Origin of the sequence: Alkalihalobacillus sp. R86527, from assembly GCF_042466185.1 — a bacterium.
GTDB lineage: Bacteria > Bacillota > Bacilli > Bacillales > Guptibacillaceae > Guptibacillus.
Window position 1 is genome coordinate 1,266,622 of sequence record NZ_JAXHBW010000001.1, and the last position, 57,671, is coordinate 1,324,292.

Annotated in this window: 55 protein-coding genes, 1 tRNA gene and 2 other annotated features (2 of these 58 only partly in view); of the genes, 50 read left to right on the forward strand and 6 right to left on the reverse strand. The window is 40.6% G+C overall.

The genetic code is table 11. The features are described 5' to 3' along the window. From SJY16_RS06370 to SJY16_RS06435, 14 genes are all read left to right on the forward strand, one after another. Nucleotides 1-347 carry the 3' portion of a GerMN domain-containing protein gene (locus SJY16_RS06370; protein ID WP_377888265.1) on the forward strand. It extends 730 nt beyond the left edge of the window, so 347 of the gene's 1,077 nt are visible here — the last part of the coding sequence; the start codon falls outside the window, past its left edge; its stop codon occupies nt 345-347. A 112-nt stretch (nt 348-459) separates the two neighbouring features. Continuing rightward, a complete protein-coding gene (rph, locus tag SJY16_RS06375; RefSeq protein WP_377888266.1) occupies nt 460-1,218 on the forward strand; it encodes a ribonuclease PH in 759 nt (252 codons plus the stop codon). Next, a complete protein-coding gene (locus tag SJY16_RS06380; RefSeq protein ID WP_377888267.1) occupies nt 1,211-1,804 on the forward strand; it encodes an XTP/dITP diphosphatase in 594 nt (197 codons plus the stop codon). Before rph ends, SJY16_RS06380 begins: the two co-directional genes overlap by 8 nt. Before the next feature lie 15 nt (nt 1,805-1,819). Further along, complete coding sequence (locus tag SJY16_RS06385; protein ID WP_377888268.1) at nt 1,820-2,338, forward strand: metallophosphoesterase; 519 nt, start codon at nt 1,820-1,822, stop codon at nt 2,336-2,338. Between the two features lie 353 nt (nt 2,339-2,691). Next, nucleotides 2,692-2,768, forward strand: a tRNA-Arg gene (locus SJY16_RS06390). Between the two features lie 264 nt (nt 2,769-3,032). Beyond that, on the forward strand, nt 3,033-4,061 hold the full coding sequence (locus SJY16_RS06395; protein ID WP_377888269.1) for a tetratricopeptide repeat protein: 1,029 nt from the start codon (nt 3,033-3,035) through the stop codon (nt 4,059-4,061). A 262-nt stretch (nt 4,062-4,323) separates the two neighbouring features. Further along, complete coding sequence (tig, locus tag SJY16_RS06400) at nt 4,324-5,616, forward strand: trigger factor (protein WP_377888270.1); 1,293 nt, start codon at nt 4,324-4,326, stop codon at nt 5,614-5,616. 321 nt (nt 5,617-5,937) lie between these two features. Further along, nucleotides 5,938-7,212, forward strand: coding sequence for an ATP-dependent protease ATP-binding subunit ClpX (gene clpX, locus SJY16_RS06405; RefSeq protein WP_377888271.1), 1,275 nt, complete (start codon nt 5,938-5,940; stop codon nt 7,210-7,212). A 126-nt stretch (nt 7,213-7,338) separates the two neighbouring features. Then, nucleotides 7,339-9,006, forward strand: coding sequence for an ATP-dependent protease LonB (gene lonB / locus SJY16_RS06410; protein WP_377888273.1), 1,668 nt, complete (start codon nt 7,339-7,341; stop codon nt 9,004-9,006). Nucleotides 9,007-9,232: 226 nt separating this feature from the next. After that, entirely contained in the window at nt 9,233-11,491 is a 2,259-nt protein-coding gene (lon, locus tag SJY16_RS06415; RefSeq protein ID WP_377892087.1) for an endopeptidase La, read from the forward strand. Next, on the forward strand, nt 11,488-12,069 hold the full coding sequence (gene yihA, locus SJY16_RS06420; RefSeq protein WP_377888274.1) for a ribosome biogenesis GTP-binding protein YihA/YsxC: 582 nt from the start codon (nt 11,488-11,490) through the stop codon (nt 12,067-12,069). The genes lon and yihA overlap by 4 nt, the downstream gene beginning before the upstream one ends. Before the next feature lie 286 nt (nt 12,070-12,355). After that, entirely contained in the window at nt 12,356-13,183 is an 828-nt protein-coding gene (locus SJY16_RS06425) for a transporter substrate-binding domain-containing protein (protein WP_377888275.1), read from the forward strand. A 77-nt stretch (nt 13,184-13,260) separates the two neighbouring features. Then, nucleotides 13,261-13,920 (forward strand): amino acid ABC transporter permease, encoded by a 660-nt coding sequence (locus SJY16_RS06430; RefSeq protein ID WP_224878639.1) that lies wholly within the window; start codon nt 13,261-13,263, stop codon nt 13,918-13,920. An 18-nt stretch (nt 13,921-13,938) separates the two neighbouring features. Then, on the forward strand, nt 13,939-14,679 hold the full coding sequence (locus SJY16_RS06435; RefSeq protein ID WP_377888276.1) for an amino acid ABC transporter ATP-binding protein: 741 nt from the start codon (nt 13,939-13,941) through the stop codon (nt 14,677-14,679). Between the two features lie 38 nt (nt 14,680-14,717). Here the strand turns inward: SJY16_RS06435 and SJY16_RS06440 are convergent, their stop codons facing one another. Further along, the gene (locus SJY16_RS06440) at nt 14,718-15,194 is read right to left on the reverse strand and encodes a LiaI-LiaF-like domain-containing protein (RefSeq protein WP_377888277.1); all 477 of its coding nucleotides are present in this window, start codon (nt 15,192-15,194) and stop codon (nt 14,718-14,720) included. 239 nt (nt 15,195-15,433) lie between these two features. Between SJY16_RS06440 and hemA the strand changes: the two genes are divergently transcribed. The 9 genes from hemA to SJY16_RS06485 all read left to right on the forward strand — a co-directional run bounded on the left by hemA (nt 15,434) and on the right by SJY16_RS06485 (nt 24,680). Beyond that, nucleotides 15,434-16,807 (forward strand): glutamyl-tRNA reductase, encoded by a 1,374-nt coding sequence (gene hemA / locus SJY16_RS06445; protein WP_377888278.1) that lies wholly within the window; start codon nt 15,434-15,436, stop codon nt 16,805-16,807. Nucleotides 16,808-16,824: 17 nt separating this feature from the next. Next, entirely contained in the window at nt 16,825-17,652 is an 828-nt protein-coding gene (gene ccsA, locus SJY16_RS06450) for a cytochrome c biogenesis protein CcsA (protein WP_377888279.1), read from the forward strand. A gap of 33 nt (nt 17,653-17,685) precedes the next feature. Beyond that, the gene (gene hemC, locus SJY16_RS06455; RefSeq protein WP_377888280.1) at nt 17,686-18,615 is read left to right on the forward strand and encodes a hydroxymethylbilane synthase; all 930 of its coding nucleotides are present in this window, start codon (nt 17,686-17,688) and stop codon (nt 18,613-18,615) included. After that, nucleotides 18,612-19,358: a uroporphyrinogen-III synthase gene (locus SJY16_RS06460; protein ID WP_377888281.1), complete on the forward strand. Its 747-nt coding sequence runs from the start codon at nt 18,612-18,614 to the stop codon at nt 19,356-19,358. Before hemC ends, SJY16_RS06460 begins: the two co-directional genes overlap by 4 nt. Before the next feature lie 11 nt (nt 19,359-19,369). After that, the gene (hemB, locus tag SJY16_RS06465; protein WP_377888282.1) at nt 19,370-20,347 is read left to right on the forward strand and encodes a porphobilinogen synthase; all 978 of its coding nucleotides are present in this window, start codon (nt 19,370-19,372) and stop codon (nt 20,345-20,347) included. A gap of 21 nt (nt 20,348-20,368) precedes the next feature. Beyond that, nucleotides 20,369-21,655, forward strand: a complete 1,287-nt coding sequence (hemL, locus tag SJY16_RS06470) for a glutamate-1-semialdehyde 2,1-aminomutase (protein WP_377888283.1) — start codon at nt 20,369-20,371, stop codon at nt 21,653-21,655. Between the two features lie 150 nt (nt 21,656-21,805). Beyond that, nucleotides 21,806-22,828, forward strand: coding sequence for a stage VI sporulation protein D (spoVID, locus tag SJY16_RS06475; protein WP_377888284.1), 1,023 nt, complete (start codon nt 21,806-21,808; stop codon nt 22,826-22,828). A 24-nt stretch (nt 22,829-22,852) separates the two neighbouring features. Beyond that, on the forward strand, nt 22,853-23,713 hold the full coding sequence (locus SJY16_RS06480; protein WP_377888285.1) for a hypothetical protein: 861 nt from the start codon (nt 22,853-22,855) through the stop codon (nt 23,711-23,713). Then, complete coding sequence (locus SJY16_RS06485) at nt 23,706-24,680, forward strand: phosphotransferase (protein ID WP_377888286.1); 975 nt, start codon at nt 23,706-23,708, stop codon at nt 24,678-24,680. Before SJY16_RS06480 ends, SJY16_RS06485 begins: the two co-directional genes overlap by 8 nt. Here the strand turns inward: SJY16_RS06485 and SJY16_RS06490 are convergent. Continuing rightward, nucleotides 24,677-24,877, reverse strand: coding sequence for a hypothetical protein (locus SJY16_RS06490; protein WP_377888287.1), 201 nt, complete (start codon nt 24,875-24,877; stop codon nt 24,677-24,679). The genes SJY16_RS06485 and SJY16_RS06490 overlap by 4 nt on opposite strands. A 158-nt stretch (nt 24,878-25,035) precedes the next feature. After that, nucleotides 25,036-25,261, forward strand: a binding site (T-box leader). A 63-nt stretch (nt 25,262-25,324) separates the two neighbouring features. On the opposite strand from SJY16_RS06490, the gene SJY16_RS06495 reads away from it, so the two are divergent. The 3 genes from SJY16_RS06495 to SJY16_RS06505 all read left to right on the forward strand — a co-directional run bounded on the left by SJY16_RS06495 (nt 25,325) and on the right by SJY16_RS06505 (nt 31,146). Beyond that, nucleotides 25,325-27,967 carry a valine--tRNA ligase gene (locus SJY16_RS06495; protein ID WP_377888288.1) on the forward strand — a complete coding sequence of 881 codons (2,643 nt, stop codon included), beginning with the start codon at nt 25,325-25,327 and terminating at the stop codon, nt 27,965-27,967. Nucleotides 27,968-28,025: 58 nt separating this feature from the next. Further along, nucleotides 28,026-29,327: a bifunctional folylpolyglutamate synthase/dihydrofolate synthase gene (locus SJY16_RS06500; RefSeq protein WP_377892090.1), complete on the forward strand. Its 1,302-nt coding sequence runs from the start codon at nt 28,026-28,028 to the stop codon at nt 29,325-29,327. 109 nt (nt 29,328-29,436) lie between these two features. Next, nucleotides 29,437-31,146, forward strand: a complete 1,710-nt coding sequence (locus SJY16_RS06505; protein ID WP_377888289.1) for a sensor domain-containing diguanylate cyclase — start codon at nt 29,437-29,439, stop codon at nt 31,144-31,146. Between the two features lie 41 nt (nt 31,147-31,187). On the opposite strand, the gene SJY16_RS06510 is transcribed toward SJY16_RS06505, so the two are convergent. Genes SJY16_RS06510 through SJY16_RS06520 form a run of 3 tightly spaced genes read right to left on the reverse strand, consistent with a single transcriptional unit; the run spans nt 31,188 to nt 33,874 of the window. Further along, a complete protein-coding gene (locus tag SJY16_RS06510; RefSeq protein WP_377888290.1) occupies nt 31,188-32,966 on the reverse strand; it encodes a hypothetical protein in 1,779 nt (592 codons plus the stop codon). Continuing rightward, nucleotides 32,956-33,447 (reverse strand): PulJ/GspJ family protein, encoded by a 492-nt coding sequence (locus SJY16_RS06515; protein ID WP_377888291.1) that lies wholly within the window; start codon nt 33,445-33,447, stop codon nt 32,956-32,958. Before SJY16_RS06515 ends, SJY16_RS06510 begins: the two co-directional genes overlap by 11 nt. Beyond that, on the reverse strand, nt 33,428-33,874 hold the full coding sequence (locus SJY16_RS06520; protein WP_377888292.1) for a type IV pilus modification PilV family protein: 447 nt from the start codon (nt 33,872-33,874) through the stop codon (nt 33,428-33,430). Before SJY16_RS06520 ends, SJY16_RS06515 begins: the two co-directional genes overlap by 20 nt. 143 nt (nt 33,875-34,017) lie before the next feature. On the opposite strand from SJY16_RS06520, the gene SJY16_RS06525 reads away from it, so the two are divergent. The 11 genes from SJY16_RS06525 to SJY16_RS06575 all read left to right on the forward strand — a co-directional run bounded on the left by SJY16_RS06525 (nt 34,018) and on the right by SJY16_RS06575 (nt 45,267). Further along, on the forward strand, nt 34,018-35,394 hold the full coding sequence (locus SJY16_RS06525; protein WP_377888293.1) for a hypothetical protein: 1,377 nt from the start codon (nt 34,018-34,020) through the stop codon (nt 35,392-35,394). 22 nt (nt 35,395-35,416) lie between these two features. Continuing rightward, nucleotides 35,417-36,202, forward strand: coding sequence for a PRC-barrel domain-containing protein (locus tag SJY16_RS06530; protein WP_377888294.1), 786 nt, complete (start codon nt 35,417-35,419; stop codon nt 36,200-36,202). 13 nt (nt 36,203-36,215) lie between these two features. Next, nucleotides 36,216-37,589 (forward strand): VanW family protein, encoded by a 1,374-nt coding sequence (locus SJY16_RS06535; protein WP_377888295.1) that lies wholly within the window; start codon nt 36,216-36,218, stop codon nt 37,587-37,589. Next, complete coding sequence (locus SJY16_RS06540; RefSeq protein WP_377888296.1) at nt 37,589-39,253, forward strand: GspE/PulE family protein; 1,665 nt, start codon at nt 37,589-37,591, stop codon at nt 39,251-39,253. The genes SJY16_RS06535 and SJY16_RS06540 overlap by 1 nt, the downstream gene beginning before the upstream one ends. A 16-nt stretch (nt 39,254-39,269) precedes the next feature. After that, complete coding sequence (locus SJY16_RS06545; protein WP_377888297.1) at nt 39,270-40,304, forward strand: type IV pilus twitching motility protein PilT; 1,035 nt, start codon at nt 39,270-39,272, stop codon at nt 40,302-40,304. A 5-nt stretch (nt 40,305-40,309) separates the two neighbouring features. Then, nucleotides 40,310-41,518, forward strand: coding sequence for a type II secretion system F family protein (locus SJY16_RS06550; RefSeq protein WP_377888298.1), 1,209 nt, complete (start codon nt 40,310-40,312; stop codon nt 41,516-41,518). Between the two features lie 73 nt (nt 41,519-41,591). Beyond that, nucleotides 41,592-42,047 (forward strand): prepilin-type N-terminal cleavage/methylation domain-containing protein, encoded by a 456-nt coding sequence (locus SJY16_RS06555; RefSeq protein WP_377888299.1) that lies wholly within the window; start codon nt 41,592-41,594, stop codon nt 42,045-42,047. Nucleotides 42,048-42,151: 104 nt separating this feature from the next. Beyond that, a complete protein-coding gene (locus SJY16_RS06560) occupies nt 42,152-42,904 on the forward strand; it encodes a prepilin peptidase (RefSeq protein WP_377888300.1) in 753 nt (250 codons plus the stop codon). A gap of 18 nt (nt 42,905-42,922) precedes the next feature. Continuing rightward, a complete protein-coding gene (gene pilM / locus SJY16_RS06565) occupies nt 42,923-43,924 on the forward strand; it encodes a type IV pilus biogenesis protein PilM (protein WP_377888301.1) in 1,002 nt (333 codons plus the stop codon). Next, entirely contained in the window at nt 43,914-44,495 is a 582-nt protein-coding gene (locus SJY16_RS06570; protein WP_377888303.1) for a PilN domain-containing protein, read from the forward strand. The genes pilM and SJY16_RS06570 overlap by 11 nt, the downstream gene beginning before the upstream one ends. Then, nucleotides 44,488-45,267: a hypothetical protein gene (locus tag SJY16_RS06575; protein WP_377888304.1), complete on the forward strand. Its 780-nt coding sequence runs from the start codon at nt 44,488-44,490 to the stop codon at nt 45,265-45,267. Before SJY16_RS06570 ends, SJY16_RS06575 begins: the two co-directional genes overlap by 8 nt. Before the next feature lie 707 nt (nt 45,268-45,974). Here the strand turns inward: SJY16_RS06575 and SJY16_RS06580 are convergent. Further along, nucleotides 45,975-47,255 (reverse strand): IS110 family RNA-guided transposase, encoded by a 1,281-nt coding sequence (locus SJY16_RS06580; protein WP_377888305.1) that lies wholly within the window; start codon nt 47,253-47,255, stop codon nt 45,975-45,977. 374 nt (nt 47,256-47,629) lie between these two features. Here SJY16_RS06580 and SJY16_RS06585 point away from each other — a divergent pair, with 374 nt between their 5' ends. The 13 genes from SJY16_RS06585 to SJY16_RS06645 all read left to right on the forward strand — a co-directional run. Then, nucleotides 47,630-48,640 carry a hypothetical protein gene (locus SJY16_RS06585; RefSeq protein ID WP_377888307.1) on the forward strand — a complete coding sequence of 337 codons (1,011 nt, stop codon included), beginning with the start codon at nt 47,630-47,632 and terminating at the stop codon, nt 48,638-48,640. Nucleotides 48,641-48,872: 232 nt separating this feature from the next. Then, a complete protein-coding gene (locus tag SJY16_RS06590; protein WP_377888308.1) occupies nt 48,873-49,463 on the forward strand; it encodes a Maf family protein in 591 nt (196 codons plus the stop codon). A 22-nt stretch (nt 49,464-49,485) separates the two neighbouring features. Continuing rightward, nucleotides 49,486-50,175 (forward strand): RadC family protein, encoded by a 690-nt coding sequence (gene radC / locus SJY16_RS06595; RefSeq protein ID WP_377888309.1) that lies wholly within the window; start codon nt 49,486-49,488, stop codon nt 50,173-50,175. A gap of 101 nt (nt 50,176-50,276) precedes the next feature. Further along, nucleotides 50,277-51,314: a rod shape-determining protein gene (locus SJY16_RS06600; protein WP_377888310.1), complete on the forward strand. Its 1,038-nt coding sequence runs from the start codon at nt 50,277-50,279 to the stop codon at nt 51,312-51,314. Nucleotides 51,315-51,333: 19 nt separating this feature from the next. Then, complete coding sequence (mreC, locus tag SJY16_RS06605) at nt 51,334-52,212, forward strand: rod shape-determining protein MreC (RefSeq protein ID WP_377888311.1); 879 nt, start codon at nt 51,334-51,336, stop codon at nt 52,210-52,212. Then, nucleotides 52,209-52,730, forward strand: a complete 522-nt coding sequence (gene mreD / locus SJY16_RS06610) for a rod shape-determining protein MreD (RefSeq protein ID WP_377888312.1) — start codon at nt 52,209-52,211, stop codon at nt 52,728-52,730. The genes mreC and mreD overlap by 4 nt, the downstream gene beginning before the upstream one ends. Nucleotides 52,731-52,795: 65 nt before the next feature. Beyond that, complete coding sequence (gene minC / locus SJY16_RS06615; RefSeq protein ID WP_377888313.1) at nt 52,796-53,470, forward strand: septum site-determining protein MinC; 675 nt, start codon at nt 52,796-52,798, stop codon at nt 53,468-53,470. Between the two features lie 19 nt (nt 53,471-53,489). After that, the gene (minD, locus tag SJY16_RS06620; RefSeq protein ID WP_377888314.1) at nt 53,490-54,290 is read left to right on the forward strand and encodes a septum site-determining protein MinD; all 801 of its coding nucleotides are present in this window, start codon (nt 53,490-53,492) and stop codon (nt 54,288-54,290) included. Nucleotides 54,291-54,413: 123 nt separating this feature from the next. Beyond that, a complete protein-coding gene (locus tag SJY16_RS06625; RefSeq protein ID WP_377888315.1) occupies nt 54,414-55,157 on the forward strand; it encodes a peptidoglycan DD-metalloendopeptidase family protein in 744 nt (247 codons plus the stop codon). Beyond that, nucleotides 55,157-55,984 (forward strand): M50 family metallopeptidase, encoded by an 828-nt coding sequence (locus SJY16_RS06630; RefSeq protein WP_377888316.1) that lies wholly within the window; start codon nt 55,157-55,159, stop codon nt 55,982-55,984. The genes SJY16_RS06625 and SJY16_RS06630 overlap by 1 nt, the downstream gene beginning before the upstream one ends. 33 nt (nt 55,985-56,017) lie before the next feature. Beyond that, nucleotides 56,018-57,175 (forward strand): ribonuclease E/G, encoded by a 1,158-nt coding sequence (locus tag SJY16_RS06635; RefSeq protein WP_377888318.1) that lies wholly within the window; start codon nt 56,018-56,020, stop codon nt 57,173-57,175. A gap of 74 nt (nt 57,176-57,249) precedes the next feature. Beyond that, nucleotides 57,250-57,325, forward strand: a sequence feature (ribosomal protein L21 leader region). A gap of 12 nt (nt 57,326-57,337) precedes the next feature. Continuing rightward, entirely contained in the window at nt 57,338-57,646 is a 309-nt protein-coding gene (gene rplU, locus SJY16_RS06640) for a 50S ribosomal protein L21 (RefSeq protein ID WP_377888320.1), read from the forward strand. An 11-nt stretch (nt 57,647-57,657) separates the two neighbouring features. Then, a protein-coding gene (locus tag SJY16_RS06645; RefSeq protein WP_377888321.1) for a ribosomal-processing cysteine protease Prp crosses the window boundary here: on the forward strand, nt 57,658-57,671 show its beginning. Its footprint extends 319 nt past the window's final position; 14 of the gene's 333 nt are visible here — the first part of the coding sequence; it begins with the start codon at nt 57,658-57,660; its stop codon lies off the right edge, out of view.

Genomic DNA, 57,671 nt, shown 5'->3' on the forward strand with positions numbered 1-57,671 from the left:
AGGGTGTGAAAAATGATGTGAATGGCGTGATTACCGGTCTGTTAGAAGGTCCGCCTGTACACTCCGGTTTGTTTAGTCAATTTTCAAAAGACCTCAAACTGTTGGATTCGGTGAATAAGGATGGTTTGTTAACACTTGATTTTAACGAAGCAATATTGACCGGATCAGAAGATAAGGTGTTAGAACAAGAACTGCTAAACAGTCTAGTCCTTTCACTTACTGAGAATGCAGATGTCAAAGAAGTAGCCATTACAGTTGATGGACATGAAGAAGTTTTGGATGAAGCAGGGAATGTTGTTTCTGAGCCGGTCTCAAGGCCAGTAGAGGTTAACAAAGTAGGTTTTTAAAAAAGAATATGATAGGATGAGGGGGCAGGAATACTGCCCTCTTTTTGTTTTGTTTATTGAAAAATAGGGCAAAAGATTCCAATGGATAGGTACGATGAACAGGAGGAAGATTATGAGAGTCGATGGACGTCAACATAATGAAATTCGTAAGATACATATTGAAAAGGATTACGTAAAACACCCAGAAGGTTCTGTCTTAATAACGGTTGGAGATACAAAAGTAATCTGTAATGCTTCGATTGAAGAGAGAGTCCCTCCATTTATGAGAGGTCAGGGGAAAGGTTGGGTAGCTGCAGAGTATGCAATGTTGCCTAGAGCGACTGAGCAGAGAAATATTCGTGAATCTAGTAAAGGGAAAGTTGCTGGACGCACAATGGAGATCCAGCGTTTGATCGGACGTGCGCTTCGGACAGTTATCGACCTTGAAGCACTAGGTGAGCGTACGATCTGGATCGATTGCGATGTGATACAAGCTGATGGTGGAACGCGAACAGCTTCAATCACAGGTGCATTCGTAGCGATGACGCTAGCTATAGAAAAAGGCATGGCAAACAAACAAATCAAGAAAATGCCAATTACAGACTTCCTTGCAGCTACTTCAGTAGGAATCAACACAAACGGAGAGGCTATTCTAGACCTTTGTTATAAAGAAGACTCAACCGCCCAGGTGGATATGAATATCGTTATGACAGGTCAAAGTGAGTTTGTTGAAGTTCAAGGAACAGGTGAAGAAGCAACGTTTACAATGAACCAACTAAACGAAATGCTATCACTTGCTCAGTCTGGTATTGAAGAACTGATACAAAAACAATCAGAAGTAATCGGACCGTTCTCCTCAGAGATCAAAGGAGGTAAGCAAGAGAATGCGTAAGCTTCTTGTCGCTACCAAAAATAAAGGTAAAGTAAAAGAATTTAAACGTCGCTTTGAGACAGACGAATTACAAGTTATATCGCTGTTAGATTTAGATGAAGCACTTGATGTGGAGGAAACAGGGAGCACGTTTGCTGAAAATGCTGTCTTAAAAGCTGAGACGATTATGCGGATCACGAACACAATCGTAATCGCCGATGATTCTGGTCTCGTTATCGATGCACTCGATGGGGATCCAGGCGTTTACTCTGCTAGATATGCAGGACCCGAGAAAGATGATGAAGCGAATATCGATAAGGTTTTATCTGAGCTAAAAAATGTCCCAGATGAGAAGAGAACAGCATCTTTTCAGTGTTTATTAGCAGTTGCGATTCCTGATAAGAAAACAGAAATTTATTCAGGTTCATGCGAAGGTAGAATAGCTCATGAACGATCAGGATATGAAGGGTTTGGTTATGATCCTATCTTTTACCTACCATCTTATCAAAAAACGATGGCTGAACTAACACCAGAAGAAAAAGATGCGATCTCTCACAGAGGGAAAGCATTGGATCGACTTCAAGAAGCGTTTCAAGACTTACTATAGAAGAGGTGATCAGTTATGAAGGTACTCGTTGTAAGTGATAACCATAGTTCTTCAGAAGAACTTGAAAACCTAGTGATAAGACATAAAGATGAAGTTGAGTGCATGGTTCATTGTGGTGACTCTGAATTTGACTTTGACGAAACAATCATGAACTCATTTCCACTCCGTGTCAGAGGGAACTGTGATTTTGATACAAGGTACCCTGAAGATGTGTCGGAAACAGTTGGTGGCAAAAACATATTTGCTACGCATGGACATTTGTACGGCGTGAAGCTGAATTTGATGAATTTAGCATATAGAGCGGAAGAAAACCAAGCAAATCTTGTTTGTTTCGGGCATTCACATGAAGCAACAGTCCATTTTGAAGCGAATATTTTGTTTCTTAACCCAGGAAGTATAAGCTTACCGAGGAAACCGAGGATCAAAACGTATGCGATCGTAGAGTGGATTGAGGATCGCGTACACGTTGTTTTTTATGATGATAACGGAGAGCCTGTCGAAGATCTTTCCAAATCATTTGAGCTAGAATCTTAGGAAAACACAATAACTTTTACTGGCAGATTGTAGAACAGCCTTGAATACCACTTGCTTTTCTGCGAACGAACGCGCGATTCAAGCGGTATTCACTCCTACTAGATTGTGATGTAGCATCCATTTTCTCAAGTTGATTATTTAAGATTCTTGATGAAAAATGATTTAAACCAATCACACATTTATGTAGATTGGAGCGGAAATCCCTCTTACTCATTGTTAAAGGTAAAACAGAAAAACTGCCGAGATTTTCTCGCCAGCTTTTCTGTGTTTTTTCTTATATTCCAGTATTGACTTTAAGCTTCTACTTAGGTATATTTATATTTGTCGCTAGAACAGACAGCTAGTGCAACGATGTCCCAGTAGCTCAGCAGGATAGAGCAACAGCCTTCTAAGCTGTGGGTCGGGAGTTCGAATCTCTCCTGGGACACCATATACATATTCTCAAAGTCTTTTATCTTTCTAGATAGAAGGCTTTTTTTGTTTGTGTCCGAAAGGAAGTGGCAGGTGAGGCGCTTTTCTGTTTCTTATTCTAGGAGTTAGGGTACTTTAATAAGGAATGAAGGGATGAAGCATGGAAACACTCTAGCTTGAGTTTACTTCCTTATACTGATAAACTGTAAGCTAATCGTAGCTGCGCCTTTCCTGCTGAAAACTCTTTTAATAGAGAATATAAGAGAGTGGAGCGAATACGTCTATGGACAAAGAAAAAGATGAAAGGAAAATAGTTTATTTTCCAAACGTGGCAGGTAAACTTGCCGAAAAAGGAATGGCAGCCCTTAAAGATAAGAATATTGATCAGGCACATGAACACTTCAGTCAACTTTTAGAGATTGATCCAGACCACCCACAAGGGCATTTTGGATTGGTTCTAAGCCTTGTGGAACTTGGAGAGTTGACAGAAGCCTCCGAACGTTGTGAAACAATGATGCAACAAGGAATTGGAGACTATTACGACATTTTTCAAGTATACATATCGATTTTGGTTCAGCTTGGAAAGTATCAGAAAGTAGTTACGATGATCGAAGCGGTTCTTCAAGAAAACCAGCTTCCGTCGAACATTGCGGAGTCGCTCTATCAGCTTTTACATTTTAGTAGAAAAATGACTGGCTATGACATCTCTTCAGATGAACAGTATGATGATGTTCAGGATGAAGACGCAGATATGTTGATAAGCTATCTCGAAAGTGAAAAGACGGAAAAGCAGTGGTTAGCAATTCAAAAGCTGAGTAATATCAGTGAAGAAAAATCTATACCTGCATATTTAACATACATAAACGCAACTGGGAAAGATCCACTTCTAAAGAGTCTTGTACTACAAGTATTAAGAGAAAAAAAGCTAGACCAAGAAGTCACCATACATAAGTTTGGGAGAGAAATCTCCGTCAACCCATCAGAGTTGACAGACATCTTTATACAAGATTTCTCTTTAGATGTGAAGAAAAAGCTATCTGACCACGTGGAACAGGAAAATCCTGTCCTATTTGAAATGTGCATGCAAATTTGGTGGCACTATCTATTTGCTATATCTCCATTTGAAGCTGAGCCGAAAAGTAGTTCTGTTTGGGCTGCAGCAGTACATATGGTAGCTTCTGATATCAATGGAGAAAGCTATACAAGTCAGTACATCGGTGGTATTTATGGAGTAAAGCCTTCAGAGTTTGAGGTGCCTGCGGATCGTATTAAGCGAATAGAGAACCAACCATTTTATCGACCTTTCGATTAGAAATAGATGGAAACAGAACCTTTTCGCTTGCGATTCAAAGAAAAAATAGTTAAGCTGTACAATGGTAAAGGCGGTGTGAATCATACTGTATGTATTGAAAAGCACCCGTACTATGTTATAATAAAGTGGTTGCAAACCCATATTTACTAGTAAAAGAGATCGTTTAAAAAAGCCTTCTGGCGCTTTTATACTCCAAAAAGCGTCATCTTTTTTTAAACGCTCGATTAGTGGAAATATATTTATTGTTGGAGGGAATGTGTAAATGACTGCAAATTGGGAAAAGCTTGAAGGTAATCAGGGCGTCCTTACAGTAGAAGTTGAAGCTGGTGAGGTAAATACAGCACTTGATGAGGCATTTAAGAAAGTTGTAAAACAGGTTAATGTACCTGGATTCCGTAAAGGTAAAGTGCCTCGTTCACTATTTGAAAAGCGTTTCGGCGTAGAATCTCTTTATCAAGATGCTCTTGATATTATTCTTCCTAAAGCTTATTCAGAAGCTGTAGAAGAAGCTGGAATCGACCCTGTAGATCGTCCAGAAGTGGACATCGAGCAAATCGAAAAAGATAAGAACCTTATCTTTAAGGCTACTGTTACAGTTAAGCCAGAAGTTAAGCTTGGTGAATACAAAGGACTTGAAGTAGAAGAAGAAGACACTACAGTAACAGATGAAGATGTTGAAGCTGAACTTAAAGGCATTCAAGAAAAGCATGCTGAACTAGTAGTAGTTGAAGATGGCGAGATCCAAGAAGGTGACACTGCGATCATCGACTTCGAAGGCTTCCTTGGTGAAGAACCATTTGAAGGTGGAAAAGGTGAGAACTACTCTCTAGAAGTAGGTTCTAACACATTTATCCCTGGTTTCGAAGAACAGCTAGTAGGTGAGAAAGCAGGAGCTGAGAAGGAAGTAACCGTTACTTTCCCTGAAGAGTATCATGCTGAAAACCTTGCTGGACAAGAAGCTACTTTCAAAGTGAAAGTTCATGACATCAAGCGTAAAGAGCTTCCTGAGCTAGATGATGAGTTCGCTAAAGATGTAAACGAAGAAGTAGCATCTCTTGATGAACTGAAAAAGACTACAAAAGAAAACCTTGAAAAGCAAAAAGCTGAAGATGCTGATATGAAAAAGAAAGATACGTTGATCGAAAAAGCAGCTGAAAACAGTGAAATCGATCTTCCATCTGCTATGGTTGACTCTGAAGTTGATCGTATGCTTCAAGAATTTGAGCAACGTCTACAACAACAGGGCATGAACCTTGAGATGTACTATCAGTTCTCAGGTCAAGATGAAAAAGCACTTCGCGAACAAATGCAAGAAGACGGTGAAAAGCGTGTACGCACAAACCTAACTCTTGAAGCGATTGCTGATGCAGAAAACATCGAAGTTTCTGAGGAAGAAGTTAACGAAGAGCTTGCTAAGATGGCGGCTATGTACAACATGGAAGAAGAACAAATTCGTCAAATGCTAGCAATGCAAGGCGGCGACGCTGCACTTAAAGGTGATCTTCGCGTACGTAAAGCAATCGACGTATTGGTAGACAACAGCAAAAAAGCTTAATAAATCTTATTCAATGAAACAAGGCGCTTTTATGCGCCTTGTTTCTTACACAAATATGTTGTAATGAAAACATATAATTTAGATAAACATAGTAGTAGGACAATTACTCGATACATATTAAGTCTCCTAAGAGTCGTTTTGCTTCATAACCTTTTGCGTTATATGATACAATTTCAATACATAATCAGGGTTGAAAAACCATTGGTGAATGCCCGTTAGGATTGCTAATGAAGTGATCGCCATTTCTACAAACGAAATAGCAGAGACCTTTGCAATTTCACTATTCGGATTTCATCGAGATCAACGGTTAGGGGTGATTTCATGTTTAAATTTAACGATGAAAAAGGGCAACTTAAATGTTCCTTCTGTGGTAAGACACAGGATCAAGTTCGTAAACTAGTTGCAGGTCCAGGTGTTTACATTTGCGACGAATGTATTGAGCTTTGTACTGAGATCGTAGAGGAAGAGCTTGGAACTGAAGAAGAGGTTGATTTTAAAGAAGTACCAAAACCTCATGAGATTTGTCAGATTCTTGATGATTACGTTATTGGTCAAGAAAAGGCTAAGAAATCACTTTCAGTAGCTGTTTACAACCATTACAAGCGTATCAATGCTTCATCTAAATCTGATGAGGTAGAACTTTCTAAGAGTAACATTGCTCTTATAGGTCCTACTGGTAGTGGTAAAACACTTCTAGCTCAGACTCTTGCAAGAATCTTGAACGTTCCTTTTGCAATTGCTGATGCAACGTCTCTAACAGAAGCTGGTTACGTTGGGGAAGATGTTGAAAACATCCTTCTGAAACTAATTCAGGCTGCAGATTACGATGTTGAAAAAGCAGAAAAAGGTATTATTTATATTGATGAAATTGATAAGGTTGCTCGTAAATCCGAGAACCCATCGATTACTCGTGATGTATCTGGTGAAGGTGTACAGCAGGCACTGCTTAAAATTCTTGAAGGTACGACTGCAAGTGTTCCTCCACAAGGTGGACGTAAGCATCCTCATCAAGAATTCATTCAAATCGATACAACGAACATCCTCTTTATTTGCGGGGGAGCGTTTGATGGAATCGAACAGATTATTAAACGTCGACTCGGTAAGAAAGTAATTGGATTTAGTGGAGAAGCTAAACAAGATGACTTGAAACCAGGTGAATACCTAAGTAAAGTTCTTCCAGAAGACCTTCTTCGTTTTGGATTGATTCCAGAATTTATTGGTCGTCTTCCTGTTATCGGAAGTCTAGAGCCACTAGACGAAGAAGCGCTTGTTGAAATTCTTACTAAGCCTAAGAATGCTCTTGTGAAACAATACCAAAAGCTTCTTGAGCTTGATGATGTTGAGCTTGAGTTCGAAGATGATGCACTTGTTGAGATTGCTAAGCAAGCGATTGAAAGAAAAACTGGTGCGCGTGGTCTACGTTCAATCATTGAGGGAATCATGCTCGATGTAATGTACGATCTTCCATCTCGTGAAGAAATTAAGAAGTGTGTACTTACAGCAGCGACTGTAAGTGATAAGACTTCCCCACGTCTTGTTTTAGAAGACGGTTCTGTAATCGATGAAGGTAAAGAGTCACCTAAAGAAAGTGCATAAAGATTGAACCAATCACCTATGGTGATTGGTTTTTTCTTTTTAGAGAATCCTTTCCAATTTTCCGGTTTATGGAACACTACCTCAGGAGATACTATGGCTATTGATAATTTTCCAGGAGGTACTATTATGAATTGGACAGGAGTTGCACTAGCGATACAATTGTTTTTTGGGATTGTGATTGGTTTATATTTCTGGAATCTACTACGTAATCAAAGAACCCAGAAAGTATCAATAGATAAAGAAGCTCGAAAAGAAATGGAGCAATTGCGTAGACTTCGAAATATTTCGCTGAGTGAACCGTTGTCAGAACGGATAAGGCCTTCTGGTTTTTCAGAGATCGTTGGTCAGGAGGAAGGGATTCGAACTCTTAGGGCAGCTATATGTGGGCCGAACCCTCAGCATGTGATTATCTATGGTCCTCCTGGGGTTGGTAAAACAGCAGCAGCACGCCTAGTTCTTGAGGAAGCAAAGCGAAACAGAATGACGCCTTTTAAACAATCGGCTATTTTTGTTGAACTTGATGCAACAACAGCTCGATTTGATGAAAGAGGAATCGCAGACCCATTGATTGGTTCGGTACATGATCCGATCTACCAGGGAGCTGGTGCGATGGGACAGGCTGGGATCCCGCAACCAAAGCAAGGAGCGGTAACGAATGCTCATGGTGGTATTTTATTTATAGATGAAATAGGTGAACTGCATCCTATTCAAATCAATAAGCTTTTAAAAGTTTTGGAAGATCGAAAGGTTTTTCTTGAAAGTGCCTACTACAGCGAAGAGAATTCCAACATTCCCGCTCACATCCATGATATTTTTCAGAATGGATTACCGGCTGATTTTAGGATGATTGGAGCAACAACAAGGTCACCGGATGATATCCCTCCAGCGATTCGTTCTCGTTGTATGGAAGTGTTTTTTAGAGAACTGACTCAGGAAGAAATCTCAAAGATTGCAGCGAGGTCTGCAAAGAAATTAAATTTAATGATAATGGACGAGGGCATAGATCGAATAAGCCGATATGCTAGAAATGGTAGAGAAGCGGTTAATCTTATGCAGATTGCGGCTGGTCTTGCGATAACAGAAAACAGAAACAGTATAACAGCTGGCGATATGGAATGGGTAATCCATGCGAGTCGATTGACACCTCGACCTGAGCGAAGAATACCCAGTCGTTCTCAAATAGGGCTAGTAAATGGTTTAGCGGTATATGGTCCGAATACAGGCGCTCTTCTAGAAATTGAAGTAACAGCCGTTAAAACTGATAAAGGGAAGGACGGCTCCGTGACGATAACAGGTATTGTTGAAGAAGAGAGCATCGGTAATCAGAGTAAATCGATCCGCAGGAAAAGTCTTGCAAAATCTTCAGTAGAAAATGTTATGACAGTCTTAAAGTCGATGGGTGTACCGTCTAACCTCTATCACCTTCATATTAATTTTCCTGGTGGAGCACCTGTAGATGGTCCTTCAGCGGGTGTGGCGATTGCAACAGGCATTTACTCTGCGATTAAAGGTAGTCCAATAAACAACAAGGTAGCGATGACTGGCGAGATTAGCATCCATGGATCAGTTAAGCCAGTTGGGGGAGTGTTTGCAAAAGTTTCTGCTGCTAGGGATGCAGGAGCGAAAATTGCCATCATACCAGATGAAAACAATGAAGAAATGCTCAAAACGATAGAAGGTATTACAGTGGTGCCAGTCAAGCATCTATCTGAGGTGTTCGACATCGCATTCATACTAGAAAAAACAGAAGAGTTTCCACCTTTTGCTATAGGAAAATCTCAGCCCGGCAGCTAAGTCGGGCTTTTCTACATGTTCACAAGTTTTTTATTCGTTTGAGCAGGGAAGATTAGACAAGTATAAGAAAGTTAGGATACAATGAAGTACAACTTATCAACAATGTGGGCTCGGAATTAGAGTATAAATAAAGTAATAGTTTGTTGTGTGGAGGTGCCTTAGATTGAATAATGAACAAAAAACATTGCCCCTACTTCCTTTAAGAGGGTTGCTTGTTTATCCATCCATGGTTCTTCATTTAGATGTTGGCCGTGATAAATCTGTACAAGCACTTGAACAGGTAATGATGGATGATCAACAAATTTTTCTTTCTACTCAGAAAGAAGTAGAGATTGAAACTCCAGAAGAAGATGATATTTACGAGATCGGAACCCTTGCTACCGTAAAGCAAATGCTCAAACTTCCTAACGGGACAATCCGTGTTCTTGTTGAAGGAATCCAGCGTGGTAAAATCATCGACTTCAAAGAAAATGAAAGTTATTATGAAGTTCAAATCGAGCGGATAGAAGAAGCTGTTGATTCAACGATAGAAGACAAAGCTTTGATGAGAACGGCTCTAGATTTATTTGAGCAATACATTAAAGTATCCAAAAAGGTGACAGCTGAAACGTTTGCTTCTGTTAATGATATTGAAGAGCCTGGCAGGTTAGCAGATATCATTGCTTCACACCTTGCTCTTAAAATTAGACAAAAGCAAGAGATCTTAGAAACCTATAGTGCTCATGACCGCTTGAATAAATTGATTGAAATTCTTCAAAATGAGAAGGATGTTATCGATTTAGAAAAGAAAATTGGCCAACGTGTAAAACGTTCGATGGAAAAGACACAAAAAGAGTACTACTTGCGAGAGCAAATGAAGGCGATTCAGAACGAGCTTGGCGAAAAAGAAGGTAAAACTGGTGAAATAGCTACCTTAAAAGAAAAGATAGAAGAAGCGAATATGCCTGAAAGCGTTCAAGAGATGGCTTATAAAGAATTGGATCGCTATGAGAAGATTCCTCAAAGTTCGGCTGAGAGTTCTGTCATTCGTAATTATATCGATTGGCTGATCCAACTGCCTTGGTCTAAGGAAACGACAGATAACCTTGATATTCACCATGCTGAAAAGATTTTAAACGAGGATCATTACGGCCTCGAGAAAGTGAAAGAACGCGTTTTAGAATACCTGGCAGTACAACAGTTGACGAAATCGTTGAAGGGCCCTATCTTATGTCTTGTAGGACCTCCCGGAGTAGGTAAAACCTCTTTAGCAAAATCTGTTGCAAGGTCTATCGGACGTGAATTTGTTCGTATTTCACTTGGTGGTGTTCGAGATGAAGCTGAAATAAGAGGCCATCGTAGAACGTACGTTGGAGCAATGCCAGGTCGAATTATTCGCGGGATGAAGAAGGCTGGCACGGTAAACCCTGTTTTCCTATTAGATGAAATCGATAAGATGTCTAATGATTTTAGAGGAGACCCGTCTTCAGCAATGCTTGAAGTACTAGATCCACAACAAAACAACACGTTTAGTGATCACTATATTGAAGAGCCTTATGACCTTTCAAAAGTTATGTTTGTTACTACTGCTAACAACCTTGCTACGGTTCCTGCTCCGTTACTTGACCGTATGGAGGTTATTCAGATTGCAGGCTATACAGAAATTGAGAAAGTTAATATCGCAAAGAGTTATCTTCTGCCTAGACAGTTGAAAGAGCACGGTCTAAAGAAAGGTAACCTTCAGATGAGAGATGAAAGTCTCTATAAGTTAGTTCGTCACTATACAAGAGAAGCTGGTGTTCGTAACTTAGAACGACAAATAGCGACAGTTTGCAGAAAAGCTGCCAAACTCATTGTTGGAGGCGAACGGAAACGTGTTGTCGTAACAGAAAATATGCTAGAAGAGTTGCTAGGACACCCTAAGTTCCGATATGGTGAAGCGGAAGCAGAAGATCAGATCGGTACAGCAACGGGTCTTGCGTACACAACGGCTGGTGGAGATACATTAGCCATTGAAGTATCGCTATCTCCTGGTAAAGGAAAACTGATTCTAACTGGTAAGTTAGGAGACGTTATGAAAGAATCTGCACAAGCGGCATTCAGTTATATTCGCTCTCGCTCGAAGGAGCTTTCAATCGATCCAACTTTCCATGAGAACAACGATATTCATATCCATGTTCCTGAGGGAGCTACTCCAAAGGATGGTCCGTCTGCAGGGATTACAATTGCGACAGCACTTGTATCTGCACTGACAGGTAAAGCAGTTAGAAGAGATGTCGGTATGACTGGTGAAATTACTTTACGAGGAAGAGTACTACCTATTGGTGGGCTAAAAGAAAAGTCCTTAAGTGCACACCGTGCAGGCCTGAAAACAATTATTATGCCAAAAGAAAATGAGAAAGATCTAGAAGATATTCCGGAAAGCATTCGAAATGACTTAACATTTCTGCCGGTTAGTCATCTAGATGAAGTGTTAAAAACCGCACTTGTGGGGGAAAAGAAATGAAAGTAACAAAATCCGATTTTATAATCAGCGCTGTTAAGCCTGAACAATATCCTGTTGATCGATTGCCTGAGATTGGTCTTGCTGGTAGATCCAATGTTGGAAAATCTTCGTTAATCAATACATTGATCAACCGAAAAAACCTTGCAAGAACATCAGGAAAGCCTGGTAAGACTCAGACTCTTAACTTTTATCTTATAAACGAATTGCTCTATTTTGTTGACGTGCCAGGCTATGGTTTCGCGAAAGTCTCCAAAAAAGAAAGAGATGCATGGGGACGTATGATCGAAACGTATTTAACAGATCGTGATGCACTCAAAGCAGTTATTCTGATTGTTGACTTAAGGCATTCTCCATCAAATGATGACGTCATGATGTATGATTGGTTAAAACATTATGAGATTCCTGTCATTGTTGTGGCAACTAAATCCGACAAGATCCCTAAAGGGAAGTGGGCAAAACATTTGAAGGATGTTAACCAAACGTTGAAAATAGAACCGACAGATAAGCTTGTTACCTTCTCCTCTCAAACAGGACAGGGTAAAGAAGATGTATGGAGTGCAATTAAGTCCTATATTTAACGACAGAGATCTGGCTAAATAGCCAGGTCTTTCTTTTTAGGTTTATTTTTCTAAAAATTACAAAAAATAAGGTTTGTTTTACCATAATAGTGGGAATAGGATTAAACGGTAGCAAACATTAGTATGAAGCTACTCAGCTTTTATGATGATCAATTATAAGCTCTAAGGAGGGATGTTAGCGAAAAGTGACAATTGAATGAAATATCTAAATATTGGTATGATTGCAATACCGCAGTTTACATAACATTAACTGCCATATGAAAAGTCGTTAAGGGGGACAAGTGGAATGAAAAGAAATTGGAGTTTTTTAACAGCAATGTTGCTATCTCTCGTTCTTATTCTTGCAGCATGTGGAGGCGGGAACGAAGGGAATGGTAATGAAGGTGGTTCTGAAGGATCTGGAGATGAAGGTAGTAGTTTAGAACTAACCGAGGATGGTAAATTCCGTTATGTTGTTTCTGGTGAGTTCCCTCCATTCAGTACGGTGGACGAGAATGGAGACCTTTCAGGCTATGATGTAGCAGTTGGAAAAGCGATCGCTGAAAAAATAGGTCTTGAACCAGAAGTAGAGAAGTTCAAGTTTAGCGGTATGGTATCAGCGATTAAATCAGGTCGATATGATGCAGCAGTAGCAAGTCACACGATTACTGACGAGCGAAAGAAAGCAGTAAACTTCAGTGAGCCGTACTATTATTCTGGCCCAGTACTTTTCGTTCAACCTGGTAGCGATATTAAGACCGTAGAAGATCTTTCTGGAAAAGATGTTGCTGTTTCTAAAGGATCAACTTACGAAAAGTCAGCTCAAGAATATACAGAGAAGATTTCTAACTACGATAGTGACCAAACGGCTTTACGTGCGTTGAGTGAAGGAAAGCATGATGCTGTTATCACAGATGATATCACTGGTAAGCAAGCGATTGAGAGTGGGTTCAAGGTTGAAAAAGTTGAACAGCTCGGTACTAGTGAACAAGCTGTAGCGATCAAGCAAGAAAACAAAAACTTACTCGAAGCTGTAAACAAAGCCCTTAAGGAACTTAAAGAAGATGGAACGCTGAAACAACTTAGTGAGGAATACATCGGAGTAGACATCACCCAGAACCCTGACAGTGAGTAAAAGAAAGGAATGTGTGCTGGTGCACACATTCCTTTTTACCAGTAAGCGTCTATTGAAATCGAAGGAGCTGATTGTTCTTGCCTACGTTCTCGCATTTTCTAGAAACATTATTGAGTAGTTATCCCGTATTCTTTGAAGGTCTTTGGCTGACGATCCGGGTAACTGCTGTATCTATATTAATTGCTGTGTTCATCGGATTATTGTTTGCTTTATTTAAAATATCAAAAGTAAAAGTTTTAAATTGGATTGCTAATATCTACATAGCGGTAATTCGAGGAACCCCTCTGATCGTACAAATCTTTATTTTTTATTTTGGATTAACTGAATTCAATATCCCTAAATTCTGGGCTGCGTCAATTGGATTAGCTCTTCATAATGGGGCATACATCGCTGAAATCTTCCGTGGATCCATACAATCGATTGATAAAGGGCAGATGGAAGCTGGTCGTTCACTCGGTATGAGTCATACGCTTGCAATGAGAAGGATTATTTTACCTCAAGCATTTAGACGTGCTCTGCCACCCCTCGGGAACCAATTTATTATTGGCTTGAAAGACTCGTCTCTAGCAGCATTCATAGCTCTTCCTGAATTGTTCAGCGTAGCGACTACTCAGGGAGCAAGAACATTTGATGAGATGACTTATCTATTGATCGTAGCAGTTTACTATTTAGTACTTGTTCTCATCTTTACACTACTGGTTAACCTGCTTGAGAAACGATTGTCTGCAAGTGATTAAGGAGAGAGGTGCAGTATAATGGCAGAAAAAGGCGAAATGATTCGTGTTGAGAAATTAAACAAGTCTTTTGGAGATTTACATGTTCTAAAAGACATCGATATGGAAGTAAAAGAAAGCGATGTGGTTGTTCTTATCGGAGCTAGTGGTTCTGGTAAGAGTACTCTTCTCCGCTGTATGAACTTTCTTGAAATCAAAAATAGCGGAAAAGTAATCATCGAAGGCAAAGCGGTCGAGCCCAATAAAGATAATTTAAATAAAGTTCGACAAAAGGTTGGAATGGTATTTCAGCATTTCAATTTATTTCCTCATAAATCTGTGTTAAACAACGTAATAGAAGCACCTATGATGGTAAAAAAACTTAAAAGGGCTCAAGCCGAGAAAGAAGGTAGAGAGCTTCTTGCCAAAGTAGGTCTTGCTGACAAAGCTGATGTGTATCCAAACAAACTATCTGGAGGTCAAAAGCAGCGTGTGGCGATTGCAAGATCTCTTGCAATGAAGCCTGAAATCATGCTCTTCGATGAACCGACTTCTGCACTAGATCCCGAATTGGTTGGTGAGGTTCTTTCCACCATGAAGGAGCTTGCGAAAGAAGGTATGACGATGGTAGTGGTCACGCATGAAATGGGCTTTGCTAGGGAAGTGGCAGATAGGGTAGTTTATATGCATGATGGGAAAATAGTTGAAAAAGGAAAACCCGCTGACATATTCAATAATCCAAAAGAACAAAGAACGCAGGATTTCTTAAGTTCGATATTATAATAGAAAAAAAGTAAGGAGCCAAGCACATGCTTGACTCCTTACTTTTTTTTGATTACTAGATAGACACCGATAGTGATTAAAGCAATTGGCCAGAATTCCCCAATGAACGAAAAGGTCGATGCTAGCCAAATTTGAAATCCAGTATACAATAGCTCGATAATAGATAGAGCTAGAAGCAGTAACCCTGGAATTAAGCCGGATTTCTTTGTCTTATAGTAGGTCGAAAGGTAGGCAAGGCTTAGAATCAAAGCGTACATTCCCCATGTGTTAGGCCATAGTGCGAGTTTATTAACGAAGTAAAAGTGAACACCAAGTCCTACTAGTAATACACCAGGAAATAACATTGAACCTTCTTTTGAAATCACTCCCTGAATGATCATCGCAACTCCTATAAGAATCAGGATGATCTGCCAGCTTGTGATTTGATCCGAAATGGGCAGGCTTAACGTTTGGATAAGATAATAAAGACCGATTCCAATAAACAGAACTCCTGGAAAAACACTTTGTCGTCTCAAGAAAGGATCCTCCTATTGTCAAAATTGCACGTTCTTTGCTAAACTTTGTGTTTTCTGGTACATTATTAGTGGTATGACTACTTATAATAACGTTTAGATTACTTTTTTACATCATATCATATCTTGTTTCAAAGTCTGTTCACATTTTGAAACTCTGTGATTTTTGTCACATGTTAAAATAGTATTGACTGATAGTATTAAGAACATGTTCCGGGTTAACAATATTTGGGGGTGGAACGATGCACATCCTGGTCGTAGGGTTGAACCACAAAACAGCCCCTGTTGAAATACGAGAGAAACTTTCGTTTCAGGAAGATACATTACCTGATGCGTTAAATAAGTTGCGACACTCTAAAAGTATTCTAGAAGCCGTCATTCTATCTACGTGTAATCGTACAGAGCTTTACGTAGTAGCTGATCAGCTTCATACAGGGAGATATTATTCTAAAGCTTTCTTATCTGAATGGTTCGGTATTGAGAAAGATGAATTTAGACCTTATTTAGAAATTCGAGAAAATGATGCAGCAACAGAGCATTTATACCGTGTTGCGTCAGGATTAGATTCTCTTGTAGTAGGAGAAACACAAATTCTTGGACAGGTTAGGGATGCTTTCTTACTAGCGCAGGAATCCTCTACTACGGGAACAATATTCAATCAGCTTTTCAAACAAGCTATAACACTCGCTAAGCGATCTCATTCTGAAACAGAAATCGGTGAGAATGCAGTATCAGTTAGCTATGCTGCTGTAGAACTTGCCAAGAAGATCTTTGGTGGGCTCGATCAAAAGCATGTAGTTATCCTTGGTGCTGGTAAGATGGGTGAGTTAACCGGGAAACACTTAAAGAGTAACGGAGTGAGTCAAGTAACTGTTGTTAACCGTACACTCGAGAAAGCATCTGAACTTGCATCTCAATTCATGGGGCAAGCTCGCTCAATGGATGATATTCATACAGCGCTTTCTGAAGCAGATATTTTGATCAGCTCAACCGGATCCTCTAACTATGTATTAACAGAGGAGACCGTGAAACCAGTATTGAAGAAGCGAAAAGGACGTCCGTTGTTCATGGTGGATATTGCGGTTCCACGTGACCTTGATCCAGCGCTAAACAGCATGGATTCTGTCTTCTTGTACGATATTGATGACCTTGAAGGTATCGTTGAGTCAAACCTTGCTGAAAGAAAGAAAGAAGCTGAGAAAATTGAGCTTATGATCGAAGAAGATCTTGTTCAATTTAGAGAGTGGTTGAACACTCTCGGCGTTGTACCAATGATTTCAGCATTACGTTCAAAAGCGTTATCTATCCAGGCTGAAACGATGAAAAGCATCGAACGGAAACTTCCGGATTTAAGCGATCGTGAAAAGAAGGTTCTAAGTAAGCACACGAAGAGTATCGTAAACCAGCTTTTAAGAGATCCTATCGTTCGAGTGAAAGAAATGGCTGGAGAACCCAATGCTGAAGAATCTCTTGAAATATTCACAAAGATCTTTGCGATCGAAGAAGAAATTGAAAGAGAACTTCATAAGCAACGCGTACAAGAAAATGAAGAGAAAAGAAAGCAAGAAACCTTTGATTACTCAGCCTTATTAAGAGCATCGCAGGTGCGCTCCTAGGAGAGGAGACATGAGTTGTGACGAACGCCAGCTGGCTTTATGATTTAACCATTTCTCTTTACGCACTTAGCGTATTAGGGTATTTTATTGACTTCTTGCAGAACAACCGGAAGGCTAACCAAATTGCCTTCTGGTTGCTTTCTATTGTATGGGTCTTGCAGACCACTTTCCTTGTTACACAAATCAATGCAATGGGCGGTTTTCCAATTTTGACACCTTTTGAGGGGTTATTTTTTTATACTTGGGTGATCGTTTCATTATCTTTATTAATAAATTGGTTTTTTCGCGTTGACTTCTTTGTGTTCTTCGCAAATGTACTCGGTTTCATCATTATGGCCATTAACTTATTTGCTACAAGAGAGCAAGCTTCAAGTATGTTGACAGAACAGCTTATGTCTGAGCTATCTGTCATTCATATCACCATGGCATTTATTTCATATGGCGCCTTTTCTCTTTCGTTCATTTTCTCCGTTATGTATTTAATTCTCTATCAAATGTTAAAAGGGAAGAAATGGAGTAAGAGGCTAAGACGATTTGGTGATTTATCGCAGCTAGAAAAACTTTCGTATTTATGTAGTGTACTTGGTGTGCCGCTTCTATTACTTAGCTTAATCCTGGGTATTGTATGGGCTATCTTGAAAGTAGACCAATTTAGTTTATTGGATACGAAAGTGATCGTTTCATTCATTGTGCTGATTGCATACAGCACGTATTTATATCAGAAGGTTGCTAGAGATATCGAAGGCAAGTCTCTTGCTGTTTGGAATGTTGCAGCATTTCTAATTGTGCTGATCAACGTATTCTTGTCTGGGGCTTTTTCACAGTTTCACTTCTGGTATAGCTAAAAAGATACACAACCAAAGTTTGGGGGACAAACAATGAGGAAAATAATTGTTGGATCACGTAGAAGTAAGCTAGCAATCACACAGACAAAATGGGTGATTAGCAAATTGAAAGAGATCAATCCTGATGTGGATTTCGAAATAAAAGAAATCGTAACAAAAGGAGATAAGATCCTCGATGTTACCTTATCTAAGGTTGGTGGAAAGGGCCTCTTCGTAAAGGAAATTGAGGATGCAATGCTCAAAGGTGAGATTGATATGGCAGTGCACAGCATGAAAGATATGCCATCCATTTTACCAGAAGGCCTAACGATTGGGTGTATCCCTGAGCGTGAAGATTATCGAGACGTGCTTATTTCACAATCCAAGCAGTCGTTTCGTGAGCTACCAGAAGGGGCTATCATCGGAACGAGCAGCTTAAGACGCGGCGCTCAGTTAAAAGCAATTCGACCAGATGTAGAGATCAAATGGATTCGTGGAAATATAGATACGCGTCTTCGTAAGCTTGAAGAAGAAGATTATGATGCGATTGTTTTAGCTGCAGCTGGACTCCATCGGATGGGCTGGTCTAAAGAAATTGTTACTGAATATCTAGATCCGGATCTATGTGTACCAGCAGTTGGTCAAGGTGCACTTTCTATTGAATGTAGAGAAAGTGATGATGAGCTTCTCGGTCTACTTGAGAAACTCAATGATGAACATACAACAAAAACTGTATTAGCAGAAAGAGCGTATCTCCATACTCTTGAAGGTGGTTGTCAAGTACCAATCGCCGGCCATGCCATACTAAAAGACGGAACGATTTCCGTAACTGGCCTTGTGGGAGAACCAGACGGCTCCGTTATCATTAAAGAGATGGAAACGGGCACTGATTATGAACAGGTTGGTGTAACGCTCGCTAATAGAATGAAAGAGCAAGGTGCGAAAGAGATATTAGATCGCGTGAAAGAAGAACTCGATCAATGATCTCCCCGCTCTCAGGGAAGCGTGTACTAGTCACGAGAGCTCGGGGGCAGGCAGCTACATTTTCGGGATTAGTTGAGAAGCGAGGGGGAGTTTCAGTAGAAATTCCCCTCATTGCGTTTAAACCGCGTTTACATGCATTGAATACAGTGGATATATCTCAATATGCATGGGTGGTTTTTACGAGCTCAAATGGCGTGCGGTACTTTTTTCAAGAAGCTACCCTACCGTCAAACATAAAAGTGGCAGCAGTAGGCAGCAAAACAGCCAAAGCACTCAAACAACATCATGTTACGATTGATCTTCTTCCTCGAAATTATACTGCGGAAGGATTAGTCTCAGCACTTTCTGAAACGGTGCAACAAGGGGAAAGTATATTGTTACCGCGTGGAAACTTAAGTAGAAAAGTGTTGCCAAAGCAACTGAGAAAGCTAGGACTCACGGTCACGGATTTAACGATATATGACACTGTGATTCCGTATGGTTCTGAGAAAGCTTTAACAGATCTTATACGTAACAAGGAGATCGATGTTATCACGTTCACTTCATCATCCACGGTTCACCATTTCGTAGAACTACTGAAAGTGAAAGATTTGAAAGCGAGTTTACAAGGAATTACGATCGGGGTTATTGGGCCGATTACGGATAGAACGCTTCAGTCATATGGTCTAAAAGCAGACGTAGTACCGAAAGAATATACAATCGAAGGATTGCTCCAAAGTCTTGAGCATTACTTTCTAGCATAGGGAGGATACTAATGAAAGCTGAGAATTATCGTCGCCATCGTAGGTTAAGAAGGTCCGATTCAATGAGGGCAATGGTTAGAGAAACATTTTTACATAAAGAAGACTTGATCTATCCTGTTTTTGCAGTAGAAGAAAATGATATAAAAAGAGAAGTACCATCGATGCCAGGTGTGTTTCACTTCTCTTTAGATCATTTGAATGCAGAAATTAAAGAGGTAGTTGAACTAGGCATTCAATCCGTTATTGTGTTTGGAGTTCCTAACCACAAAGACGCAGTTGGATCTGAAGCATATTGTGAGACAGGAATTGTTCAACGTGCAATCAAGCAAATTAAAGAAGAGTTTCCAGAGCTAACCGTTATCGCGGACACATGTCTATGCCAATATACAGACCATGGACACTGTGGCGTAATCGAAGATGGTTATGTATTGAACGATGAATCACTTGAGCTTTTAACGAAAACTGCGATTTCCCAAGCAGAAGCGGGAGCTGATATCATTGCTCCCTCCAATATGATGGACGGGTTCGTAGGTGCGATTAGAAAAGGACTCGATGAAGCTGGGTTCGTAGATGTACCTGTCATGAGCTATGCGGTGAAGTTTTCTTCTGCATTCTACGGCCCGTTCCGAGACGCGGCTCATAGTTCTCCACAGTTCGGAGATCGAAAGACGTATCAAATGGATCCTGCTAACCGATTGGATGCAATCAGAGAAGCTGAAAGTGATGTTGAAGAAGGTGCTGATTTCTTAATGGTGAAACCAGCTCTTTCCTACCTTGATATCATCCGTGAGCTCAAAGATCGATTCCCGCTTCCGATGGTTGCTTATAATGTAAGTGGGGAATATTCGATGATTAAAGCAGCCAGTCAAAATGGATGGTTGAATGAAGAAGAAGTTGTTCTTGAGAAGTTAACGAGTATGAAGCGTGCGGGAGCAGACTTGATCATAACGTATTTTGCAAAAGATGCTGCACGCTGGTTAGGTAAATAAATATAGAGAGGAGATTCGTTTATGGGAAATTATGATCGTTCCAAAGAAGCGTTTCAGGAAGCATCCAAAGTAATGCCAGGAGGGGTGAATAGTCCTGTACGTGCATTTAAATCTGTAGGACTTGATCCGATCTTTATGGAAAAAGGAAAAGGATCGAAGATTTATGATATCGATAAAAATGAGTACATCGATTATGTCCTTTCTTATGGCCCACTCATTCTTGGTCACGCTGACGAAAAAGTAGTAAATAGCTTGAAAGAAGTAACGGAGCTAGGCACTAGTTTTGGAGCACCTAGTACGTATGAAACAAAGCTAGCTGAGCTTGTTGTTGAGCGTGTCCCTTCTATTGAGATTGTTCGAATGGTTAACTCTGGTACGGAAGCAACGATGAGTGCACTCCGTCTAGCAAGAGGCTATACAGGGCGTAATAAGATTCTTAAATTCGAAGGATGCTACCATGGTCATGGAGATTCCCTTTTAATTAAGGCGGGTTCTGGTGTTGCGACACTTGGACTTCCAGATAGCCCGGGAGTACCTGAAGGAATTGCAAAGAACACGATTACGGTTCCTTACAATGACCTTGAAAGTGTACGCTATGCCTTCAAAGAATTTGGTGATGATATTGCAGGAGTAATCATTGAACCTGTAGCTGGGAATATGGGGGTTGTCCCACCACATGCTGGATTCCTGGAAGAATTACGCACGATTACAGAGGAAAACGGTACCGTTCTAATCTTTGATGAGGTTATGACTGGTTTCCGCGTTGGTTATAACTGTGCACAGGGCTATTACGGCGTTACACCAGACCTCACGTGTCTTGGTAAAGTAATCGGTGGTGGTCTGCCTGTTGGAGCATATGGTGGGAAAAAAGAAATCATGGCTCAGATTGCTCCGAGCGGACCGATCTATCAAGCTGGTACATTGAGTGGGAACCCTCTTGCCATGACAGCTGGATATGAAACGCTTGCACAGCTAACTCCAGATAGTTATAAAGAGTTTGAACGTAAAGCAGAGCGATTGGGTGAAGGTCTTTCAAAGGCCGCTGAAAAATACAACATTCCTCATACGGTTAACCGTGCAGGATCTATGGTCGGATTTTTCTTCACAGATAAGGACGTTGTGAACTTTGAAACGGCATCTTCATCAAATCTTGATTACTTTAAACAGTATTTTAAAGAAATGCTTGATCAAGGAGTTTCTATCCCTCCTTCACAGTTCGAAGGGCTCTTCCTTTCAACAGCACATACAGATCAAGATATCGACCAAACCATTGCAGCTGCAGAAGCAGCATTCTCTAAACTTAAATAAGTTGGAACCCTGTCAGGATTATCCTGGCAGGTTTTTTTAAAACTCTCTAAAATTAAAGAGATCTCACCCTTTTTCAATGTTTTAGACATAATCCTGTATCCTACTCATAAACGTGTAATGTATGGATAATGTTCGAAAGGAGGAGAAAGCATGCAGAATGATTCACATTTGCATTTCTCCGTTGAGGAGCAGGTATGGTTGAAGAAAGGACAGGAAGTTGAAGAGGTTTTATCAATTTCGCTAGACCCTGAAATTTCCATTGAAGAATATGAGGATTATGTAGCGGTTAAAGGATGCTTGTATTTATCAGGGGAATACCTTCAAAGAGAGACTGATGGTAGTGAGAATGAGGAAGATGACTCTTCGGTCTATCGCTCCGTTCACGAAGTTGAAACTCGTGAGGATGGAACAGCTACAATCGGACACCGTTTCCCAGTAGATATTACAATACCATCAAGTAGGATCCGTAAGCTTGAAGATATTTATGTTACTGTTGACACCTTTGATTACACGCTCTGTGAAACAAACTGTTTGCAACTTAATGCTGATATCTCTATCAGTGGTATTCAAGGAGACGCTAGCTATTCAACTTATGAAAATGATTCAGAAGTGGAGTACGATGATATGGTGGAAGAGGAAAGATCCTCAGATGAATCAGTATGGGAAACAGACGTGAAATATGTAAATAACGAGGCTGAAGAGCCAGATATGTTCCCTTCAAACATTCGCACGCCACAAGTTGATATGAGAGCACAACCAGCACAGCAAAATGTTGAATATGTAAAGCCTGAGGAAGTAGAAAACGAAACGAATTATGATCTGTTGACTAGAATGGCTGGGCAAAGTTCTGAAGCAAGTTACTATAACCACAATGAAGAAAGTGCTGAGAGAGCTTACGGCTATGGAGCAGAGGTTGAGCAAGAAGAGTATGAAGAAGGCGTGGAAGAAAGAGAACCTGTTCGCGAAGAAAATGCTTTGTATCTAACCAATATGCTTACGAAAGATGAAGAGAATTTTTCGAAGATGAAAATGTGTATTATTCAACCTGGGGATTCCCTCACAGAAATTGCGGAGCGGTACAGAGTGTTGCCGAGTCACCTTGCAAGAGTGAATCGACTTGATGAAGAAGAAGTGAGTGAAGGCCAGATCTTATACATCCCCGTTAACCGGTAAATGGTGTGAAAAGGGGTAGTACAAATGAACATTACAGCTGTTCTTCAGCATAAATACGGATTTGAGGAATTGAACTGGAATCATACCAATTTTGTAATTGAAACTAATGTTGGAACCAAAAAAGTAACCTATTGGCGGGATCGGAATTTGCTTGAGTATCATCTCAACTTCCGTGACCGTCTTTTTTCTAAATCTGGTATCATGTGTAATCGCATGATTCGTACACGCGATGGTCTACCATGCGTTCAAATCGATCAATCGTTTGTAACGATCCATGATGTTATCGATTCATCGTCAGCCATCGACGACGACCCAGAGTTTAAAGGTTTTTTAATCGCTTCTTTACTTGAGGTTTCCAAAGACTTCCCTTATATAAATCAGAAGGATAGAGACGTATTTCCTTATAAAGCATCCATTGAATCCTTAACCCATTTAAAGGATAAGAATCAGAAATACTATTCTTTGTTAGTTAGAACCATTCCAAAAGTAAAACAGAGGTTAACCCCTCATAAGAAGATGCCGCCTATCTGTTATGATGGAAATGAATTGAAAGTCGTAGAAGGACAATACTACTATGATTTGAGTGACGCTCCTCCTCAGCCCGCTCACCAAGTGATTCGAAGAGCACTTGGCTTTGAGCGAATAGAGGACACTCAAGCATGCTGGGGAAGTTTACTTAACGCAATCTCTAAAGAATTAGCTGACCAAGTAGTGAGTGCGTTGATCTCTCCATGGGAATGGCAGGAATGTATTAATCGTATGCATAGCTGTGAGGATGAAGAAGAAATCTATTATCGCTTTGAGAAAGAATGGGAAGCTACGATGGAATTATGTGACGCTCTTAAGCTTTCTATTCCGGCCAGGAGGACCTTCTCCTATGAATAATCTTGGTGCAATTTTATTTCAATACGATCTGATTCCTGAAAACTATGAAAAATATGGAAAAGTATTGAAGGTCACAACCAACCAGGGCACGTTCGCTCTTAAAGATACTAGGTTGTCCAGAGAACGAATGGATTGGATGCTGTATTTAGAGAACTATTTCAAAGAATTGCAATTCAATGGTTTTGTTCCAATCGTCAAAACAAAGTATGGCGATACTTTTGTGGTTGTGGAAGATCGCGCGATGTATTTGTCTCCATGGATCGAAGAAGGGAGTGTAAGCCCTCCTTTAAAAGAAGGACAAATGATTCAAAGCCTGGCAGAGTTACACGGCTACTCAGTGAAAGATCACGCTTTCTCTGAAGAATCGATTAAGCAATTCTATGATAGAATGGTTGTCTTAAGAGAAAGTCGGCAGTTTGAAATGGAGAAATACGTTAACGAAATTGAAAAGCGCATCTATCTTTCCCCATTTGAGCTGACATTTGCTACTCATTTCCATCAACTAATGAAGAATTGTGATCTGTCAAAGTCACGATTAGATTACTGGTTTGAACAAACAAACGAGTCAAAGAGGTACAGAACGGTGTTTTGCCATGGGAAGTGTTCAGCATCACATTTCATTGCTGGAGGAGAGCGAGGGTATTTCATAAACTTTGAACGATCTTCCATGGACTCTCCGGTAAGGGATCTTACGTATCTGATTCGTGCATCCGTTTCTCCGTTTCAGTATAATCCAGAAATATTAGTCTCGAACATGTCTCGCTACGAAAGTCAGTTTGCTCTTTATGAAGAGGAAAAGGATTTACTTGCTAGTTATTTATATTTTCCAGAATCGCTGTTTAACAGTGTGACGCATTTTACTAGTAACCAACGAAATTGGTCCCATATGAAGCATGTCCGTCATTTTACGAAAAAAATAGAAGTGATGAACGGAATTACTACCACTCTGCAACACATGAGAGCTTAAATCCATTCAAAATAGAAACACACTTCTAATGCGACTAGGATAATTAAAATGAGCACATCTACTGAAGTTGGAAATAGAATCGTTCTGATCACTTGGAAGAAGATAAATGGTGGAACAAATTGGGCCAGTATGTCTCTGAATTTATATAAGGATGGCGGTAGCTGATAGCGGTTGAGTCCTCCAAATCGTTTTTTCATGTATATGTCCCCTTCACAGTACTATCGATACCATCAGCGTATGTATGGACAGTAGTTTGGGTGATTAAGTAAAAAAGAAAGTGGTTATGATAATAAAAAGGGCTAATAGTATCTTGACGGTTTTTTATACACAAGGTAAACTTATGAATACAAATAGTCGACAGGCAACGATAGGGAGTAGTAAAGTGTGAACCCTTCAGAGAGAGAAATCATTTGCTGAGAGATTTCTTAGGAACGTAACATTTGAAGTCGCCCTGGAGCTGTTTCTCTGAAATAGTAGTAGGAGAAGCCGGTGAATCCGTTATTCAATGAAGCGTACAGCTTCTATCTTTTTTCTGGAGCTGTAAATAAAGGTGGTACCGCGAAACTTCTTTCGTCCTTTTTACTAAGGATGGGAGAAGTTTTTTTGTTTGCTATCGACTTATTGATTGGAAAGGATGGATAGTAATGGCTAATAAAGAGCTAACGATGCCAACGAAGTATGATCCACAGGCAACAGAACAGAAATGGTACCCGTATTGGGTAGATGGAAAGTTTTTTGAAGCAACAGGAGATAAGAATAAAACTCCATACACGATTGTTATTCCTCCTCCTAACGTTACAGGTAAGCTACACCTTGGTCATGCATGGGATACAACACTTCAAGATATCCTCTCCCGTTTTAAACGGATGCAAGGATACGATGTTCTGTGGTTACCAGGAATGGACCATGCAGGTATTGCCACTCAGGCAAAAGTAGAAGGAAAACTACGTGAGGAAGGTACTTCTCGTTATGATCTAGGAAGAGAGAAATTCCTTGAAAAATCTTGGGAGTGGAAAGAAGAATATGCTGATTTCATCCGTAGTCAGTGGGCAAAGCTTGGCCTATCCCTCGATTACTCCAGAGAGCGCTTTACACTTGATAATGGCTTATCAAGCGCTGTTCGTGAGGTATTTGTAAAGCTTTATGAAAAAGGCCTCATCTACAGAGGCGAGTATATCATCAACTGGGATCCTCAAACGAAAACAGCTCTCTCTGATATCGAAGTCATTCACCAGGAAGTAACGGGTCACTTTTACCATATGCGTTACCCGCTAGCTGACGGTTCAGGACATATCGAGATTGCTACCACGCGTCCTGAAACAATGCTTGGAGATACAGGGATCGCCGTTCACCCTGAAGATGAGCGGTATAAGCATCTGATCGGAAAGAAAGCAATTCTTCCAATCGTTGGGCGTGAGATTGAAATCGTAGCCGATGATTATGTTGATATGGAGTTTGGATCTGGTGCAGTAAAGATTACGCCTGCTCATGATCCAAATGACTTTGAAATTGGTAACCGTCATAACCTTGAGCGAATTCTTGTTATGAATGAAGACGGCTCAATGAATGACAACGCAGGTAAATATAAAGGGATGGATCGCTTCGAGTGCCGTAAGCAGCTTGTTAAAGATCTTCAAGAAGCAGGTACGCTTTTTGAAATTGAAGAACATGTTCATTCAGTAGGTCATTCTGAGCGTAGTGGCGCAGTTGTAGAACCGTATCTTTCTACGCAATGGTTCGTAAAAATGGGACCTTTAGCAAAACAAGCAATCGATCTTCAAAAATCCGAAGATAAAGTAAACTTCGTCCCTGAACGATTTGAGAAAACGTACCTTCATTGGATCGAGAACATTCGTGACTGGTGTATTTCACGTCAACTATGGTGGGGACATCGTATCCCGGCATGGTACCACAAAGAGACTGGTGAAATTTATGTAGGGGATGAAGAGCCGGAAGATATCGAGAACTGGAATCAAGATGAAGACGTTCTTGATACGTGGTTTAGCTCAGCGCTTTGGCCTTTCTCTACAATGGGATGGCCTGATGAAGACGCAGCTGACTTCCAACGCTTTTATCCAACGAATGTACTCGTAACAGGTTACGATATCATTTACTTCTGGGTAGCTCGAATGATCTTCCAAGGTATCGAATTTACTGAGCAACGTCCATTCAACGATGTTCTCATTCATGGACTTGTACGAGATTCAGAAGGACGTAAGATGAGTAAGTCACTTGGAAATGGTGTAGATCCGATGGATGTTATTGAGAAGTATGGAGCTGATTCTCTGCGTTACTTCTTAGCAACTGGTTCTTCACCAGGAAATGACCTAAGGTTCTATTGGGAAAAGGTTGAATCCACTTGGAACTTCTCTAATAAGATATGGAACGCTTCTCGTTTTGCCCTTATGAACATGGATGGCATGGAGTACGATGAGCTCGATCTTACTGGTGAAAAGTCCACGGCTGACAAATGGATTCTGACGCGCCTGAACGATACGGTTGATCAGGTAACACGCCTTATCAACAACTATGAGTTTGGTGAGGTTGGGCGATACCTCTACAACTTTATCTGGGATGATTTATGTGACTGGTATATCGAAATGGCGAAACTTCCACTATACGGTGAAGATGAAGCGGCAAAGAAGACAACGCGATCTGTTTTAGCTTATGTATTAGACCAGACAATGCGTATGTTACATCCATTTATGCCTTATCTTACAGAGGAAATCTGGCAACACCTTCCTCACAAGGGAGAATCGATTACAGTTGCGAGCTGGCCAGAGAAGCAGGATGCCTTGCATTTCCCTGATGCAGCAGCAGATATGGCTCTACTAACGGAAATCATTCGCTCTGTTCGAAATATCCGTGCAGAAATGAACGTGGCGCCAAGTAAACCGATCGAACTACAAATCAAACCAAAGACTTCTGAAGCGCAGGATCAGCTTGAGCAGAATAAGCAGTATATCGAACGTTTCTGTAACCCAGAATCACTAACGATTTCTGCTGATTTGCAAGCTCCTGATAAATCGATGACATCAGTCGTTTCTGGGGCAGAGTTATTCCTACCACTTGAAGGATTAATCAATATCGATGAAGAAATCGAACGCCTTCAAGGTGAATGGAAAAAGCTTGACTCTGAAGTAGAGCGAGTACAAAAGAAATTAGCTAATGAGAAGTTCATCAGCAAAGCTCCAGAAAAGGTTGTTGATGAAGAACGCGCGAAAGAAAAGGATTATTTAGAGCGAAGAAACAATGTTGAAGCTCGTATTAACGAATTGAAAAAATAAAGCTGTGGCGAATCTCCAAAAGGGGATTCGCCTTCTTTTGAAGAAAGGTGATGTAAGGGTGTTCAATACATATGAAGAAGCTGTAAGTTGGATTCATAGCTTATTAAATCACGGAATCAAGCCTGGACTAGAACGAATGGAGTGGATGCTTGAACGATTAGATCATCCTGAAAGACGGCTGAAGTTTGTTCATGTTGGCGGTACGAATGGAAAAGGCTCTACTGTAACCTACATGAGACACATATTGCAGGAATCAGGATATGAAGTAGGAACCTTCACTTCTCCTTACATCGAAACGTTTACAGAACGGATCGCATTGAACGGAACACCTATACCAGAAAGTGATTTGGTTGAAGTATGCAATCGTGTTTATCCAGTCGTACAAGAAGCATCGAAGACTTCTCTAGGTTCTCCAACAGAATTTGAAGTGATCACACTCATTTGTTTCGTCTATTTTGGTAAAGTTGCGTTCCCTGATATTGTGTTGCTAGAAGTTGGACTAGGTGGTCGTTTGGATTCGACGAACGTCATTCATCCGTTAGTATCGATCATTACGAACGTTGGATTCGATCATATGCATATTCTCGGAAATGATCTTGAAGAAATCACCTTCGAAAAAGCGGGTATTATTAAATCGGGTGTGCCTCTTATCACGACTGCAGAGGAAGAGCTTGTTCGAAACAGGCTAATCGAGACGACAAAAAAGAATAATACAAAAAGCTATAAGCTAAACGAAGAGTTTAGGGTAAGCGATTTAACATCGACTAAGGATAGCGAGAACTTCACGTTTCACTCTCCTTATCGAACAATAGAGAATATAAGCATTGAAATGAAGGGGCTCCATCAGGTGAAAAATGCATCAGCCGCCCTAATGGCGATGGAATATTTAAGAGTGTTTTATGGCCTGCATATTGAGGAAGACATGATCAAACGTGGGTTGTTACACGCATCTTGGCCTGGTAGATTCGAACGAATACTTGAAAATCCTGATGTTATTATTGATGGGGCACATAACCCTGAAGGAATTACTAGTCTGGCAGAAACAATCAAAACACGTTATCCGGACAGTTCGATCTACACTGTTTTTAGTGCTGTTGGCGACAAAGATATTGAATCTATGCTAGAGCCTCTCTATCCTATAGTATCTAGCATGACGTTTACGACGTTCGAATTTCCTAGAGCTGTTCGTGCAAATGAGCTATATGAAAGGTGCTCGTTTTCAGAGAAAGCTTTTGAAGAAAACTGGATGACAGCGGTAGAAACTGTTATGAATAAAGCAGATGACAAGGACCTTGTTTTAATAACGGGCTCTCTTTACTTTATTGCTGAAGTTAGAAGTTATCTAAAAACTTTGAAATAAATACAAAATACTAGGACTTTTCCTTCATTTTTTGCTATTATAAACTTAAACAAATTGAAGAAATGGAAAATTATTCTTCAAAAGGACGGAAGATGGAAGGGGGAAGAAATTGAATGCAAGCATGAATATTAAGGTTTGGCTCATTTGGTTAGTCTTTTGGCCCATACTTATTTTTGCAACATATACCTTCTTTCCCCCTGATTTAACAGGAAACGTGTTAGATATTTTAGCATTGTTTGCGCTCCTAGCAGTGGTCTCCATGATGCCGATTAATGTAAAAGGTATCGATATCTTCTTTATTCAAGGGATATCACTTACGGTATTTCTGAGATATGGTCTATTTGTAGAAATGATTTTAACTCAACTATCTATTCTAGTCTTTTTGCTTAATCTGCGTATCACCAAAAAGGAAAATCATCGATACCCTGTCAATATGCTCATGTTTATGATGATTTCTCTTATTTCAGGAGGATTGTTCTATGTCCTTGGTGGGACAGTTGGAGAATTCTCAGGCAATGCAATGTTCCAGCTCTTACCTGCATTAGCATACACGTTTTCTTTAATCTTTGTTAATCAGATTTTGCTTCATATTCTAAAAGTTTATATATACAAAGAAACTGATACTACTTTCTTCGGAAAAGATATGCTTTGGGAAGCGATCACAACAGCTGTTACGCTCCCGGTAGGTTTCTTGCTCTATATGCTTCATACTTATCTCGGAGCAATTGCCATCCTATTTGTAGGTGTACCGTTCATACTAGTTTCTCTCATGCTAAGGCTGTATTACTCCACCCGTAAAGTGAATGACCTCCTACATAAAACTAGTGAAATTGGTCAGCAAATCACACAGCAACTAAATACAGATGACATTATAAACTTGTTCCTTGAAAAAATTACTGACATGTTTGAAGTGGATCACGCCTACGTCATGGATGCAGAAAATGTGAGAAGACTTTCACTAATCAAAACATATGAACGTGGATTTGGCGTGATAGCTGGACCTGGAGAAAGTCCTACTCAAGAAGGAATTAGCTCAATCGTTTGGCGCAGTGGGCGCAGTCGTTTGTATAGCAAACGTTCTCAGTGGAAAAGTTTATCTACTGGTGTACTTCCGCTTTCAGCAAACTCTATTATATCAGTACCGATGAAGCGCAATAAAAAAGTTGTAGGCATCATCACGCTTACTTCTAACAAAGTTCGATCATATGAGAAACAGCATATTCTTGTACTGCAAATTCTAGCGAACTATCTAGCAGTGGCTATCGATAATGCAAAGAATTACGAAGAAACGAAGCGAAGAAGTGAAACATGTCCATTAACAAATTTATATAATTACCGTTTCTTTGAAGAGTTACTTGACGAAAGGTATTTAGCATATGAAGAAAATAAAAGACCATTTTCGATTATCCTGTTAGATATCGATCATTTTAAGAAAGTGAACGATACGTTTGGTCATCATAGTGGGAACGAGGTACTATGTGGTCTGGCAAATCGACTTGTAGAAGAAATTGGAAACAAAGGGACTGTAGCTCGATTTGGTGGAGAGGAATTCATCATTCTTCTCGATGATGCTTCACCTGAACACAGTGTTCAGATAGCTGAAGAACTGAGGTTTACTATCGCAGATCAACCTTTTGAGATTTTTAATGACTTGGAAAATGGTAATCGCCAAGTGATCTATATTACTGCGAGTATTGGTGTCGCTTCAGCTCCTGATCAAGGTGAGGATGGTCAGACGTTAGTCCGGAACGCAGACCGAGCGATGTACACAGGTGCGAAACAACGAGGACGAAATCGTGTTGCTAGCTATGTAGGATAGAGAAAGCCCGCAGCTTTACAAAGCTGCGGGCTTTTCGTTTGTCAGTCTTTAGAACGATCGATTGGCACCGGTTCATTTACAACTTTGATGTAAGGTTCCTCCGTTTTTAAGTCGGAATAGGTTTTGATGATATCGGGGTTATATGAGATTTGAAGTCTGGATGGTTCGTTTTGTTGGTAAATAGGAAGTTGGTAGTAATCATTTCCGTATCTTTTATATTGCCAACTGAATGGATAAGAATCTCGAGACTTTCCTTTAATCGCATTCAATACAATCCTCCTTGCTGATATCCCTCCATCAATGTGAACATTTGAACCAACACCATACATTTCAAATTCACCTTCTGAATAGAAGAACCCACGAATATAACTTGGCGTATCTTCAAACACGGAGTTATTGCTTATATGAATATCTCCTTCTGCGAAAACAATGAGAGAGCCATCCTTGCCGTTTTCTTTTAATGCTTTTAAGGTAGAGTATTGGATATTCACATCGCCTTTAACATAAATGATGGCATTGAATTCTACCTCGGCATTTTCGATGTATAAATTTTCTTCTACAAAATAGGTTCCGCTGACTTTTAATTTATGCTTATTTTCACCTCTAGTAGCTTCGTAGTTACCAATTGTTAAGTTCTCACCAATGTATGCACCATTCTTAACTGAAGTTAAACTAAAGGAAGATGTATCCCCTGACAAATATAGATTCCCTACTGTACTAAAACGTTTAAAAGTATTGTTATTAGAAAGATAGATGTATTGGAATTCTTTTTTCGTCCTATTAGAGCTATAGTATGGATATATATTTGTATTAGGGAAACTCTGGTTGCTAATAAAAGCTGTCTTGTTATAAGTATTCGATTCAGAATAAGGTTTTTGATTGATCGCTTCTCCATTAATGAAAGTGTCTTGTAAGTTATATTTAAATGTACTTTCCCGTTCATTTATGTCGATCGGATCCCTTACAGGCTCTCGTTGTTCTATAAGAGGGTAATCGTCTCCTAAAAATGCATCGCTAGCTGAAACTTTTAAATACTTGCTATCATTAAAGTTCATTTTTTTGATGTGGGTTTTGTATTGTGGTTCATTTGTGAAGTTATAAATTGAGCCACCTAAAACCATTTTTGCTTTTTTGGGAGGGCCTGCCACGCTCTTAATCGTAGGTAGAAAGGTATCGATCCAATAATCTTTAGTGCCATAGATAGCAACACCTTGATCCGTAGTGACAAGGTCACCATCGACGAGTAAGTCTCCAGTAATATCTACCGCTCCGTGCAGGAATAGATTTCCTTCTCCTTTTACATCACAGCTAGGGTCTCTTGGACAAAGCTGATAAGCTCCGATCGCATACTTAAGTACTTCCGGAAACGAATCCGGTCCAATCTCCAATGTTTTTGTGACAGTTTTGACTTCGTTGTTAACTGTACCGATACTTTCGACCTCAATGAGTCGTCGTAATGCGTTTGAAGTAGTACTCACATTTGTAATTCTAGCTGCGGATTCTCCGGTATCGTGACTTAATAAGGTAGGGTCCTTATAATCATTTACCGTACGATCGATCAATCTAGTAAAATCACTTTTCTGGAGTCCGCTAGATCCGAGCCCTTCTCTCAGGTCAGCTTGTATCGATTGAACAAGTTCATCGACCCCTTTTTCAGCTACGTATGTAGCTTGTACATCGTCTTCACGTATTTCCGTGCGTTTTGTTCCGTTAACTGTCGCACTTAGTAGGGATAGACCGAGAACTGTGAAAATCAATGTAACGAGTAAAACTAGCACAAGACTTGAGCCACGTTCATCAGTTAATTGTTTATGGTCCATCTTCGCCCTCCGTAATAAGTCCAATTTCGCTAACGAGTGTTAAAGGATTTGCATGGTCGATCGTTTTATCTTTGATGGTAATGCTTATTTCGAAATTTCCAGACGAAGGTTCTTTGATCGTAGAGCCAGTGAGGTCAAATGAAGAACCATTTAAAACGTTCCCATTCAATAAAGCATTTCCATTTTTAAATCCAATCGTGGTGGAATCGTTGATTGTAAGTAGATAAGTATTTGTGGAGGAGTCAAAGTCTCTAGAAGTTATTTCTTTTTCTTTCACAGGATAAAGCGTATTGATGAACGATGTCATGACGATATCAGCTTCATCACGGAAATCAGCTTCAGTACTAATCTTTTGATAGGAATGAAGCCCATTAAATAAAAAAGCATAAATCGCTAAGGACACAATCGAGACAAGAACCAATGTAACTAAGACCTCTGGCAGCGTTAGGCCTTTATTATTATTATGGTGATAGTGCAGCATGTTTAACGAACCCTTCTACTGAAGTTTCTATCGTTGGTTTCTTGTTAGGTAAAGTAACGTCAACGCGAACATCAACTAATTCTATTTCTTGTTCATTTAAATCTTGTGAAACAGTAACATCAATACGATACTCATGATTATTGATTTTGATTTGATAGTTCTCACAATCTGTTTTAGGGCTGTTTTTACAGTTTTGATATGTGTAAGGTCCACCGTTAAGTCCATCTGTAATATAGCTTTCTGGTGCTAGTTGGATCCTTTCGAGTGTTGCACGTGCAAGATTAACAGCTACAAGCTTTTGATTGTTGTAAGAGGATATGGTATTTGATTGTGTAAAAAAAGAAGAGGCTACAAGTACGATAGAAGTTAATAGTGTAAGCGAAACAAGAACTTCTATTAACGTAAATCCGTTTTCGCTTTTGTTCAATTTCCAAAAACCCCCAATAAAAGAAATGATTAATTAATCAGAGTAATGTTTCCAATTCCTCAATACTATTATACAATAAACTACATAAATTTCTTTTTATTGTTAGAATTTGATAATATTTTTATTTAGGAGGTGGCAAGCTAGTGGGTTATATGCTGGCGTTAGTTGGTGGAGGCTTGCTTTTATTACTATTAATGGTTACACCGCTCGGTCTCACGCGGATACAGAGTTACGTCGTTGCAGGGATGGGATTACTGTTAAGCTTACTACTACTCGTATTTAAATCTATTTATCCCCTTCCGATCGCCTTAGTATTAGTGCTTCTTGTTGCGATGGTCGTCATGTATGGTATTTGGAAAAAAGCGAATCACTTGCTGTTTTCCTCAGACGGAAACAAGGAACTTTTGGAAGATTACTATAATCGATTAGAAGTAGCAGATGTAAAAAACCTTGATCATGAGGACGAACGAGTAAACAGTCCGACAGAAGTTGTCGATGAACAGAATGAGGACCTTTATTTAGAAGAAATAAATTTTGATAATACCGAAGATTCTGGTGACGATGAGAATCTCAGTCAAGCGATTGGAGATGACTTTGAGTTTGAGGTTTCTGAGGAAGATAACGAATCTTTAATTAAATTAGATCAAATAGAAGATCACGCTCGAGAAGATCTTGAGCTAAATAAAGATGCTGACGATGAAGAATACGTAGAAGGCTATGAAGCGGTAGAAGCGGAAGAACATGAAACAGCGTCTAGTGAAAGTGTAGAAGAGGAAAATCAGGTGGGTGACACCCCAAACGAATCCGCGGAAGAAACTGATGAAGTTGGGATCGATTTCTCTCTTCGCCTTGAGTCTGTCTTAGAAGATGACGAGTCTTCTAGTCAATTCGAGGAAAGTGAAGAAGAAGTGACCGTCGATGATCTTGCTGAAGAAGCTTCTGGCTCCTCAGATACTGAAGATGAAGACACGTTAGATGAAGATTTAGAAAGTGGTAGAGAGGCTGATGAAGAGGAAGACCTCCAATTTTCTCGAAGCAATGACTTTGAATCTCAATTAAATCGTGACTCGTTCGACGAGGTTGAAGAAGAAATTGATGAGCAAGATGAAGGAATAGCAGTTGAAACCTATGAAGGTGATGAAAGTTTACTTTATACAGAAGATCTGAAAGATGATTCTGATGAGAACGATTCAGATGATGAATTAATAAGTAATGAAGTAGTAGAGGACCCTTCTGAACAGATTGCTTATGAAATGGTCGATTTATTACGTGAACAAGCGAGTTACTTAAAGAATAGTGGAAATATATCCGCGTATCTCAATGTTACCGAGCAACTGCTCAATTCTCACTTAACGGATGATCGTTATTTTGCTGTCGCAGCAGAATACAGAGATTTTCTTATTGTACAAAAAGAATGGTCGAAACTCAACAAACTACTAAATGAAATGGAAGAACGGTGTGAGTATCCCGTGTTACTTGAAGAAATTCACTACTTAAAGTCGCTATACAAACAAAAATGATGAAACAGGTGTGTGATGAAGGATGAAGAAAAGCAGTCAAATCGTAGGTCTACCAATTATCAGTATTGAGAGTGGTTCGGAAATCGGTCACGTTAAATCGTTAGTTGTGAACGCATCGGACAAGTCTATTGATTTCTTAACGGTTGACCACCCTGATTGGGATGTAAGCGTGAAAGCTGTTCCGTTTCGTAAAGTGATTGGTGTTGGAGAATATGCAGTGATGATTGAAGAGGAGAAATCGATTTTTGATTTATCTGAAATACCAATTGCGAATGAACTAGTAAAGAAGAAGATCAGTATCATTGGAACGAAAATCATTAACCGTAAAGGACAATTTCACGGTGAAGTAAGCGAGTATTATCTCGATGACAATACTGGAAGAATCGTAGGTCTCCAGTTCAAGACGAATGAGACAGAACAATTCTTATCTACTGAGCACGTTATTACGTTAGGAAAAGATCTTTTGATCGTAGCGGAAGAAGCGATCGATCATATTGTAAAACAGCCAGAAGAACTATTCGAAACTGAGAAACCATATACATCCGAAAATTATTCAACTCTACCTAAAGAAGAAATTGTTCCAGAGACGCCAAAAGAAAATGCACCTCCTTCAGAGGAAGATGGAAATGGTTTTAAAGAAAAGCAAATCACAATTCTTGAGGGCAAGAAACTGCTTAAGGACATTTATACCCCATCTGGTGAGCTAATGTTTGAAGAAGGTAGTGTTCTCACAAGAGATGAAATTGAAAAAGCGCAAGAAACGGGTGTAGGTGTAGTGGTCGAAATGTCGATGCATGTATCAGGATAGAGGGGCGAAGTAAATGAGTTCTGAAACCAGGAAGGGTTTATTGAAAACTGCGGGTCTTATCGTCTTTTCAACTCTTTTTATAACTTCTTTTTCATTGTTAGGTTCCTTTACGTATGACGCTGCATTTGGTGAGGAAACGTTGCCTCCTAATGCATTGATCGGAAGTGTTTCAGTATCTGGATTAGAACCTCAAGAAGCAAATGCAAAGCTAACCGAATTGACAGATGAATGGAAATCATCTCAATCTTTATCTCTATCGTACGATGAACAAACTGTACCGCTATCAGGTGATCTCTGGGAGTTTCACGTTGATCAAACTGTAAAGGAAGTTGCCGAGGCTGAATCTAGTGATGTTCCTCTATATGTTTCAGTTAATCAGGATTTGCTCAAAGAAAAAATGAGTGAACTCGATGTGAATCCTTCAAATTTCAGTTTGGAACTGTTAACGGAAGTATTGAGTGGTTATGCTTCTACACTTGAAGGTGATGTTATTGCCCTCGATCTATCAAACTATTACTCGGTAAATAGTGAAGTAGAAGAAATCTTCCAAAGTGAAGTGAAAGGTACATCTGAATTAATCCTTGTTCCTAATCTAGTAGAAGAGATAGGATCAGTGACGATTAAACCTGAAGACAACTTCTCGTTACAACAGCTGTTAGCAACTGCTGGAGTTACTGATAAAGCAACAACAGATAGCTTGAATATATTCGCTTCAGCAATTTTTGAAATCATCCTTCATACGAACTTTAAAGTGTTAGAACGACATACAACTCTTCATACACCTTCCTATGGTGAACCTGGTTTAAATGCGGAGGTGAATGTAACAAATCGTGATCTGGTGTTTTATAACCCGAATCCTACGAGCTATAAGCTAACATTTGAATGGCAAACAGATACACTGGTCGCGACCCTGAACGGTCCAGCTTTTCCATTACAATTCAGACCTATGATCGAAGAAGAAAGCCTCTCTCCTGATACAATCGTTCAATATTCTGCTTCATTGAGCGGGAATAATAAGACGATTGTTGAAGAAGGCAAAGATGGTCTTTTGATTAAAACGTTTAGAGAAACACTCGATCAAGATGATCGTGTTATCAAAACTGAGAAGGTATTAGAGGATTTTTATCCCCCGGTTCACAGAGTTGAGAACAGAGCTTATCCTGAACCTTCGACTAGCGATGGTGGATCTACTAACAGCGAAAGCGAAGAGAGTGGAAAGCCTAACAACGAAGAAGAAAATGGCGACGGTAGTTCGGACTCTGAAGGTAGCTCAGGTTCAGGTTCAACTGATGATGAAGACGGTAAGGGAGAAGAAAACAATGGGGAGGAGGAAGATGAAAAAGGTGAAGTCATCAAGGGATTAGAATACAAGAGGGAGGGAGATTGATGAGACAAACAAAGAAAAGATTAGGTGATCTCCTTGTCGATTCCCGCTTCATCACACGAGAAAAAATCGATGAAGTGCTCTCTCAAAAGCCTAAAGGCATGAAATTAGGCGACGCGCTCATAGAACAGGGCATTCTTACAGAGCAACAGCTTATCGAGGTGCTCGAATTCCAATTAGGCGTACCGCATGTAAGTTTATACAATTATCCAATCGATACGAATGTGATTGATATTGTTCCGAAAGACATCGTTAAGAAATATAATCTTGTTCCATTGAAAATCGAGAACAATAAACTTTACGTTGCCATGACTGATCCGATGGATTTCTTTGCGGTAGACGATCTTCGTTTATCAACTGGGTTTATGATCGAAAGAACGATTGCGACGAAAGATGATGTGAATCGAGCAATCAGCAAATATTATGAAATCGACGACTCGATGGATGAGTTGCTGAGTGATTTACCAGGAGAGCGGAATGATAGAGAAGATGATGAAGTCACTGATGAAGATTCTCCTGTCGTGCGACTGGTCAATCAGGTCATTCAGTACGCTGTTCAAAATCGAGCAAGTGATATCCACTTTGATCCCCAAGAAACAAAATTGCTCATTCGTTACCGAGTAGATGGGCACCTTCGGACGGAGCGTAGCCTCCCAAAGCATATGCAAAATGTGCTAACTGCTCGTGTCAAAATCATAGCAAACCTGAATATCACGGAATCAAGAGTGCCGCAAGATGGTCGTATCAAAATCAGTATTAACCATAAACCGGTTGACCTTCGTGTATCGACATTGCCTACGGTTTACGGGGAGAAAATCGTTCTGCGTGTACTTGATATGAGTAGTACGTTGAACAGGTTAGGAAAGCTAGATTTTCATCCGATTAACGATAAGCGTTTTCGTAAAATGATTGAGCAACCGAACGGCATCGTTTTGATAACCGGCCCCACAGGATCAGGAAAATCTTCTACCTTGTATGCCACGTTAAATCATTTGAATCAGGAAGAAACGAACATCATTACAGTGGAAGATCCCGTTGAATATCGGTTGGAAGGTATTAACCAAGTTCAAGTAAATAGCGGCGTAGGTCTCACATTCTCGAAAGGCCTTCGGTCCATTTTAAGACAGGATCCTGACATCGTTATGGTGGGGGAAATCAGAGATGCTGAAACTGCTGAAATCTCCGTTCGAGCATCGCTTACTGGTCACCTTGTCTTGAGTACGCTGCATACGAATGATTCGATCGCAACGATTGCGCGATTGATCGATATGGGGGTTGAACCTTTTCTTGTAGCAGCATCTCTTTCTGGTATCGTATCTCAGCGTCTCGTTAGGCGAGTGTGTAAAGACTGTCTTCACCGTGAAGAGGCAACGGAACGCGAGAAAGAAATTTTCAGAAGAAGAGGAATCACCATATCCGAAATCTCGCGTGGTGCCGGATGTGGAAATTGCAATATGACAGGTTACAAAGGAAGAATCGCTCTTCAAGAAGTGCTAGTCATGGATGATGTTGTACGAAAGAAAATCATGAACAACGAAGATATGAGCAGTATCCGCCAATACGCGATCAAAAAAGGGACGATCTTCTTAATCGACGATGGGTTATTGAAAGTTAAGCAAGGGTTAACGACAACTGAAGAGGTACTGCGAGTCGCTGTTAATGAGTAATGAGTAGGTGAAGGTAATGAGAGAGCAAATGGACAAACTTTTAAGAGCAGCATGTAAGCTAGGGGCCTCCGATGTCCATTTAACCATCGGTGTTCCTCCAGTCTTACGAATACATGGTGATTTGAAACGGTATGGAAATGATCCATTGGACCCTGCCACAACCGAACAGATGGCAAGACTATTGATTCCGAAAGAACAATGGTCAACGTTCAAAGAAAATGGTGATTTAGATTTTTCTTATAGTTTGAAAGGTGTTTCGCGATTTAGAATCAATGCTTTTCATCAAAGAACGAGCATTAGTCTCGCAATACGTGTTGTTCCTTCTGCCATTCCTTCTCTTGAGAGCATCCATGCTCCTGAAATTATTAAGAAGCTCGCATTGAAGCCTCAAGGGTTAATATTAGTTACTGGGCCTACGGGTTCTGGAAAGTCGACGACGCTTGCTTCAGCGATCAATTTTCTGAATCATACCGTCCAGAAGCACATCATTACGCTTGAAGACCCAATCGAATATCTACATAAGCACCGAAACTGCGTAATCGATCAACGTGAAATCGGGGCAGATGTGAAAAGTTTTGCAAGCGGTTTACGAGCAGCTCTCCGTCAAGACCCAGATGTTGTACTAGTTGGAGAGCTTCGTGATCTGGAAACCATTCAAACAGCCGTTACCGCGGCGGAAACAGGGCATCTCGTATTCGGGACGTTGCACACGAGTAACGCAGGAGCGACGGTAGATCGGATCATCGACGTCTTTCCACCGAGCCAACAGCCACAGATTCGCATTCAGCTTGCTTCCGTGTTGGTAGGGATTATCTCTCAGCGTCTTTTTCCAACAGTGGATAAGAAGTCAAGAAGACCTGCGTTTGAAGTGCTAGTAAATAATCCGGCGATCGCGAATTTGATTCGAGATAGCAAAGTCTATCAAATCCCGAATGTTCTACAAACTAGCAAATCGACAGGAATGGTTGAGCTATCGAGTTCAATTCGGAACTTAATTAAGAATGGTGTGATTTCAAAGGAAGCTGCTGATCCTTATTTACAGGGGGAATAATGGCAATGAGCCAATTTCAATACGTTGGTAAAACAATAAACGGCAGAGTGAAAAAAGGAAATTTAACAGGGGCAACCAAACGTGATGTCATCCTGCAGCTGAAAGATAAAGGAATTGCCGTTATGGAAATCCAGGAGGTCGAACCTTCCCTTTTAGCTAAAGATATTTCAATAGGTAATCCTGTCAAGCTTCGGGATTTTGTCGTTTATTTACGTCAGTTTGCAACACTGCTTCGAGCGGGGGTATCGATCGTAGACTCGACAGGGATCCTCGCGCAGCAAACGGAAAGTAAAGCGTTAAAGCGTGCCTTACAAGATGTAGAGATCGAACTCCGAGCGGGGAATCCATTTTCCCAGTCGGCTGCAAAACATAAAAAAGTCTTTCCGGCGATGTTTATCAACATGATTTACGCTGGAGAAGTAAGTGGAAGTCTTGATAACGTACTTGATCGCCTTGCTATGTATTATGAGAAACAGCACAAAACAAGGCAAAAGGTCATTTCTGCGATGACGTATCCGGTTATTGTTGGATTGATTGCAATTGGGGTAGTTATCTTTTTATTAGCTTCCGTAGTACCATCATTCGCCTCAATGCTGAACGATTTAGGAGGAGAGCTTCCGGTCATCACCCAAGTGGTACTAGGTGCCAGTGAATTTGTCCAAATTTTTTGGTGGCTGATAATTATGGTTTTTTTAGCAATTTTAGGAATTTTTTCTATAATTCGTAAAAAACCATCTAGTAAGTATTATTTTGATTATGCTATACTTAAAACACCGATATTCGGGAAGATTTTACAGAAAGCGACGATGGCGCAAATGACGCGAACGTTGAGCTCGCTGTTCTCGAGCTCGGTCCCCATCCTGCAATCGATCTCGATTGTAGAAAAAGTTGTAGGGAATGAGGTGGTGGTGAAAGTATTGCGTGAATCAAGAACATCGCTTGAACAAGGGAAACGATTAACAGAGCCGTTTAAGCAGCACTGGATCTTTCCACCTCTCGTAACGCAAATGATTGCGATTGGAGAAGAATCGGGTTCACTTGACGCAATGCTAGCCAAAGTAGCAGATTTTTATGAAGACGAAGTAGAGAACGCAACTGATCGATTGAAGGCGCTGATCGAACCGCTGATGATTGTCTTTCTAGCGGCAATCGTAGGGATAATCGTCTTGTCCATCATCGTTCCGATGTTTGAGATCTACAATAATGTGGGGTAGAAGTAGTTTAATAGGTTTTGTAGTTTTGACATCATAGATATTATACATAAAAATTATTTTAGGGGGAAAACGAATGTTGAAACGCTTTTTGAAGAATGAAAAAGGTTTAACGTTGATCGAGCTTTTAGTTGTTATTGTTATTCTTGGTATTATTGCTGCAATTGCGATTCCGGCAATCGGGTCTTTGATTGATAATTCAAAGAAAGATGCTCATATTGCGAATGCTGAACAGATGGCGAGTGCAGCTAGAATGGCTATTGCACAAGATGGAGCAGGGCAGACAACTTTTACAATGAAAGAATTAATAAATAGTGGATATTTGGAGGGGATTCCAGAGTCGCCTGGAAATGATGGTGCCTATAACGATGAGTCTTCCCAAGTAGCTGTTAATAGAAGTGAAACAGAGGGCAATGAATCAACCACATACACTGTAACTCTTGTGGGGGATACGGGGAATTATTTATCAGGTGATGTAACCGACCTTGAGAGAGATAATGTAGAGTTGTCTCCTGCTGCATCTGGTAGTTAAATTATTTTATATTTTTAGATAACCCTCCTTATGGAGGGTTATCTCCATATAAGTAACCGATACATATTAATCTACTAAAACTATTTCGATTAAGGATGAAACCTATGGGGGTCGTAATACATAGTTATTTATTCATAGTTGGCCTTGTTGTAGGGTCATTTTTTAATGTAGTGGGACTTAGGGTACCTGAGAAGCGGTCGATCGTGACTCCTCGTTCGTCATGTCCGTTATGCGAACGTGTACTCACACCGATCGAATTAATCCCGGTGTTTTCTTATCTTATACAAAAGGGAAGATGCAGAGGCTGTGCTGCTAAGTTTTCACCTCTTTATGCCGGTGTTGAACTCACAACGGCATGTCTTTTTACGATCGCACCGCTTCTGGTGGGATGGTCAAAAGAATTGCTGATTTCTTACGGACTTATTTCGCTCTTAATTATTGTGTTTGTGTCCGATTTTACGTATATGCTCATACCTGACAAGGTGCTCCTGTTTTTCGGAGCATACTTTATCATTTCAAGGGTAATTGTGCCGATGACCCCATGGTATAGCCCTATCATAGGTGCTGCTCTCGGTTTTTGTCTTTTACTTCTCATCGCCATCGTTAGTAAAGGTGGGATGGGGGGAGGCGACATAAAGCTGTTTGCCGTACTCGGGCTTGTATTTGGGTATCAAGACCTTCTAGTCGCTTTCTTTTTCTCTACGCTATTTGGGACGATTATAGGTATCGGAGCAATGATGAGTGGAAAAGTGAAGCGAAAACAACCTATTCCGTTTGGACCTTCAATTGCACTTGGTGCTTTACTCACTTACTTTTATTCAGACAAGATAATAGATTGGTATATTAGTTTTCTGTAGTGACAGGGGGAATAATGAATGCGCTTTTTGGGATTACAGCCTCAAACAAAACAAATTAGCCTTGCACTATACGACCACGTCATCCGTATGGTTGAAATAAATAAAGGGGATATGTCACTTCGGTCGTATCACGAGCGGTTCTTGCCAAACGATATTATTAAAAATGGGAAGATCATCGAGCGTGAAACGCTGAAAGACATTCTTGAAGAGTGTGTAGAAGAGTGGGGAATCAAAAAGAAAAAGGTGCAATTTCTTGTTCCTGATACATACTTGGTCCTTCGAAACGAAAAGCTTCCTCTTACAATCTCTGATGATGAGATAAAGGGACATCTCTATTTAGAAATCGGTTCGAGCATCAAGCTCCCATTCAATGAAGCTGTGTTTGATTATGAGCTCGTACGAACAACCGATGAGCACAAAGAAATTCTATTGTTTGCTGCGCCAGAAAACATTGTTACTGATATCTCTACATTATTAGAATCCGTTTCGTTACGTCCGGAAGCTGCTGATGTGACGGCTTTATCGCTCTATCGTCTCTACTATCATCATGGTCTTATCGATCAATATGAACCGACCCTTGTTATCCATGCCGGAATTCAAACGATGAACGTTAGTGTTTTTTATAATCATCAGCCCGCTTTTATTCGTCAGATTTTAATGGATACGCCCCATTCCATGTGGGAAGTTGATTCATCTTCAAGAGTATCAGAAAGCTTGAAATGGTCAGGAAATCGAAATGACTTACGCGATAAAATTGAAGAAAGCATCACAGAGATTGAGCGGGTTATCAACTTTTATTACTATTCGATGAATCGAAGCGGAAAAACAATACAAACGGCTTTTCTATCAGGAGACTTTCCAGAGATGGATTTACTTAATTTACGATTAGAAGAAACGTTAGAAATCCCAGTTAAAGGTGAAGCGAAAAGTGAGATCAAAGAGGATGATGGACTAGCTTTGCCGGTGAAGTATTATACGGCGATGGGGCTTGCTTTAAAGGGGTGTAGTGATGCTGATTGAGATTAACTTACTCCCTAAGAAAACAAGACGTACCTTTTCATTTATTTATGTTCCTATCTCAGTGGTCGCGGTTTTATTGATCACCTTTATTATCATGTTAGTGAACGCGAATCAATTGAAGAACGAACAGGCAGAGCTTGATCAAAAAGTGGAGCGCACGACTGAACTTTTATCTGTCATGCAAGGCAATGATTCTGAAATTGTGAATTCAGCTGACACGCTACAACAGTATGTTAGCTGGCTGGATTCTGTTGAATTTTCGACGGTGAAATTACTAGACGATTTAGTAACACGTCTTCCTGAGCGCGGCTTTTTCATGGAATATGCTTTCGATGGCGATGAAACTGTTACAGTCACCGTGCAATTCGATCAAATGAATGAAGTTTCTCAATACCTTAATGAGCTGAATCAGTCTGATAATGTGACGTCAGCTAGTGTTCTTACCGTGCAAACGGCACAGTTAGCTGAGGAATCGGAAGAGGACGGCAGAATTTTACCCCGGTATGTAACGGATTATGAAATTGTGATAAATAAAGAGAACCTTAGAGTAGAGGAGGAGACCGATGGATAATCGTACGAGAAATCTTTTGACGGTAGTCGGTCTACTAATTCTTGTATTTGGTGTAACTATGTACTACTTATATGGCGTTGTTCCAAAGAAACAAGAAGTACTTAGGTTAGAGAAGCAGGTTGAGCAAAATGAGGAACTCATCACTCTCCTGCAAGCGAAAGAAGACGAAAAGGTGGATGCGTTCGATACGACGCTTCTACAAAGAAAAGTCCCTGTAAAACCATTAGTCGATCAATTTATTCTCGATTTGAATCGCGCTGAACTCGTATCAAAGAGTAACATTCATAAATTGGATTTTTCTGATGATGCCTTGAACACTGCTGAATTCTCAGATGCGAATGATGGTGAAGGTGAAAAGGCAGGTTCTGAAGAAGAAAACTCTGAGGAAACAAACACTGATGGTACTAATGTTCCAAAGGAACCAGTCGTCGCTCTACCAGAAGGTATTCAAGCGGTTGATGTTAGCATGGAGATGTCTTCTGACAACTATCCTTCTTTACGGAAGTTCTTGCTGTCTATCGAAGAATTGCCTAGAATGGCTCTCATCAGTGGGTTAACGTTCTCGGGTAAATCTGAGTCGCTTGATACAGAGGAAAGTGAACCAGACGTAGCCTATGTTGCTAATGTCGCGACGTTCTATATACCGACTTTAACCGATCTTGCTGAACAGACACCATCAATCGATTATCCAGAACCATCAGATAAGGAAAACCCGTTATATGAGTCAGTTGAGGATGAAGAAGATTCTTCAGATGAAGCTGCCTCGGAATAAGAGGGAGAGCAGCCAACTTGGCGGCTCTCAGTGTGTATAGAAACCCTGGTTATTGTGCTCTCTATACCGTAGGAGTTTGAATAGTGCAAGACTCCTTTGGACGAACGCCCGAGTTTCCTCGCGTACAAACCCGCCCACTCCTAGTCTCTAACGCCCGTTTACCACGGGAGTCAAGCCTTATTCACTCCTACTAGGTTGCAATCAATCGAAGCAAACTTTCCGACCGAATATTATCTAAGTAGGCATTTGCTTTCATTTTCTATCCGTTTTCTTTAAAAACTTTGTTTTTTGTGGTAATCATACACTAAAATGTAGATTGGAGCGGAAGGATGCTCGACTCCCTCGGAAAAAGTTATTATGGCAGGGTTTTAAACCACATTATTCCTGTGGAAAAAAGTTTTATCACTGTATAGTCCCGTTTAATATTCCTTTATTTTTAATTTGTTCAAAATAAAGGGAATGATGCTTACACGTTGCGTCAAGAGACTGGAAGGGCCTCCCAAATTTAATGATAGGCACCTATGATCTCTGCTTGCTAGGTGGACTCACCCTCCCATTTCTCCTGGCATCTTGTGCCTACATTCCTTCGTTGAGTCTCACCCTAACGCAGAGGCCGGCGTATGCTCCTGCATGGACTGATCTTACGATCGTCGAAAGTCGTGTATTGGCCGGCTTCTCAGTGTCTGGGCTGTTAAGCTTCTAGTAGCTTATGCTGCTTTCGAAGTAGGTAGGAAAGGCATGTCTCGCATCATCCGTTCGGCATCAAACTCCACTTCATACACGCTAAGTCCGTGACAGATCTGAAGTAGTTTACGACAAAGAATGACAAGGGCTTCTTTTTTCGTTACCGGTTTCTCGCGATCAACGCTGTAATAATCATAAAGAGTGCGAAAAGCTGGATTGGCGTGAAGTAAAGGAAACACTGCTTTGTACAACAGAGATCGAAGTCTTCTGCGTCCACGCTTAGATATTCTCTTCTTACCGTTCGATTGTCCTGATGAGTTGGTTACTAGTGTAAGTCCCGCGAGTTTTAATAATTGGCGTGGATCCTTGTAACGTTTTAATGAACCTGTTTCAGAAAGGAGCTCTAAAACGGTCGTTTCGCTGATACCAGGAATAGACGTAAGATATTCAAAGTCTGGTAGTTTACGGGCAAGAACGATAAGGTTCTCAGTTAACGAGTTGATTTGTGATTCATATATGGCCATTTGGTCAAGTAACATCCTAATTTCTAAGCGTGCCATCTCAAGACCGTCTTGAAGTCCTATTGAGTCCTCTGCGATTTTAAGAAGGTTTTCTACTTTCTTTTTTGATAGGTAGCGAACGCCTTTTTCTTGAAGGGTGGCAATCAATTCTTCCTTAGAGAAGATCCGGAGATCTTCTGGAAGTGGAAAGTAATTAAGTATAGCTTGAGCTTGTTGACCGAGCCCTTTAAAAATAGTTGAGAACTCAGGGAAGTAAATATCGATCCAACGTCGGATGCGGTTTTGAATGGAAGCCACTTGTTCTTTTAAGCGGACTCGAAAGGCCGTCCCCCGACGGAGTTCTGAATCAATTTCCGTCATTTCTCTCGGTGAGCTGTAGTACCCTTGAGGGATCATTTTCGCGATTACTCTTGCATCTTTTTGGTCATTCTTACTCTGCAGATTATCGTCGAGCTCTTTCGTTTGTTTGACGTGCAGAGGATTGACAAGGACGTATGGAATACCATGGTCTGTTAAAAAGGCGGCGAGATTCATCCAGTAGTGACCCGTAGGTTCAAAGCCGATGATGACCTCTGTTTTATCATGCGTTTCCATCATTTTTAAAACCAATGCATAAAAGCTTTCAAACCCCTGAAGAGATTGACGAATCGCAAAGCTTTTCTTTAATTCACGTCCACGTTCATCTATAGCACAGCCGTAATGATTTCGCTTGGCAATATCGATGCCAACAACGAGCGTTGTTTCTGAAATTTGATTAATACGTTGATTTCGATTAAGATGCATTTGAGGATCCTCCTAGTTATGGGCTATTGGTTAGCACCTGCATCATAACGGAGGGTCCTTTTTTATGCAATAGGCCTCATTCTGTTCTCACAGGAATGCTCCTGCGGGGTGCGCGGGACAGGTGAGACCCCGGAAGCGCAACGGTTTTGTGCGCTGAGAAGGCTCACCGCCCGCCCCGCGGAAAGCGAGCATCCTGGAGCGGAAATCACCACCTAACCGTGGTAGATAGTTCTTCAGACTTTCTCGACACTCTGAGAGCTGCCAACTTGGCGGCTCTTTTTTTATAACTAGAAAACAAATCTAGTAACTCCTGTTCTAGCAAATCCTTCTATTTCATAGACTGTAGTACAAGCCGCTAACGAGGGGGTAACGCAATGAAGGATGGTAGGACCATTTCGATTCGTTTCAATGGAGAGAACAAGGATTGTGATCCTGAAGTGCATAAAGAAGAAAGCGCAGCCGCGGAAGAAAAAGAATTTGAGTGGATTCTTCCAGAACGAAGAGATGCAAAGAAGGTAGTCGAATTAAAAAAGCTACGGCTTCCAAAGAAGAAGTATCCTCAAGTCGAGAGTTCAAAGAAGAAACATATGCTACCACTTAAGAGAAAAAAGAAGAAGAAGCATCTAGCTTCGAATCGCTCTCTTACGCTGCATAAAAGTGTTGTTGTTTCAGTTGCTTCTGCGGTATTTATAGGTGTGCTTTTTGGGTTTATTTTACTAATGGTGTTTTCAGGAGACGACATCGCCCCCCCAAGCAGTGATGCAAAAGATTCTACTGAAGTAGCAGCTGTCAATACTGATACAGCAGCATTGTCACTCAATCTTAAGGTTGTTCAATCAGGTGTTTACAGTACGGAAGAATCTGCGCTCGAATTTCAACAAAGACTGAAGGATAATGGGTTTCCGGCAGCAATTATTAAGAGTGATAACTACTACTTGATGATAGGCGTTTCCTCAACGGTTGAAGGTCAGGAAGCACTGGCTGGATATTTTAAGGGTAAAGGTGAGGATGTGTACGCGAAAGAATGGAATATTAACGCTGAAGGGTCTGTTATATCCAAAGAAGGAGTCACTCACTTAACAGAAGGGAAGGCGTTTATCGAAGAACTCGTCTCGATGGATCTTAATGGCTTAACCGATAAAGAGTTGACGGCTGACATGCTTGAAAGTGTTGAAGGTAGATTGAGCGCATGGAGTCAAAAAACTCCTGACATAGAAGCATGGGGTAAAGGGGATGGGAAGGAACTTGTAACCTCTTTGAACGGTGCACTTAGTGAAATGAAAGAGTATAATTCCAATGAGACAATATCATCACTTTGGATTGCTCAACAGCATTTACTCGATGCACTCGTATCTTACCAGGATTTGGTTGCGAATGTGAAATAGTCTCGGGTTTGCGGAGTGAGCGATTAAAATGTAGGATAGAGGGGTAACTAGTAGTCATATAAAGTAAAAACAACGGAAATAAATTACTTTCATATGCACATACAATGGTGAGAAGACACGAAAAATGTAAAGGAACATCAAAATTTTAAATTGTGGAAAGAAAAGGGATTTGATAAGCTGTTATCAAGCCCTTTTCCCACTTGTGAATCATTTACAAAAAAGGGTGGTATACATGAAGCACCTCGTTTTAGCCTCAGGATCTCCACGAAGGAAAGAACTTCTTGAGCAAATGAACCTCACTTTTGATATCATTGTAAGCCGCTTTGAAGAACATATCTCTTTGTCTGTTTCCCCTTCTGAACTCGTGCAAGAGCTTGCTTATGGTAAAGCAAGTGACGTGTTCAACAGAACACAAAATGCAGTCGTATTAGGGTCTGATACAGTTGTTACGCTAGACGGTGATGTGTTGGTTAAGCCAGAAAACCGCGAGCATGCGAGGCAGATGCTTACGGCCCTTTCAGGTCGTACACACACTGTTTATTCAGGTGTGTCAATTTTATCAGAGGGTCAGCAGTCTCGCTTTTATGAAGCGACTGATGTTACGTTTTGGGAATTAACAGACTATGAGATTGCTCAGTATCTTGATACGGATGAGCCGTATGATAAAGCGGGAGGCTATGGGATTCAGGGCTTCGGTGCCGCCTTTGTTAAATGCATTCAAGGAGATTATTATAGTGTGGTTGGGCTTCCGATTTCTAGAACGCTGCGTGAACTCGCGGCTTTTGGAATTGTTCCAGAGATTCAGCATAAGTCAGACAGATAGATGAATCCAGGGAGGAAGCGTGTTGTTAAAAACACCACTATTAATTCGAGACTATCCGGAAGACGAACGCCCGAGGGAACGTCTGATCAAAGGTGGTCCCGAGATACTATCAAATCAGGAACTCCTTGCTATTATTCTTAGAACAGGAACGAAGCAGGAGTCTGTGCTTGAATTATCTCATCGCATCATTCAACATTTCGAGGGCTTGCGTCTCTTGAAAGACGCAAGCGTTGAAGAATTAACTTCTCTAAACGGTGTTGGTCCTGCAAAAGCGGTTCAGCTCATCGCTGCAATCGAACTTGGGAGACGCGTTAGTCGTCTTCAGCAGGAAGAACGCTATACAGTACGGTCTCCAGAAGATGGAGCGAATTACGTGATGGAAGATATGCGTTTCTTGTCACAGGAGCATTTTGTGTGCCTATACTTGAATACAAAGAATCAGGTGTTACATAGACAAACAGTCTTCGTAGGCAGCTTAAATGCTTCGATCGTTCATCCGAGAGAAGTGTTTAGAGAAGCGTTTCGACGATCAGCAGCATCGCTTATTTGTTTTCATAATCACCCGAGCGGTGATCCGACTCCTAGCCGTGAAGATATTGAAGTTACGAAAAGGCTAACAGAGTGTGGAAAAATGATTGGAATCGATGTGCTCGATCATATTATTATCGGTGATCAAAAGTTTATTAGTTTAAAAGAAAAAGGGTATGTGTAAAACATCTGTCTATGACACGTTTTCCCACTACCGTTTTCAATACTGATGCAGTATAATCATATTTATGAGTTTTGCTTGAACTGAAGGGAGATTTAACATAAATGTTTGGTGGATTTTCAAGAGATATGGGTATAGATTTAGGTACAGCGAATACGCTGGCTTATGTGAAAGGTAAAGGAGTAGTTGTACGAGAGCCATCTGTGGTAGCGCTTCGTACAGATACAGGTTCAATTGAAGCGGTCGGTAACGATGCAAAGAATATGATCGGACGAACGCCTGGGAACATTGTAGCTCTTCGACCGATGAAAGACGGAGTAATTGCAGATTTTGAGACAACAGCAACAATGCTTAAATATTTCATTAAACAAGCTCAGAAAAATCGCTCAGTGTTCGCGCGTAAGCCGAACGTGATGGTTTGCGTACCTTCTGGAATCACTGCAGTTGAAAAACGTGCGGTAGAAGATGCCACTCGCCAAGCTGGAGCGCGTGAGCCTTATACAATCGAAGAGCCATTCGCTGCAGCAATTGGTGCTGACCTTCCTGTCTGGGAACCTACAGGTAGTATGGTAGTAGATATTGGTGGCGGAACAACAGAAGTTGCGATCATTTCACTAGGTGGTATTGTAACGAGCGAATCGATTCGCATCGCAGGAGATGAGATGGACGAGTCTATCATTCAATACATCAAAAAAACGTACAACCTAATGATCGGTGAAAGAACTGCCGAGCAATTGAAGCTTGAAATTGGCTCAGCAGGTTCAACTGAAGGCATCGAAGCGATGGACATTCGTGGACGTGACCTTGTTACAGGTCTTCCAAAAACGATCAGCGTAACAGCGGAAGAAGTGTCAGGCGCTCTTAACGATACAGTGAACAGCATTATCGAAGCTGTAAAAGTTACGCTTGAAAAAACACCGCCAGAACTTGCTGCTGATATCATGGATCGGGGAATCGTTCTGACAGGCGGGGGCGCATTGCTTCGAAACCTTGATCAGGTGATCAGTGATGAAACGAAGATGCCAGTTATTGTAGCCGAAAACCCGCTAGAGTGTGTAGCGATTGGAACTGGTCGAGCACTCGAAAATATTCATCTGTTCAAATCAAGAGCGGGGATAACGTCCCGGTCAAAACAGAAGTAGTTAGAAGGTGTTGTAAGGCATGCCGCAATTTTTTTCGAATAAAAGACTAATTGTTCTACTTGTCAGTATTATCGTTCTTGTGGCACTTATCGGTACCTCAATGAAAGAAAGAGATGCTTTGACGTTACCAGAACAATTCTTCAAAGATTCAGTTGGTTGGCTTCAATCAGTCTTCTATAAACCCGCTAATTCAGTAGCGGGTTTATTTGAGAGTGTTGGGGAAATGAAGGATATGTATGAAGAGAACAAACTCTTGAAATCCAGATTAAATGAATTTGTTGCGCTATCAGAAGAGTTAAAAGAAGTGAAACAGGAAAATGCAGAACTGAAAAATGAGTTGAATATCGATCCATCAACGGGAATCTCAAATTATGAGACATTCCATGCGAACATGATCGCTCGTTCACCTGATCGCTGGAATGATTTATTAACGATTGATAAGGGTAAGCAAGATGGTGTAGAAGCGAATATGGCTGTTACTACGCCTAAAGGATTAATCGGTAAAATCAAAAATGTTCAACCGTTTTCTTCTACTGTTCAGCTCGTTAGCGATGTGGATCGAACAAACCGAATTGCTGCGATGACACAGGAAGATAAGAATGTTTTTGGTACAATTGAAGGGTACGACACAGAAAAAGATGTGTTACTATTTGCGAAAATCCCAGTCGATACGAAGGTCGAAAAAGGCCAAACGGTTATAACAGCAGGAAATGGAGGTATTTTTCCAAGAGGGATAGTAATTGGAGAAATCCTTGATGTCGAAACAGACAATGTAGGAACGACTCAGACGGCATACGTTAAACCTGCAGCAGATTTATACGATATTAATAATGTGATGGTGATCGACAGGGGAGCTCAAACTGTAAGCCCTTCAAATGAAGAAGGTGATGAAGAATGAAGCAGCTTCTTCTCTCAGGAACGCTCTTCGTTCTTTTCCTTTTAGAAGGAACAGTTTTTCAAGTATTCGCCCCTGAGCAATTCGGTTTTGAGTTTCAACTCATTCCAAGGTTCGTAACGGTCGTTGTCCTTCTAGTCGGTATGTACTTGAGTCCGATGTTTGGAGTAATATTTGGAGTCATCTTCGGCTTGCTTCATGATTTGATCTACACCGATCTAGTAGGAGTTTACATGTTTGGGATCGCAGTATCCGCATACATAATTGGTTACCTATCAAAGGTGTTCCAACTGAATTTATTTATTTCGCTTGTACTCGTTTTATTTGGTTTTTCTATGTTAGAATTCTATGTTTATGAGCTATTTTCGTTAATTAATGTTACGAATCTTTCGTTTAACTCATTCATTCAAGATCGTTATTTGCCCTCACTGATTTTGAATGGCGTCTTTATGCTTATTGTTTATTTTCCTGTGAAGCGTTTGCTGGAAGAATTGTCGGAAAGCCGTAGACAAGAAAATTAGGCCTAAAAGAGGATTTTCCTCTAGCTACGTTGAAATATTCTATGTTGAGGTGAATGAAATTGGCTATGGCACAAAAACAATCACAGCATTATGTCACAATAAAAGGTACGAAAGATGGCTTGAATTTGATTTTAGATGATTCCTGCGCCTTTCGTGATGTCATAAATGATCTTGATGACAAACTTTCCGCGCGTCATATTCAACAAACGGAAGGCCAAACGGTTACTGTTACAATCAAAGTAGGGAATCGGTACTTAACAGGTGAACAGGAAGATACGCTCCGAGAGATCATTCAGACCAAACAGAATCTTGAAGTTGATCGGATCGATTCCAATGTCATCTCGCGTGATGAAGCTGAAGAAGAAAGAAAACGTACGACTGTTAAGTCCGTTGCAAGAACTGTCCGTTCAGGTCAGGTTCTTGAGGTAGAAGGAGATTTGCTCTTAATAGGAGATGTTAATCCAGGCGGTACTGTGATGGCTGGGGGTAATATCTTCGTTATGGGAACGCTTAGAGGAATTGCTCATGCCGGAGCATATGGCGACAATGATGCAGTTATCACGGCGTCTTTATTAAAACCTTCCCAACTACGAATAGCAGATTTAATTAGCAGACCACCCGATCAAACAGGCGTAGCAGATGCAGAAGCAGAATGCGCATACATCAAAGAGGGTACTGAGATTAGCGTAGATCGCGTTCAAATACTTACTAAAATTAGACCGAATTTGACAAGGTTGTAGACAGAAAGGGGAATGTTGTGTGGGAGACGCTATCGTAATTACTTCCGGAAAAGGCGGCGTGGGGAAAACCACGACTACAGCAAACATCGGAACAGCTCTTGCACTAATGGGCAAAAAGGTATGTCTTGTTGACACAGATATCGGCCTACGTAATTTAGATGTAGTAATGGGGCTTGAAAATAGAATTATCTATGATCTCGTCGATGTTGCTGAAGGTAGATGCCGACTTCATCAAGCTTTGATCAAAGACAAGCGTTTTGAAGCGCTATATATGCTGCCTGCCGCTCAAACGAAAGATAAGTCAGCTGTTCAACCGAAGGAAATGAAGAAAATCATTGAAGAATTGAAACAGGACTATGATTACGTCCTTATCGATTGTCCTGCGGGTATCGAACAAGGCTTTCAGAATGCTATTGCTGGAGCTGATAAGTCTGTTGTTGTTACAACTCCTGAAACTTCAGCAGTTCGTGATGCTGACCGTATTATCGGTCTTCTTGAGAAAGAGGAAGGCATCGAAGCGCCAAAGCTCGTTGTTAACCGTATTCGAAACCATATGATGCAGAGCGGTGAAATGCTTGATGTCGATGAGATCGTATCGATTCTTGCGATTGATTTACTAGGAATCGTCGGAGACGATGACACAGTTATTCGTGCTTCAAACAAAGGTGAGCCTATCGCGCTTGACCCAAGTTCGAAAGCGTCGATTGCTTATCGTAATATCGCTCGAAGAATTCTTGGTGAATCTGTACCTCTTCTATCTCTTCAAGAAGAAAAGGGTATGTTTACAAAAGTGAAGAAATTCTTTGGAATGCGTTCGTAAAAAACCGGCCTTAGTGCCGGTTTTTTTGTTGGATTTGTACATCTTTTCTTCTGAAATCAACTGACATATCCCCTCCGGACAAGTCATAGACTGAGTACTACGGCTAGGAGGGAGGGGTGAGCGGTGGGAAGAGATATAAATGACGTTAGGAAACGACTCAATGCTAGGAAAAAGCATCGTATTCCGGTGAGATCGACTGTTCAAACCGAAAGAAAAAGAGATCAAGGCTCAAATGGGTCATTTCAACATACAGAGGTGACCTTTCATCCTTTATTTAATAAGCAGGCCTTTCTTATTCGAGCGATGATTGCTGCTTGTTTGTTTTTAGGTGCTGGAATTTTATTTAAATCAGAAAGTGAAAAGCTATTTCCTGTGAAGCACTATGTAACGAGTGTGATGGAGGATGAGTTCCAGTTTGCGACTGTTAGGGAATGGTACGAAGGGAAGTTCGGTAATCCTGTTGCCTTAATCCCAGATGGGACGGATACGAAAACGGCAGGTGATCCGCCTGTCTTCGCATTGCCTGCAAACGGAAAAGTGCTTGAGGATTTTCAGTCGACCGGAAAAGGGATTATGGTTGAAACTGTTTTGAGTACAGAAGTAGAGGCGATCAATGCGGGTGTCATCACCTACGCTGGTGAAAAAGAAGGTATCGGCAATACTGTTGTGATTCAGCATGCGGACGGTAGTGAATCATGGTATGGCATGCTAGAATCTGTCGATGTTGCACTTTATGATTTTGTGAAAACAAAGGACAAATTAGGAAGCGTGACCAACTCTGAAGATGGCAAAACCGGGACGTTCTATTTTGCTATAAAAAAGAACGAGGGGTTTGTTGATCCTCTTCAAGTTGTTCCAATCGAATAATGCTTGGAAAGTTGACTATTCACCCGTTGTTTTGGGTCACAATAGGATTAGCTATAATAACGGGGAGATTTAAAGAGGTTATCTTACTATTTACTATTGTCCTGATACATGAGTTAGGCCACGCTGCAGCGGCACATTATTATCGCTGGCGAATAAGTAAGATTGTCCTCCTGCCGTTTGGTGGAGTAGCGATAGTTGATGAGCATGGAAATAGACCTATACATGAAGAATTTGTCGTTATCCTTGCAGGGCCAATGCAGCATGTCTGGATGGTTGGCGTCGGGTTCTTCATCTTTGAGGGTGGACTGATTACAGATTCGCTATTTAACCTTTTTATCTTCCACAACATGATTGTTCTATTATTTAATTTACTCCCAATATGGCCATTAGACGGTGGTAAATTATTATTCTTGCTATATACCATCATTTTTCCATATAAAGCTGCCCATCGACACATGATTTACTCATCTGCCGTTTTTTTATTCATACTCATTCTTTTTACGGTCTTTTGGTTTCCGGAGCAGTTGAGCTTGTGGCTCGTAATAAGCTTCCTTGCTGCTGCACACTTTAAAGAGTGGAAACATCATCCATATGTATATATTCGTTTCTTACTTGATCGTTATACAAAGGTATATGTTGGAAAAGAAGCAACGCTTTCTGTTTTGCCACATATGAGGGTGAGTGAGGTGCTGTCTTTGCTTTATAGGGGAAGGCATTATAGCATTTCAATCAAAGAGCTCGATGTCTGTGCGGATGAGCAAGTGTTACTAGAAGCATATTTTCGAAAGAAACAGGTAGGGTGTGCAGTGGGCACACTTTTTCGATAAAATAAAGAAAACGATCAAAGGGTGCAAAACGACATGCAGTTAATTGTTCTAGAGAAAAAAGGGGTGCGAGTACTCGCTATACAAAAGGATAGAACCTTTACCAATCTGTGGGTTGAAGATCGGAATCGTAAAAAGCCGCTCCAAGGTGATGTGATTCTTGGTGTTGTTAATAAAGTAGTTAATGGAAAGAACGCAGCTTTCATTTCTCTAGGCAGTGGTAAGCCAGGTTTGTTGAATGGCGCGGATACGATTAAGGCACAAAAGCGAAAAACAGCCGGAGAGACACCTCCGGCTGTTTCTGAGCTTATTGAGGAAGGGCAGGCTATCCTTGTTCAAGTAAAGCATGAAGGGTATGATCGCAAAGGACCACTTGTCACGGAACTTGTTCATCTCCCTGGTGAGACTCTCGTTTATATGCCCTATGCAGGATATTCCGCGGTCGCTAAAGCTATTTCGAAGCGCGAGGAATTCTTAACGTTTGCGAAGGAATACTGTATTGGAAACGAAGGCCTCATCTTTCGATCTAAAGCTAGAGAAGCGACCAATAAACAGCTGATTGAGGAGTTAACGGCCCACAGAAAAGTGTGGACAAGCATCCAAGATAAGATGAAGAATTTACGACCACCGGCAACGATCGTTACGTCTAATGATTTTTTTGAAGTAGTGAATAAGTCATTTCCAATCGATCGTATGGAAAAGGTAATTACGAACTCTTCTTTAGTTGCAGAAGAATTGGAACAGCGATCAATCAATCCAAACCTTATTCAGGTCGAGGGAAATCATCGAAGGTTGCGACAACTAGAGGAAAAGTTAGTCGAACTTAGCCAACCAACTGTAAAGGTTGGAAAAGCTTATATCCATATTGAGTCGACTCGTGCTCTAACTGCAATTGATATCGACAGTGGTGGGGCGGATTTTGGTTCAATTGAAGAAACGCACAAAAAAGTGAACGAAGCAGCTGTCATGAAAATAGTCGAACAGGTGAATTTAAGAAACCTGGCTGGTACGATCATGATTGACTTTCTTGCACTATCAGAGAGCGAAAAGTCCAGGTTGCTTCAATATATTAAAGAGACTGTTTCAGAAGATCCTAGAATCATCGTAGGGGGCTTTACACATTTTGGCTTGATTGAACTTCAAAGGAAAAAGCAAGGTTTGCCTTTACATAAGCTGACTATTGAGTTCGAATAAGAGAAAAATAATCGCATTGACACGGTATTTTTAGCTATGGTATGATTTAGTGGTTAGTTCGTTTGGAAGCACCCAAAGAGCTACAACCGCTCAGGATCAGGTTTTTAAGCTAGTGATCTAGCACCTGTAATGGCGAGTCTGAGTATTAGAGGAGGTGCACGTATGTACGCAATTATTGAAACTGGTGGTAAACAAATCAAAGTTACTGAAGGTCAGGAAGTATACATTGAGCTTCTTAACACAGAAGCAGGTGAAACTGTTACTTTTGACCGTGTGCTAATGGTAGGTGGAGATGACGTTAAAGTTGGTTCTCCTATGGTAGAAGGCGCAACTGTAACTGGTAAAGTTGACAAGCATGGTAAAGGTAAGAAAATCACGGTTTATAAATATAAGCCAAAGAAAAATTACCGTCGTAAGCAAGGCCATCGTCAGCCTTACACAAAAGTAGTCATTGATAAAATCAACGCATAAGGGTTACTGACATGATACGTTTCAA

Coding starts and splice junctions, on each gene's coding strand:
- SJY16_RS06485 (WP_377888286.1), top strand. CDS start 23,706: ATGAATAATCTTGGTGCAATTTTATTTCAATACGATCTGATTCCTGAA.
- SJY16_RS06545 (WP_377888297.1), top strand. CDS start 39,270: ATGAGAGAGCAAATGGACAAACTTTTAAGAGCAGCATGTAAGCTAGGG.
- SJY16_RS06540 (WP_377888296.1), top strand. CDS start 37,589: ATGAGACAAACAAAGAAAAGATTAGGTGATCTCCTTGTCGATTCCCGC.
- hemA (WP_377888278.1), top strand. CDS start 15,434: ATGCACATCCTGGTCGTAGGGTTGAACCACAAAACAGCCCCTGTTGAA.
- lon (WP_377892087.1), top strand. CDS start 9,233: ATGGTTCTTCATTTAGATGTTGGCCGTGATAAATCTGTACAAGCACTT.
- lonB (WP_377888273.1), top strand. CDS start 7,339: ATGAATTGGACAGGAGTTGCACTAGCGATACAATTGTTTTTTGGGATT.
- SJY16_RS06585 (WP_377888307.1), top strand. CDS start 47,630: ATGAAGGATGGTAGGACCATTTCGATTCGTTTCAATGGAGAGAACAAG.
- SJY16_RS06575 (WP_377888304.1), top strand. CDS start 44,488: ATGGATAATCGTACGAGAAATCTTTTGACGGTAGTCGGTCTACTAATT.
- hemB (WP_377888282.1), top strand. CDS start 19,370: ATGAAAGCTGAGAATTATCGTCGCCATCGTAGGTTAAGAAGGTCCGAT.
- hemL (WP_377888283.1), top strand. CDS start 20,369: ATGGGAAATTATGATCGTTCCAAAGAAGCGTTTCAGGAAGCATCCAAA.
- SJY16_RS06600 (WP_377888310.1), top strand. CDS start 50,277: ATGTTTGGTGGATTTTCAAGAGATATGGGTATAGATTTAGGTACAGCG.
- SJY16_RS06385 (WP_377888268.1), top strand. CDS start 1,820: ATGAAGGTACTCGTTGTAAGTGATAACCATAGTTCTTCAGAAGAACTT.
- SJY16_RS06380 (WP_377888267.1), top strand. CDS start 1,211: ATGCGTAAGCTTCTTGTCGCTACCAAAAATAAAGGTAAAGTAAAAGAA.
- SJY16_RS06555 (WP_377888299.1), top strand. CDS start 41,592: ATGTTGAAACGCTTTTTGAAGAATGAAAAAGGTTTAACGTTGATCGAG.
- SJY16_RS06495 (WP_377888288.1), top strand. CDS start 25,325: ATGGCTAATAAAGAGCTAACGATGCCAACGAAGTATGATCCACAGGCA.
- SJY16_RS06425 (WP_377888275.1), top strand. CDS start 12,356: ATGAAAAGAAATTGGAGTTTTTTAACAGCAATGTTGCTATCTCTCGTT.
- SJY16_RS06510 (WP_377888290.1), bottom strand. CDS start 32,966: ATGGACCATAAACAATTAACTGATGAACGTGGCTCAAGTCTTGTGCTA.
- SJY16_RS06535 (WP_377888295.1), top strand. CDS start 36,216: ATGAGTTCTGAAACCAGGAAGGGTTTATTGAAAACTGCGGGTCTTATC.
- SJY16_RS06435 (WP_377888276.1), top strand. CDS start 13,939: ATGGCAGAAAAAGGCGAAATGATTCGTGTTGAGAAATTAAACAAGTCT.
- SJY16_RS06550 (WP_377888298.1), top strand. CDS start 40,310: ATGAGCCAATTTCAATACGTTGGTAAAACAATAAACGGCAGAGTGAAA.
- yihA (WP_377888274.1), top strand. CDS start 11,488: ATGAAAGTAACAAAATCCGATTTTATAATCAGCGCTGTTAAGCCTGAA.
- SJY16_RS06580 (WP_377888305.1), bottom strand. CDS start 47,255: ATGCATCTTAATCGAAATCAACGTATTAATCAAATTTCAGAAACAACG.
- SJY16_RS06630 (WP_377888316.1), top strand. CDS start 55,157: ATGCTTGGAAAGTTGACTATTCACCCGTTGTTTTGGGTCACAATAGGA.
- SJY16_RS06530 (WP_377888294.1), top strand. CDS start 35,417: ATGAAGAAAAGCAGTCAAATCGTAGGTCTACCAATTATCAGTATTGAG.
- mreD (WP_377888312.1), top strand. CDS start 52,209: ATGAAGCAGCTTCTTCTCTCAGGAACGCTCTTCGTTCTTTTCCTTTTA.
- tig (WP_377888270.1), top strand. CDS start 4,324: ATGACTGCAAATTGGGAAAAGCTTGAAGGTAATCAGGGCGTCCTTACA.
- mreC (WP_377888311.1), top strand. CDS start 51,334: ATGCCGCAATTTTTTTCGAATAAAAGACTAATTGTTCTACTTGTCAGT.
- SJY16_RS06560 (WP_377888300.1), top strand. CDS start 42,152: ATGGGGGTCGTAATACATAGTTATTTATTCATAGTTGGCCTTGTTGTA.
- spoVID (WP_377888284.1), top strand. CDS start 21,806: ATGCAGAATGATTCACATTTGCATTTCTCCGTTGAGGAGCAGGTATGG.
- pilM (WP_377888301.1), top strand. CDS start 42,923: ATGCGCTTTTTGGGATTACAGCCTCAAACAAAACAAATTAGCCTTGCA.
- SJY16_RS06490 (WP_377888287.1), bottom strand. CDS start 24,877: ATGAAAAAACGATTTGGAGGACTCAACCGCTATCAGCTACCGCCATCC.
- SJY16_RS06480 (WP_377888285.1), top strand. CDS start 22,853: ATGAACATTACAGCTGTTCTTCAGCATAAATACGGATTTGAGGAATTG.
- SJY16_RS06460 (WP_377888281.1), top strand. CDS start 18,612: ATGATCTCCCCGCTCTCAGGGAAGCGTGTACTAGTCACGAGAGCTCGG.
- clpX (WP_377888271.1), top strand. CDS start 5,938: ATGTTTAAATTTAACGATGAAAAAGGGCAACTTAAATGTTCCTTCTGT.
- SJY16_RS06635 (WP_377888318.1), top strand. CDS start 56,018: ATGCAGTTAATTGTTCTAGAGAAAAAAGGGGTGCGAGTACTCGCTATA.
- minC (WP_377888313.1), top strand. CDS start 52,796: ATGGCACAAAAACAATCACAGCATTATGTCACAATAAAAGGTACGAAA.
- rplU (WP_377888320.1), top strand. CDS start 57,338: ATGTACGCAATTATTGAAACTGGTGGTAAACAAATCAAAGTTACTGAA.
- SJY16_RS06590 (WP_377888308.1), top strand. CDS start 48,873: ATGAAGCACCTCGTTTTAGCCTCAGGATCTCCACGAAGGAAAGAACTT.
- rph (WP_377888266.1), top strand. CDS start 460: ATGAGAGTCGATGGACGTCAACATAATGAAATTCGTAAGATACATATT.
- SJY16_RS06515 (WP_377888291.1), bottom strand. CDS start 33,447: ATGCTGCACTATCACCATAATAATAATAAAGGCCTAACGCTGCCAGAG.
- SJY16_RS06570 (WP_377888303.1), top strand. CDS start 43,914: ATGCTGATTGAGATTAACTTACTCCCTAAGAAAACAAGACGTACCTTT.
- hemC (WP_377888280.1), top strand. CDS start 17,686: ATGAGGAAAATAATTGTTGGATCACGTAGAAGTAAGCTAGCAATCACA.
- SJY16_RS06395 (WP_377888269.1), top strand. CDS start 3,033: ATGGACAAAGAAAAAGATGAAAGGAAAATAGTTTATTTTCCAAACGTG.